This is a genomic window from Paraburkholderia lebeckiae (assembly GCF_050436225.1).
GTDB classification, from domain to species: Bacteria; Pseudomonadota; Gammaproteobacteria; order Burkholderiales; family Burkholderiaceae; genus Paraburkholderia; species Paraburkholderia tuberum.
Map to the genome: position 1 here is coordinate 175,515 of NZ_JBNDLU010000001.1, position 57,671 is coordinate 233,185.

General features: G+C 63.2%; 51 protein-coding genes (1 of these 51 only partly in view). 38 read left to right on the top strand and 13 right to left on the bottom strand.

The genetic code is table 11. From position 1 onward, the window contains the following. Positions 1 to 30: 30 nt before the first annotated feature. Positions 31 to 291, top strand: a complete 261-nt coding sequence (locus tag OKW45_RS00785; RefSeq protein WP_239499248.1) for a TetR/AcrR family transcriptional regulator C-terminal domain-containing protein — start codon at positions 31 to 33, stop codon at positions 289 to 291. 12 nt (positions 292 to 303) lie between these two features. On the opposite strand, the gene OKW45_RS00790 is transcribed toward OKW45_RS00785, so the two are convergent. The 4 genes from OKW45_RS00790 to OKW45_RS00805 form a co-directional block, all read right to left on the bottom strand. Then, positions 304 to 693 (bottom strand): nuclear transport factor 2 family protein, encoded by a 390-nt coding sequence (locus OKW45_RS00790; protein ID WP_429465252.1) that lies wholly within the window; start codon positions 691 to 693, stop codon positions 304 to 306. Positions 694 to 801: 108 nt separating this feature from the next. Further along, positions 802 to 2,148 carry an MFS transporter gene (locus OKW45_RS00795; RefSeq protein ID WP_018424404.1) on the bottom strand — a complete coding sequence of 449 codons (1,347 nt, stop codon included), beginning with the start codon at positions 2,146 to 2,148 and terminating at the stop codon, positions 802 to 804. Between the two features lie 96 nt (positions 2,149 to 2,244). Next, entirely contained in the window at positions 2,245 to 3,768 is a 1,524-nt protein-coding gene (mhpA, locus tag OKW45_RS00800) for a bifunctional 3-(3-hydroxy-phenyl)propionate/3-hydroxycinnamic acid hydroxylase MhpA (protein ID WP_429469177.1), read from the bottom strand. A 58-nt stretch (positions 3,769 to 3,826) separates the two neighbouring features. Next, positions 3,827 to 4,675 carry a fumarylacetoacetate hydrolase family protein gene (locus tag OKW45_RS00805; protein WP_429465253.1) on the bottom strand — a complete coding sequence of 283 codons (849 nt, stop codon included), beginning with the start codon at positions 4,673 to 4,675 and terminating at the stop codon, positions 3,827 to 3,829. A gap of 146 nt (positions 4,676 to 4,821) precedes the next feature. Between OKW45_RS00805 and OKW45_RS00810 the strand changes: the two genes are divergently transcribed. Together OKW45_RS00810 and OKW45_RS00815 are read left to right on the top strand one after the other, a co-directional pair. Beyond that, positions 4,822 to 5,388 carry a VOC family protein gene (locus OKW45_RS00810; protein ID WP_018424407.1) on the top strand — a complete coding sequence of 189 codons (567 nt, stop codon included), beginning with the start codon at positions 4,822 to 4,824 and terminating at the stop codon, positions 5,386 to 5,388. A 43-nt stretch (positions 5,389 to 5,431) separates the two neighbouring features. Beyond that, positions 5,432 to 6,244: an IclR family transcriptional regulator gene (locus OKW45_RS00815; RefSeq protein WP_018424408.1), complete on the top strand. Its 813-nt coding sequence runs from the start codon at positions 5,432 to 5,434 to the stop codon at positions 6,242 to 6,244. 21 nt (positions 6,245 to 6,265) lie between these two features. Here OKW45_RS00815 and OKW45_RS00820 read toward each other — a convergent pair whose 3' ends face one another. After that, positions 6,266 to 7,198, bottom strand: a complete 933-nt coding sequence (locus OKW45_RS00820) for a helix-turn-helix domain-containing protein (protein ID WP_429465255.1) — start codon at positions 7,196 to 7,198, stop codon at positions 6,266 to 6,268. 95 nt (positions 7,199 to 7,293) lie between these two features. Here OKW45_RS00820 and OKW45_RS00825 point away from each other — a divergent pair, with 95 nt between their 5' ends. Further along, the gene (locus OKW45_RS00825; protein WP_429465257.1) at positions 7,294 to 8,541 is read left to right on the top strand and encodes a DUF1479 domain-containing protein; all 1,248 of its coding nucleotides are present in this window, start codon (positions 7,294 to 7,296) and stop codon (positions 8,539 to 8,541) included. Between the two features lie 136 nt (positions 8,542 to 8,677). Here the strand turns inward: OKW45_RS00825 and OKW45_RS00830 are convergent, their stop codons facing one another. After that, a complete protein-coding gene (locus tag OKW45_RS00830; protein ID WP_429465259.1) occupies positions 8,678 to 9,763 on the bottom strand; it encodes a LacI family DNA-binding transcriptional regulator in 1,086 nt (361 codons plus the stop codon). A 117-nt stretch (positions 9,764 to 9,880) separates the two neighbouring features. Between OKW45_RS00830 and OKW45_RS00835 the strand changes: the two genes are divergently transcribed. The 13 genes from OKW45_RS00835 (at position 9,881) to OKW45_RS00895 (ending at position 24,891) form a co-directional block, all read left to right on the top strand. Continuing rightward, positions 9,881 to 10,900 (top strand): Gfo/Idh/MocA family protein, encoded by a 1,020-nt coding sequence (locus OKW45_RS00835; RefSeq protein ID WP_429465261.1) that lies wholly within the window; start codon positions 9,881 to 9,883, stop codon positions 10,898 to 10,900. Positions 10,901 to 10,945: 45 nt separating this feature from the next. Next, positions 10,946 to 12,517, top strand: a complete 1,572-nt coding sequence (locus OKW45_RS00840; RefSeq protein ID WP_429465263.1) for an acyl CoA:acetate/3-ketoacid CoA transferase — start codon at positions 10,946 to 10,948, stop codon at positions 12,515 to 12,517. Next, positions 12,510 to 13,292 (top strand): enoyl-CoA hydratase/isomerase family protein, encoded by a 783-nt coding sequence (locus OKW45_RS00845; RefSeq protein ID WP_429465265.1) that lies wholly within the window; start codon positions 12,510 to 12,512, stop codon positions 13,290 to 13,292. Before OKW45_RS00840 ends, OKW45_RS00845 begins: the two co-directional genes overlap by 8 nt. A gap of 16 nt (positions 13,293 to 13,308) precedes the next feature. Beyond that, entirely contained in the window at positions 13,309 to 14,835 is a 1,527-nt protein-coding gene (locus tag OKW45_RS00850) for an aldehyde dehydrogenase family protein (protein WP_429465267.1), read from the top strand. 92 nt (positions 14,836 to 14,927) lie between these two features. Then, positions 14,928 to 16,184, top strand: a complete 1,257-nt coding sequence (locus OKW45_RS00855; protein ID WP_429465269.1) for an ABC transporter substrate-binding protein — start codon at positions 14,928 to 14,930, stop codon at positions 16,182 to 16,184. An 83-nt stretch (positions 16,185 to 16,267) separates the two neighbouring features. After that, positions 16,268 to 17,236: a carbohydrate ABC transporter permease gene (locus OKW45_RS00860; protein ID WP_429469179.1), complete on the top strand. Its 969-nt coding sequence runs from the start codon at positions 16,268 to 16,270 to the stop codon at positions 17,234 to 17,236. A 54-nt stretch (positions 17,237 to 17,290) separates the two neighbouring features. Further along, positions 17,291 to 18,148: a carbohydrate ABC transporter permease gene (locus OKW45_RS00865; RefSeq protein WP_409259172.1), complete on the top strand. Its 858-nt coding sequence runs from the start codon at positions 17,291 to 17,293 to the stop codon at positions 18,146 to 18,148. Between the two features lie 4 nt (positions 18,149 to 18,152). After that, positions 18,153 to 19,259, top strand: coding sequence for an ABC transporter ATP-binding protein (locus tag OKW45_RS00870; RefSeq protein WP_429465271.1), 1,107 nt, complete (start codon positions 18,153 to 18,155; stop codon positions 19,257 to 19,259). Then, positions 19,259 to 20,812, top strand: a complete 1,554-nt coding sequence (locus OKW45_RS00875; protein WP_429465273.1) for a GMC oxidoreductase — start codon at positions 19,259 to 19,261, stop codon at positions 20,810 to 20,812. The genes OKW45_RS00870 and OKW45_RS00875 overlap by 1 nt, the downstream gene beginning before the upstream one ends. After that, complete coding sequence (locus tag OKW45_RS00880; protein ID WP_429465275.1) at positions 20,805 to 21,584, top strand: 3-ketoacyl-ACP reductase; 780 nt, start codon at positions 20,805 to 20,807, stop codon at positions 21,582 to 21,584. The genes OKW45_RS00875 and OKW45_RS00880 overlap by 8 nt, the downstream gene beginning before the upstream one ends. An 11-nt stretch (positions 21,585 to 21,595) precedes the next feature. After that, positions 21,596 to 23,278 carry a GMC family oxidoreductase gene (locus OKW45_RS00885; RefSeq protein WP_429465277.1) on the top strand — a complete coding sequence of 561 codons (1,683 nt, stop codon included), beginning with the start codon at positions 21,596 to 21,598 and terminating at the stop codon, positions 23,276 to 23,278. Between the two features lie 9 nt (positions 23,279 to 23,287). Beyond that, the gene (locus OKW45_RS00890; protein ID WP_018424423.1) at positions 23,288 to 24,460 is read left to right on the top strand and encodes a dihydrodipicolinate synthase family protein; all 1,173 of its coding nucleotides are present in this window, start codon (positions 23,288 to 23,290) and stop codon (positions 24,458 to 24,460) included. 62 nt (positions 24,461 to 24,522) lie between these two features. Beyond that, positions 24,523 to 24,891, top strand: coding sequence for a heme-binding protein (locus OKW45_RS00895; RefSeq protein ID WP_429465279.1), 369 nt, complete (start codon positions 24,523 to 24,525; stop codon positions 24,889 to 24,891). Here the strand turns inward: OKW45_RS00895 and OKW45_RS00900 are convergent. Next, positions 24,857 to 25,930, bottom strand: a complete 1,074-nt coding sequence (locus OKW45_RS00900) for a TauD/TfdA family dioxygenase (RefSeq protein WP_018424424.1) — start codon at positions 25,928 to 25,930, stop codon at positions 24,857 to 24,859. The genes OKW45_RS00895 and OKW45_RS00900 overlap by 35 nt on opposite strands. A gap of 257 nt (positions 25,931 to 26,187) precedes the next feature. Continuing rightward, positions 26,188 to 26,913: an SDR family oxidoreductase gene (locus OKW45_RS00905; RefSeq protein WP_429465281.1), complete on the bottom strand. Its 726-nt coding sequence runs from the start codon at positions 26,911 to 26,913 to the stop codon at positions 26,188 to 26,190. A gap of 304 nt (positions 26,914 to 27,217) precedes the next feature. Between OKW45_RS00905 and OKW45_RS00910 the strand changes: the two genes are divergently transcribed. The 11 genes from OKW45_RS00910 (at position 27,218) to OKW45_RS00960 (ending at position 40,121) form a co-directional block, all read left to right on the top strand. Further along, entirely contained in the window at positions 27,218 to 28,333 is a 1,116-nt protein-coding gene (locus OKW45_RS00910; RefSeq protein WP_429465283.1) for a porin, read from the top strand. 147 nt (positions 28,334 to 28,480) lie between these two features. After that, complete coding sequence (locus OKW45_RS00915) at positions 28,481 to 30,037, top strand: ABC transporter substrate-binding protein (protein WP_429465285.1); 1,557 nt, start codon at positions 28,481 to 28,483, stop codon at positions 30,035 to 30,037. Positions 30,038 to 30,079: 42 nt separating this feature from the next. Then, complete coding sequence (locus OKW45_RS00920) at positions 30,080 to 31,327, top strand: aromatic ring-hydroxylating oxygenase subunit alpha (protein ID WP_429465287.1); 1,248 nt, start codon at positions 30,080 to 30,082, stop codon at positions 31,325 to 31,327. A 13-nt stretch (positions 31,328 to 31,340) separates the two neighbouring features. Then, positions 31,341 to 32,402, top strand: coding sequence for an ABC transporter permease (locus OKW45_RS00925; protein WP_429465289.1), 1,062 nt, complete (start codon positions 31,341 to 31,343; stop codon positions 32,400 to 32,402). Beyond that, positions 32,399 to 33,313 carry an ABC transporter permease gene (locus OKW45_RS00930; protein WP_429465292.1) on the top strand — a complete coding sequence of 305 codons (915 nt, stop codon included), beginning with the start codon at positions 32,399 to 32,401 and terminating at the stop codon, positions 33,311 to 33,313. The genes OKW45_RS00925 and OKW45_RS00930 overlap by 4 nt, the downstream gene beginning before the upstream one ends. Then, the gene (locus OKW45_RS00935; protein WP_429465294.1) at positions 33,310 to 35,181 is read left to right on the top strand and encodes a dipeptide ABC transporter ATP-binding protein; all 1,872 of its coding nucleotides are present in this window, start codon (positions 33,310 to 33,312) and stop codon (positions 35,179 to 35,181) included. The genes OKW45_RS00930 and OKW45_RS00935 overlap by 4 nt, the downstream gene beginning before the upstream one ends. A 13-nt stretch (positions 35,182 to 35,194) precedes the next feature. Further along, positions 35,195 to 36,013 carry a 4,5-DOPA-extradiol-dioxygenase gene (ygiD, locus tag OKW45_RS00940; RefSeq protein WP_429465296.1) on the top strand — a complete coding sequence of 273 codons (819 nt, stop codon included), beginning with the start codon at positions 35,195 to 35,197 and terminating at the stop codon, positions 36,011 to 36,013. Continuing rightward, positions 36,010 to 36,999: a PDR/VanB family oxidoreductase gene (locus OKW45_RS00945; protein WP_429465298.1), complete on the top strand. Its 990-nt coding sequence runs from the start codon at positions 36,010 to 36,012 to the stop codon at positions 36,997 to 36,999. Before ygiD ends, OKW45_RS00945 begins: the two co-directional genes overlap by 4 nt. An 18-nt stretch (positions 37,000 to 37,017) precedes the next feature. After that, complete coding sequence (locus OKW45_RS00950; RefSeq protein WP_429465300.1) at positions 37,018 to 38,097, top strand: acetamidase/formamidase family protein; 1,080 nt, start codon at positions 37,018 to 37,020, stop codon at positions 38,095 to 38,097. Continuing rightward, positions 38,094 to 39,014: a substrate binding domain-containing protein gene (locus OKW45_RS00955; RefSeq protein ID WP_429465302.1), complete on the top strand. Its 921-nt coding sequence runs from the start codon at positions 38,094 to 38,096 to the stop codon at positions 39,012 to 39,014. Before OKW45_RS00950 ends, OKW45_RS00955 begins: the two co-directional genes overlap by 4 nt. 147 nt (positions 39,015 to 39,161) lie before the next feature. Continuing rightward, positions 39,162 to 40,121 (top strand): helix-turn-helix domain-containing protein, encoded by a 960-nt coding sequence (locus tag OKW45_RS00960; protein ID WP_184006939.1) that lies wholly within the window; start codon positions 39,162 to 39,164, stop codon positions 40,119 to 40,121. 110 nt (positions 40,122 to 40,231) lie between these two features. On the opposite strand, the gene OKW45_RS00965 is transcribed toward OKW45_RS00960, so the two are convergent. Continuing rightward, positions 40,232 to 40,888 (bottom strand): NADPH-dependent F420 reductase, encoded by a 657-nt coding sequence (locus OKW45_RS00965; RefSeq protein WP_429469183.1) that lies wholly within the window; start codon positions 40,886 to 40,888, stop codon positions 40,232 to 40,234. Between the two features lie 355 nt (positions 40,889 to 41,243). Between OKW45_RS00965 and atzF the strand changes: the two genes are divergently transcribed. The 10 genes from atzF to OKW45_RS01015 all read left to right on the top strand — a co-directional run bounded on the left by atzF (position 41,244) and on the right by OKW45_RS01015 (position 51,629). Beyond that, positions 41,244 to 43,085 (top strand): allophanate hydrolase, encoded by a 1,842-nt coding sequence (gene atzF / locus OKW45_RS00970; protein WP_429465304.1) that lies wholly within the window; start codon positions 41,244 to 41,246, stop codon positions 43,083 to 43,085. A 63-nt stretch (positions 43,086 to 43,148) separates the two neighbouring features. Further along, complete coding sequence (locus OKW45_RS00975) at positions 43,149 to 44,246, top strand: BMP family ABC transporter substrate-binding protein (RefSeq protein ID WP_429465306.1); 1,098 nt, start codon at positions 43,149 to 43,151, stop codon at positions 44,244 to 44,246. A gap of 44 nt (positions 44,247 to 44,290) precedes the next feature. After that, entirely contained in the window at positions 44,291 to 45,424 is a 1,134-nt protein-coding gene (locus OKW45_RS00980) for an ABC transporter permease (protein WP_429465308.1), read from the top strand. Beyond that, positions 45,417 to 46,343: an ABC transporter permease gene (locus OKW45_RS00985; protein ID WP_429465310.1), complete on the top strand. Its 927-nt coding sequence runs from the start codon at positions 45,417 to 45,419 to the stop codon at positions 46,341 to 46,343. The genes OKW45_RS00980 and OKW45_RS00985 overlap by 8 nt, the downstream gene beginning before the upstream one ends. A gap of 47 nt (positions 46,344 to 46,390) precedes the next feature. Further along, complete coding sequence (biuH, locus tag OKW45_RS00990) at positions 46,391 to 47,083, top strand: biuret amidohydrolase (protein ID WP_018424443.1); 693 nt, start codon at positions 46,391 to 46,393, stop codon at positions 47,081 to 47,083. A gap of 2 nt (positions 47,084 to 47,085) precedes the next feature. Further along, positions 47,086 to 48,720 carry an ABC transporter ATP-binding protein gene (locus OKW45_RS00995; protein ID WP_429465312.1) on the top strand — a complete coding sequence of 545 codons (1,635 nt, stop codon included), beginning with the start codon at positions 47,086 to 47,088 and terminating at the stop codon, positions 48,718 to 48,720. Between the two features lie 3 nt (positions 48,721 to 48,723). Then, positions 48,724 to 49,722 carry a formamidase gene (locus OKW45_RS01000; protein WP_429465314.1) on the top strand — a complete coding sequence of 333 codons (999 nt, stop codon included), beginning with the start codon at positions 48,724 to 48,726 and terminating at the stop codon, positions 49,720 to 49,722. A gap of 5 nt (positions 49,723 to 49,727) precedes the next feature. Next, a complete protein-coding gene (locus OKW45_RS01005) occupies positions 49,728 to 50,393 on the top strand; it encodes a cysteine hydrolase family protein (protein ID WP_429465316.1) in 666 nt (221 codons plus the stop codon). Next, a complete protein-coding gene (hpxZ, locus tag OKW45_RS01010) occupies positions 50,390 to 50,839 on the top strand; it encodes an oxalurate catabolism protein HpxZ (protein ID WP_429465318.1) in 450 nt (149 codons plus the stop codon). Before OKW45_RS01005 ends, hpxZ begins: the two co-directional genes overlap by 4 nt. Further along, entirely contained in the window at positions 50,799 to 51,629 is an 831-nt protein-coding gene (locus OKW45_RS01015) for a GntR family transcriptional regulator (protein WP_018424448.1), read from the top strand. Before hpxZ ends, OKW45_RS01015 begins: the two co-directional genes overlap by 41 nt. 258 nt (positions 51,630 to 51,887) lie before the next feature. Here OKW45_RS01015 and OKW45_RS01020 read toward each other — a convergent pair whose 3' ends face one another. The 4 genes from OKW45_RS01020 to hflK all read right to left on the bottom strand — a co-directional run. After that, positions 51,888 to 53,750: a heavy metal translocating P-type ATPase gene (locus tag OKW45_RS01020; protein ID WP_429465320.1), complete on the bottom strand. Its 1,863-nt coding sequence runs from the start codon at positions 53,748 to 53,750 to the stop codon at positions 51,888 to 51,890. A gap of 113 nt (positions 53,751 to 53,863) precedes the next feature. Beyond that, positions 53,864 to 54,982 (bottom strand): SPFH domain-containing protein, encoded by a 1,119-nt coding sequence (locus OKW45_RS01025; protein ID WP_429465322.1) that lies wholly within the window; start codon positions 54,980 to 54,982, stop codon positions 53,864 to 53,866. Next, positions 54,979 to 56,034: a protease modulator HflC gene (gene hflC / locus OKW45_RS01030; RefSeq protein ID WP_429465324.1), complete on the bottom strand. Its 1,056-nt coding sequence runs from the start codon at positions 56,032 to 56,034 to the stop codon at positions 54,979 to 54,981. Before hflC ends, OKW45_RS01025 begins: the two co-directional genes overlap by 4 nt. Positions 56,035 to 56,077: 43 nt before the next feature. Further along, positions 56,078 to 57,671, bottom strand: partial view of a protease modulator HflK gene (gene hflK / locus OKW45_RS01035; protein ID WP_429465326.1) — the 3' portion only. It continues 320 nt past the right edge of the window; 1,594 of the gene's 1,914 nt are visible here — the last part of the coding sequence; its start codon lies off the right edge, out of view; the stop codon is at positions 56,078 to 56,080.

Here is a 57,671-nt window from a genome sequence, read left to right on the forward strand (position 1 = left end):
TGACCGCGCCGATGGCATGCAGTGGAAGCGTTGTTTTACGAACGTGGACTGAAGGTCGGCTGGCAAATGGTGACTGAGTTCCTGCAGCAGTCAAGCGAGACCGGCCAGTTGCGCAAGCGTGACCCGGCCGTCGCGGCAGCGCATCTTCGGGCGCTGTGCGAAGCGGAGTTGGTGGAGCTTTGCCTGTTGGGCGTGCCGGCGGACACGACGCCGCGCAACGTCACGAAAGTCGTTCACAGAGCGGTTGACGTGTTCCTGGCCGCGTATGGATGCGCTCAGTCGCCGGGCTGATAGCGCTTCACGTCAGTCCGGCAAACGCCCGGAATGGACGTGCCATAGCTTCCAGACAGCTTCGCGTTGGATCCAGATCTGCGTGACGAGCGCGCGAATCTCGACCTCAGATCCATCCGTCCTGCGCACCAGCGATTGCTCAAGCCGACCCGTCGTAATCACCATGTCTGGCAGAAACCGGTACGCGAGCGGCTGCGGCCGCTTAATCTGCCGCGTGTCGATCTTCTCGGCGAGGAAAGTCAGATACTCCGACTTGCCATGAACGCAGCCGGATGAGTGAACGAACATCAACTCGTCGTCGAGAAGCGAGGCCAGTATCAGCATGTCCCCTGACACCGTAGCGTCGCAGCGTTGTTTTTCCATTGCGTCGACGGCGGTTTGAGCGAACGCATTCTTCATCATGATTCCCCTGCGGATGCGGCATGCGCGCGGCCCGTCAGGAACGGCACCGGCTGCCAGTTCAGTTGTATGTTCGTGGGCATTTTCCGCACCGCGAGTCGTTCGCCGCGGTCAACGCAATAATTCGCCGCTCAGTCGATTTCCCTGCGAAATGGGTTCGGCCGCGAACCTTCCCATCGGCAATGCACAGCTTGCAATCAGCGCGACCGCGGATGCGCCCATAACGTAGTAGGCTGGCGCTGCGAGGGAACCGGTCTGGCGAATCAGTAGAGTGGCCAGCAACGGCGCAAAACCGCTGAATACGACGACAGACAGGTTGTATGCAAGCGCGATTCCACTGAATCTGACCTGGACAGGAAATTGATCGGCGAGTACCGACGCCCACGTACCGCTTGCCAGTGAGAAAACGACGCCGGCGAGGACAAATAGCACGACCGGATCGACGGTATGGTTGACGAGCGCTTGATAGAACGGGTAGCTCAACAGGATCAATAGCGCCGCGGACGTGCGCAGGAGATACCGGCGCGGGATCTTGTCCCCGAACCAGCCCGCAGCGAGCAGGCCGAAAGAGCTGACAATCAGATAGGCGTTCTGGGCAATCGCCGCGGTCCGGGGCGCGTAGTGCAACTGCTGCACGAGATAAGCGGGCATGTGACCGTACAGTATGCCGTTGACGCCGGCCATCACCGCGATCGTGAGCGCTCCCGTCGCAACGGCCTTGCCATGACGTCGCAGCGTCTCGCGAAACGGTTGTTTGACTACGGCTCCGTGCATCTCCTTGAACTCGGGAGACTCGTCCAGATTGCGGCGCATCCAGTAGGAGACAATCCCGCAAACGCCGCCGAACAGGAACGCGATCCGCCAGCCATATGCCGCCGCATCCGCACTCGACAGGTAGGTCTGGATGCCGAGGTTGACGAACGTAGCCAGCAACACGCCCACGTTGACCGCGCAAATGATGATGCCCGCGGCAAGGCCCGCGCGATGCGGTGCCGCTTCCACCGCATAGGTGATGGCGCCGGGCATTTCTCCGCCGACGCAAAAACCCTGCAGCATGCGAAGCATGATCAACAGGATCGACGCGGTCATGCCCCAGCTCTGGTAGTTGGGCAGCAGCCCCAGACAGATGGTCGCGGTCGTGACCACAATGATCGAGCCAAGGAATACCGGACGCCGGCCATAACGGTCGCCCCAGCTACTGAGCACAATCCCGCCGAGCGGCCGGATCACGTATCCGATCGCAAGCACGGAGAAAGTCGCGAGCATGCTGATCAGCGACGACGCATTCGGGAAAAACTGGGCCGCGATGTTATGCGCAAAAAAGCCGTAGACGATGAAATCGTAAAACTCCAGCGAGCCGCCAAGGCTCGCGATGAGAATCATCTTCCACTGCGACCATGTCAGGCCGGGGGGCTGCGGTTGGTCGGCGCCGCCGACCGGATTACGGGTTGTCTCCATGACTCCTCCAGTGATTGTTGGCTTCTGTGTCCAATGATGTGCGTGCGTTGGTAACGATGTCTCTCGCGCTTCAACGCGTTTTGCGGGCTTACCAGGTCACGCGCTCTCTGTCTGCAGGCCAGGTAATGCGTGTTCAAGCAGACAGCACAAGGATTCCGCCTCCTGAGCGACGCCATACACATACCGGTCGGGACGTATAAGCACAGCCGAAGCGCCGGTTGAAGCTAACCACTCACGGACGGCAACCCCTTCGCTGGCGACGATCTCGACGCCAGCCTGCGCGGCGCGACTGGAAATGTCGCTACATTCAGCGAGCAACTCCGGTAGCACGACGAGTGCAAAGCGATAACCGACCACGTCGTCCAGCAGGCGTCCGTCCGCCAGACGGGGTTGGGGTGCGATTTGTCCAACAACGCCTGACGGTTCATCGAGACAGGCTCCCGGGCCGAGCTTCGGTTGCGGGGTGACGAAATTGCGAATCGCTGCGCTCATTTCGCTGTCGCGGCTGCTGGAAAGCTCCGGACGGGTCGTCTGAATCACGGACCCGAGTTGTACCGCTGTTTCGATAAATTCGCGCACGTGCGGCGAGCGCTCGGATTCGTAGGTATCGAGCAGGGTATCAGGCGCCTCTGCGCGGATGACGGCACCCAGCTTCCATGCGAGATTCGACGCGTCGCGAATGCCGGCCGCCATCCCCTGGCCCATGAAGGGCGGCGTCTGATGCGCTGCATCTCCGGCAAGCAGAAGTCGTCCACGGCGCCAGCCGTTGGCCACCACCGAGTGAAAGGTGTAGATGGCGGAACGTTCGAGGCGTGCGTCGGCCGGCGAAATCCAGCGAGCGAGCTTGCCCCACAGCCACTCATGAGAACCGAGTTGTGCCGCATCATCGCCGGGCATCACCATGATCTCCCAGCGGCGGCGATTGCCGGGCCCGCGCGTGTAGGTGGTCGGGCGCGCCGGGTCGCAGTATTGAATCGAGTAATCGCCGAGGTCGGGCCGAGGGGTGTCAAGCAATACGTCGACGACCACCCAACGTTCATGCGATTTCAGATCGGTGAGTTCAGTGCCCATGAAGCGCCGCGCAATCGAGCGTGCGCCGTCGCAGCCGACGACGTAACGGGCAGTGGCATGGCCGAGCTTGCCGCAACTCGTGTCTTCGAAGCGGAGCCGGACGCCATTGCTCGTCTCGTCTAGCGCGAACACTTCGTGACGCAGGCGCACATCGACATTCGGCTGGCCGGCCAGGCGTTCACGTAACGCGTTCTCGAGATCGGGCTGATGAAACTTGTAACTCGCGCACCAGCCATGCGGCCCGATGCAAGTAGGGCGCTGCCAGTTGATCAGCAACGTGCCCTCGGCGTTCACGAATGTCATGCCGGGACCGACAAACAGCTTGGGAAGCAGTGAGTCCGCGATGCCGACGGTCTGGAACACGCGCATGCATTCGCCATCGAAGTGCACTGCGCGAGGCAGCGCGAAAATGTCCTTGTCTCGCTCCAGCACCAGCACCCGCAAGCCTTCGATTGCCAGCAGGTTGGCCAGTGTCGCGCCGGTGGGCCCGAGGCCGATGACTGCCACGTCGTAATCACACGCGTGCGTCGAAATGGTTTTATCTGACATGTCTGAGTCCGTCTGGAAGACGCCGGGCGCACGCACAGCGTGAGTCCGGCGCCGGGTGTTACTCGTCGGCAACCGGATTGGACAGCACACCGATCCGGTCAACCTCCACTTCCGTCACGTCGCCCGGCTTCATGAAGAGCGGCGGGTTGCGTTTCGCGCCGACGCCGCCGGGCGTGCCGGTCACGATCACATCTCCTGGAGAGAGCGGGGTGAATGTCGACAGGTAGGCGATCTGTTTGGCGATGCCGTGGATCAGCATCTGCGTCGTCGCGCGTTGTACTTCCTGGCCGTTCAGGCGGGTGACGAGCGTCATTACCGCGTTGGGTTCGATCTCGTCGCTCGTCACCATCCACGGCCCGAACGCGCCGGTGCGATAAAAGTTTTTACCCGGCCCCCACTGGCTCGTATGGCGCTGCCAGTCCCGCACGGAGCCGTCGTTGTAACAGGCGTAGCCAGCGATGTGATTCCACGCGTCGGCTTCGGCAATGCGCCGTCCGCCGCGACCGATGACGACGGCAATTTCGCCCTCGTAGTCGAACTGCTGCGACTCCGGCGGACGCAGCATCGGCTCGCCATGGCCAACCTGCGAAGCCGGCACGCGCATGAAGATGACCGGCTGCTCGGTGGTCTCGCGATTGGTTTCCTTGACGTGCTCGGCATAGTTCAGCCCGATACAGAAGATCTGCCCGGGGTTCGTAATGACCGGCAACAGCGTGACTTCCGACAGCGGGTAGTCGCCCTGCGTACCTTCGGCCGCCTGGGCGGCCTCACCGAATGCATCGGCGGCAATCAGCGCTTTCAGATCCGCATAGCGGCCGCCAAGACGCTTGCCGAGGTCGAATACGGTTGCGTCGCGAACGATGCCGAACGAGGGGCCTTGATGGGTAGAAAAGCTGGCGAGTTTCATTGATGCTCCAGTGGATAAAAAGTCGATGCGATCAGCGCTTCGATCCTTCAAAAAGTTGTGCATTTATCTTATTTTGAGAATAAACTAAATTTAACAAAGGACACAACGTCTTTTTTGTTAGGGTTTATCACTATGTGGAGACAAGCATGAACGGTATGAAGCAAGCGCGAGCGGGCCTGTCGCTGAGTCACATGGGTTTTTATGTGAGCGACATGGCACGGCTGGAGGACTTTTATTCCCGGGTGCTGGAGTTCACCGTAACGGATCGGGGAACGCTGCAGACGCCGCACGGCACTGTGCGACTCGTGTTCTTGAGCCGCGATCCCGCGGTGCATCACCAGATCGTGCTCGCGAGCGGCCGCCCCGAACACTTGACGTTCAATCCGATCAACCAGATTTCGTTCGAAGCGGACAGCCTTGCCACGCTGAGGCAGTTTTACCAGCGGTTCGTCGCGGAAGGCCTGGAGGAAATCAACCCCGTCACTCACGGCAATGCGATCTCGATCTATGCGCGCGATCCCGAAGGCAACCGCCTCGAACTCTTCATCGACACGCCGTGGTATGTCGATCAGCCAATGCGGGTGCCTGTCGACTTCAACTTGCCCGACGCTGAACTGATCGCGGCCGTCGAACACCATGCGCGCGCGCTATCGGGGTTCAGGCCGCGCAGCGTCTGGCAGGCAGAAATGGCCGAGCGGATGGGGCTTGCATAAGCGCGGATATAATCCGTTCACACACGAGGAGCCCTGCACAGAGATGTCGAGCATCACGAGACTGTTATCCATACTCGAGCTGTTTTCGGAGGCGAAGCCGTTCCTGTCCGTCGAAGACGTTGCCACCGAACTCGACTGCTCGATTCCAACGGCTTACCGCTATGTGCGCGAGCTCGTGGACGCCGGCTTGCTCATCCGCTTTGCAGGCGGGGACTATGGTCTCGGCCCTCGCATCATCAAGCTTGATTACCATCTGCGCGTGTCGGATCCGCTGCTTGCGATCGGCCAGCCGATCATGCGCGAGTTGAGCGAACACTCGGGCTTCGATGTGGTGATGTCGCGCTGGTACGGCAGCGAGCTCGTTGACACGCATCGCGAAACGCACGAGGCGGCGCTTGACCTCCGATACGGCCGGGGCCGTCCGCGGCCCCTGTTTCTCGGCGCCGCTCCAAAAGCGATCCTGTCCACGTTTCCGAAGGCCAAGCTGGCGGTTCTGTTCGATCAGTATGCCGAAGAGATCGCGCAAAGCGGCTTGGGGACGACACTCGACGAGTTTCGCGCGTCGCTGCTCAAAATCCGACGCGCGGGCTTTTACCTGTCGAGGGACGAACTGGAAAACGGCGTTTCTGCACTGGCGTCGCCGCTGTTCACGGACGATTCGGGCGAAGCAGTCGGATCGCTTGCGGTGATCGTACCGACGCAGCGCCTCGAATTTGCGAATCTGGACCGGCTCGTAGAATCGATCCGGGAGGCAGCGGCGCGAACCTCCCAGCGCACGCGTGCGGTCATCGAAAGCAGGGGAATCGGAGCCGTCGCTTCGTCGCACACGATATCGCGAGCCAAGCGCTCCGCTTAGTCACAAGCTGAAGGCCATTCATCAGCGGTCCAGGGATGGCGACCTCGCCTCCAGTGTCAACGCGGCATTCAGTTGATGTCGTGGCCGACCCGCAAACTCTTTCCGATAGGCTGCGGGAGTCGTCTTTTTTAGTGCGCGAAATTGACGGTTGAAATTGGCAACGTTGGGAAATCCCGAATGCGCGGCGATAACCGACACGGGCCATGAGGTGTCTGCGAGCATTCGACATGCGTGACCGATTCGCACACGGCTCACATACTTCCCGACACTTTCGCCGATATGCTGAACAAAATATCGATTGAGTGTGCGCTCTGAAAGGGTTGCGGCGGCGGCTAATTCCGCCAGTGTCAGCCGTTCGGCAAACCGTGCCTCGATAACTGCTAACGCCCGATTTATCCGCTCCGGCTCGTGGCCGGAAGGCCGCCCCACGTTACCCTGATCAAATGCGCTGGGGGACGCGAGTGGCCGTGCTTCCTCATCGGCCAATGTGCACAGGATGTCCAGCGCAACGCTGAGTCTCTCTCTGGGAGACACTGACAAAAGACCCTCGAGTCGACTACGCACCGTTGCCCCGGCTTCCGCTCTGAACGCAAGGCCGCAGGCAGCGCGTCGCAGAAGCCGATGAAGTGCTTCGTACTCGGGGCAGCAATCTGCCAGTCGTCGCGCCCAGTCGCCTTCGAACCAGATGACGATGGCGACCTGCGGGGCGCTGTCGTCGATCGAACGGTTCGACGACCAGGTATGAGGCAAGTCCGGCGGGACGAGCACCAGGTCATCGCCCTCGTACCCGGCGATCGAGTCACCGATGTAGCGCTTGCCACGGCTATTCATCGTCAAGGTGAGTTCATATTCCGGGTGATGGTGCCATTCGAACGGAATACGCGGAAGCTTCCGGTGATAAACCCGCACGGAGCATCCGGCGCTCATCTCGACATGTTCGTATAGAGGCTTCATGGCTGGAATCGCAAAGAAGTTGACCTTATTGTATCACCCGTCCATCGTGGCCCAGGCTAAGCTTCAGTCATCAAAGAACACCAGGAGACGCCACCATGGAATCCCTTCACATCGACGATTTGCCGACCGCTATTCGGGCGGCTAAAAAGCTGTTGCGCGCCGGCCTTCCGAACTATAAGGAAGTATTCCAGCAGGTCGAAGCTGAAATTCAGCGCAAGGTCGCTACCATCGTGGCGCAGCGTGCCCGCGGTGAGTCCGTCATTCCTGAAATCCAGTATGCGGATATCGCGGCTGACCGGGTGAGCGCCGCGCAGATCGCATCGATCAAGGATCGAGGGGCCTGCGTCGTCCGGGGCGTGTTCAGCCGCGAGCGCGCTGAAGGCTGGGACGCGCAGGTCGCTGAGTATGTCGAGTCCAATGACCTCGACGAAAAACTCGCGCATCGCGCAGAAGACAAGTACTTCGGCAACCTCGCTTCGAGCAAGCCCCAGATCTATGGCATTTACTGGTCGAAGCCTCAGGTCGAAGCGCGCCAGGCGCCCGAACTCACTCAGACGCGCGTCTTTCTGAACCGTCTCTGGAAACACGACAGCGAAGGGCGCGTTCATTTCGATCCGGACCGCGTTCCGGTGTACGCGGACCGGCTGCGACGTCGCCCCCCCGGCTCGGAGTCGCTCGGGCTGTCTGCTCATTGCGACGGTGGGTCAGTCGAACGTTGGCTTGACGACAATTTCCGGCGTGTTTATCGACACGTGTTTAGTGGCGACTGGCGCCGCTACGACGCGTTCGATGCCGCGTATCGCCCCGAGGCGAGAGAGATTCCGTCACCGACTGTCTGTTCGATGTTCCGTACTTTCCAGGGCTGGACAGCGCTCACTCCGCAAGGTCCGGGAGACGGCACGCTTCAGCTTGTGCCAATTGCCAACGCCATGGTGTATGTGTTGTTGCGCGCTCTCCAGGATGACGTGCCAGAAGACGATCTGTGCGGCGCATTACCTGGCCGCGCACTTTCGATCAAGCGGGAGTGGCATGGTCCGCTTCAAGAAGCGTTGTCCTCCATTCCACTGATGCAGGCAGGGGACACCGTCTTCTGGCATAGCGACGTGATTCACGCGGTCGAAGATGCTCATCGTGGCAAGGGCTACAGCAACGTCATGTACATATCGGCTGCGCCAGCGTGTGCAAAGAACGACGCCTACCTTAAACGCCAGCTGCCGACCTTTCTCAACGGAGATAGCCCGCCGGACTTTCCTGCGGACAATTTCGAAGTCGACTTTGTCGGACGTGCGGCGGAGGCAGACCTGACTGAACTCGGCAAGGACCAGATGGGCTTTACGCTGTGAAACGCCCTCGCTGGGGGTTCAAGGCAATCGCCGATTCGTAGGCGGGTAGCCTGGGTCGGTTCGGGGTTAGCCAGGCGGCCCGAAAGATCCGGCCAGGCTCTCTGGCTGACGCGCGATGTATCAAGGGGGCAGAAGTCTATTGCCGCTGCCCTGCAACGCGACGTTCTGTGCGGGTGGGATCGATCGACAGAGACGGGTGGCGCCCCGCGGAGCCCACGCTTGATTCTCTGACGACTAGCTGCGGAACGGCGAAGTACTGCACGGGTGGTTCTTTTCCGTCCGCCGCTGGATCGAGCCTGGCCAGCAGCGTCTCACTAGCGATCGTGCCGAGTTTGTCCGCGCCGGCGGAAAGAGTAGTGAGCGGCGGATTGGTATGTTCTGCCGCCACCACATTGTCACAGCCAACGACCGCGAGCGCCTTGCCCGCACGTTTGCCCATTCGGTCCAGCTCATGCAACACGCCAAACGCAACCTGGTCGTTATAGCAAACCACCGCCGTCGGACGAGGCCGCATCTCGAAGATGGCGCGGACTGCCTTGCGACCGCCCTCCGGAGTCAGTTCAACATCGATGATCCACTCGTCGGCGACAGTGAGGGCATGACTGGCCATCGCCGCGAGGTAGCCCTGCCTGCGCTGGTTCGCAACCGCATACCCGGTTCGATTGCCGGCGAATGCGATACGTGTGTGGCCCTGAGCAATCAGATGTTCCGTCGCGAGAGCGAATCCAAAGCTGTTGTCGACTCCGACCGTGTCGACATCCGTGCCCATCGGTCGCATGACAAGGACAAGTGGAATTCCCCAGGACTTGATCTCGTCCGGCAGTTGCTCAGGTGTTCCCAGCGCAGGAGACATGATCAGGCCGGCCACATTCTGCTCACGCATCGATTGCAGAACACGGGTTTGGGTCGCGACGTTTTCGGCAGTATGCGCCATCAGCGTCGTGTATCCGGACTGCGCGAGTACCCGCTCGATGGCGACGAGCAACTCGACAAAGAAGGGATTAGTCAGATCATTAATGACCATCCCGACGATGGTACTTCGGGTCCCGCGCAGATTTGCTGCGCCGCGGTTGTAGACGTAGCCGAGGAGCTGTGCCGCCGCCCGAACCTTGTCGGCCGTCTCCGCCTTGATTTTTGGGCTCTGCTGAAGGACCAGCGAGACCGTCGACTTGGATACGCCCGCAGCCGCTGCAATGTCCTGAATCGTCGGAACGGTTTTCATGTTGCTTTGCACAATTGGAACGTTCCAAAAAGTGTTTGACACGGTGAAATGAGTCTACTACAGTTGGTTGGAACGATCCAATAAACGCTAGTTGGAACGTTCCAATGGAGAGAGACAATGGCTACTAATATTCGCTGGGCGCTGATCGGCGCCAGCACCATAGCGGACGAGTGGATGGTCGACGCGATCCGGTCGCAGCCGGACGGCGCGATCGAAGCCGTCGTCAGTGGCAGCGCCGGGCGCGCCCGCGAGTTCGCCGACAAGCATCGGATTTCAAAGTCCGGCACGAACCTCGATGAGATCCTCGCCGATCGCGACATCGACGCGGTCTACATCAGCAGCACCAACGAAAAACACCTGTCTCAGGTACTGGCGGCTGCCGCTGCCGGCAAACACGTGCTCTGCGAAAAGCCGCTTGCGCTCTCAGAGGCTGACGCCGCTCAGATGATCGAGGCGTGCGCCGCGCATGAGGTCATCCTCGGCACGAACCATCACCTGCGGTGTGCAGCGACACACCGCCGTCTGCGCGAACTCATCCGTTCAGGCGCGGTGGGCACGCCACTTTACGTGCGAGTCTTCCACGCGGTCTCCCTGCCTCCGCACCTGCGCGGCTGGCGAATCGAGCGCCCCGATGCGGGCGGCGGTGTCGTGCTCGACATCTCCGTGCACGACGCCGACACCCTTCGCTTCATTCTGGATGCAGAACCCGTCGAAGTGAGCGCGATGACCTCGTCCGGAAGCATGGGTACACGCGGCCTCGCCGACGGCGTGATGGGAATCATCCGGTTCAGTAACGGCGTGCTTGCCCAGATACACGACGCGTTCACCGTGCCGTACGCACCGACCGGCCTCGAGGTCCACGGGACCGAAGGCTCGCTCATCGCACGTGACGTGATGACCCAGCGCGCCGTTGGAGAAATCGAGCTGCGTTCAGCAGCAGGTTTCGAAATCATCGAGGTCGTCCACCAGGACCTTTATGTCACCGCGGTCGCCCAGTTCCATCGCGCTGTTCTCCTCGGAGAGGATCCCGCAGCGACCGGCGGGGACGGATACCGGTCACTGGTTAGCGCGCTTGCGCTTCAGGAGTCGGCTTCGACCGGTGCACACGTCGCCGTCCCGCAGCAGTTCGCGCGCTGAGTCAGTTTGAGGAGATCTATTGTGGGTTCCAGCAAAGTTATTTCGATGGCGACTGCCGCAGGCCTGATCAACGATGGTGACGTTGTGACCGTCAGTTCGTCGAGTGGCCTTGGCTGCCCCGACGCCATGCTGGCGGCGATCGGGACGCGCTTTGAAACCGAGGGCCATCCTCGAGCACTTTCGCTGCTGCATCCGATCGCAGCCGGCGACATGTATGGCGTCAAAGGTATTGACCATCTGGCAAAGCACGGGCTTATCAAGTCGATCATCGCCGGTTCGTTTCCCAGTGGCCCGTCGAGTCTTCCGATGCCCGACATCTGGCGGATGGTCGTCGACAACGAAATCCGCGCATACAACCTCCCGAGCGGGGTGATGTTTGACATGCATCGGGACGCGGCCGCGAAGCGCCCTGGTGTCCTCACCAAGGTGGGGCTCGACACTTTCGTCGATCCGGACCGGCAGGGCGGCGCAATGAACAGTCTCTCGGAATCCGAGCCGATCGTGGCCAAGGTCACGTTCGCGGGCGAGGAGTGGCTCTTCTTTCCGAATATCGTGCCGCGCGTCGCTATCGTGCGTGCCACCACAGCGGATGAGCGGGGCAACCTGTCTTACGAACACGAAGGCGCGCTGCTTGGCGGCCGCGACCAGGCGCTTGCGGTGCGCAATAACGGCGGCATTGTCATCGCCCAGGTCAAGCGAGTCGTGAAGGCTGGGTCGCTCGGTACGCAGCAGGTGCATATTCCGTGCAACCTCGTTGACTACGTGGTCGTGGACCCCGAGCAGAAACAGACGACGCAGATCGAATACGACCCGGAGATCAGCGGCGAAATCAAGGTTCCGGACAGCGAATTTGCATTGGCCGACTGGAACGCAGAAAAGGTGATTGCCCGTCGCGCGGCGATGGAGATCGCAGACGGAGACGCGGTGAATCTTGGCTTCGGCATTTCGGCCAACGTTCCGCGCATTCTCCTTGAAGAAGGACTCAACGGCCGGGTGACGTGGGCCATCGAGCAGGGTGCGGTGGGCGGTATGCCGCTGCTCGGCTTCGCCTTCGGTTGCTCGGCAAACGCCGACGCGATCATGCCGTCGCCTTCGCAGTTCATCTACTTCCAGGGAGGCGGCTTCGACGTTTCGCTGCTGTCGTTCCTGCAGATCGACCGCAACGGCCACGTGAACGTGTCGAAGCTGCCCAGCAAGCCGTACCTGACTGCCGGATGTGGCGGCTTCATCGACATTACGACGCACGCGAAGAAGCTCGTCTTCTCGGGCTTTTTCACAGCCGGCGCGAAGCTGGAGGTCGGTCACGGACGGCTGACGATCCTTCAGGAGGGCAAATCGAAGAAGTTCGTCGGCGAGGTCGACCACGTCACATTCAGCGGCCGCATGGCGCAGCAGCGTGGTCAGCAGGTGCTGTATGTGACTGAACGCTGTGTGCTGCGGCTCACGAAGGAAGGTCTTGAAGTGATCGAAGTGGCGCCGGGCATCGACCTGAACAAGGACGTGCTTGAGCAGGCGGACTTTCCTCTGATTGTTTCACCGGATTTGAAGACCATGAATGCGGCGATTTTCAGCGAATCGCCGTACGGCCTGCAACTCGGGGAGGCACGTCGTGGCTGATATCGATGCAATCCAGTTCGAGCGCAGCGGCGCAGTCGCTGTTGTCACGTTGAACCGCCCCGAGAAGCTCAATGCCTTGACCCCACCAATGCTGATGCGTCTGGAGGCGGTCGTCGCTGAGCTTGATACGTGGACCGATGTGCGCGCCGTGGTCCTGACGGGTTCGGGAACGAAGGCTTTCTGCGTGGGTGCGGACATCAATGAATGGTCCGCGCTGACGCCACTTGATATGTGGCGTCAGTGGGTACCGCGCGGACACAGGATCTTTGATCGTTGGGCTGCGCTTCGTGTACCGGTCATTGCCGCTATCAATGGACACGCGCTCGGAGGCGGGCTGGAGCTTGCCGCAGTGGCGGACATCCGGATCGCAGACCCTGCCGCGACCTTCGCGCTTCCGGAAGCCGGTATAGCGACATGTCCGGGCTGGTCTGGCACGCAACGGCTTGTCTCGATCATTGGGGCGAGCAAGGTCAAGATGCTCGCGCTCACCGGCAGACGTATCGACTCCACGCGCGCTCACGAGATTGGTCTGATCGACGAGCTTGCGTCAGCGGGCGGTGTATTGAACGCCGCGCTGGAGATGGCCGAACAGATCGCACGTCTCGCGCCCGTGTCGGTGCAACTGACCAAGCAACTGGTGAACGCGGCAAATGGCGAGGGTGCTGCGGCCACCCTTGAGGCAATGGCGGGTGCATTGGCGGCAACCACCGCGGATGCGCGTGAGGGAATGCTGAGCTTTCGCGAAAAGCGGCCGGCGAACTTTGAGGGTAACTGACATGACGACTGCAAACATGAACCCGGAACTGGCGCCTTTGCTTGTGGCGTCTCATAAGACTGACTTCGAGGTGTATCACGGTCGCCTCTACATCGACGGGCAGTGGCGCGAGGCTGGTGGCGGCGAACGTGTCGAGCGGCTCAGTCCGGCTCACGGCGAGCTGGTCAGCACCTATGCCGTGGCGACGCCCGAGGACGTCGACGAGGCGATCGACGCAGCCCATCGTGCATTTCACAACGGCCCCTGGCCAAAGATGAAGGGAGCGGAGCGTGCCCGCGTGCTGCTGGCGATCGCGGATGGCATCCAGGCCCAGATTGAGCGTCTTGCGCTAATCGAATCGCTGGAGAACGGCAAGCCGCTCACCCAGGCGCGCGCGGAGGTCGCCGGTTGCGTCGATCTGTGGCAGTACGCTGCGAGCCTTGCTCGCACCACCAGCGGTGACGCCTACAACACCTTGGGCGAGGACATGCTAGGACTGGTGTTGCGTCAGCCGATCGGGGTGGTCGGCATCATCACGCCATGGAATTTTCCGCTGTGGATCCTGTGCCAGAAACTGCCATTCGCGATGGCAGCGGGCTGCACATGCGTGATCAAGCCCAGCGAGCTGACGTCCGGCACGACCGTCATGTTGATGGGGATCCTTGAAGAGGCCGGCGTGCCAGCCGGGGTCGCGAATGTCGTGACGGGCAAGGGCTCACGCGTCGGTCAGCCTCTCGCCGAGAGTCCGCGGGTCGACATGCTCTCGTTCACGGGTTCGACCCATGTGGGGTCGATGCTCGCCGGGGTAGCCTCGAAGAAACTCAAGAAAGTCGCCCTGGAACTGGGCGGCAAGAATCCTCAGATCGTTTTTCCGGACTGCGACTGGGATGCCATGGTCGACGCGGTCGTGTTCGGCGTGTACTTCAACGCCGGCGAATGCTGCAACAGCGGTAGCCGGGTTCTGGTGCATGAGTCCATCGTGGAGCGGTTTGCCGCTGCTGTTATCGAGCGCGCCCGCGAAATGCCTGTCGGCGATCCGCTTCATCCTGATGCGAAGGTCGGCGCGATCGTCAGCGAACAGCAAATGAACGACATCCTTGGTCATATCGAGACCGGTGTCTCGGCAGGTGCGAAGGTGCGACTTGGCGGCGGGCGTTACGCAAGTGCTAACGGCCTTTATCTGCAGCCGACCGTCCTGACCGATGTCACCGCAGACATGAGTGTCGCAAGAGAGGAAATTTTCGGCCCTGTCTTGAGTGTCATCGCGTTCCGCGATCTGGATCATGCCATCGAAATCGCAAACGACACGGCGTACGGCTTGTCGGCCGCGGTGTGGAGCAGCGATATCGATACTTGCCTGAAGGTCGCACGCGGTGTCGACGCAGGGACGATCTGGGTGAACACCTTCCTCGACGGATATCCGGAACTCCCGTTTGGAGGATTCAAGGCGAGCGGCGTCGGCCGCGAACTCGGCAAGCAGGCGGTCGAGGACTATACGGAGACGAAGACGATTCAACTGCATATCGGAGAACGCAAGAACCTCTGGTTGCCGGCGAAGAAATAGCAGGCAGGAAATAAGCCTCGGGCGGAAGGGGCCGCCGGGAAAAAGACTGAAAACCCTCTCCATCAGAGAGAGCAACCCATCTGGAGTGAGACATGTTGAGGAAGACACTTTTTGCACTCGTGGCAGCCATCGCCGTCAGTGGCAGCAGCGCGGTATCGGCGGCCGACACCAAATCCGTCGAAGTGATGCACTGGTGGACCTCGGGCGGCGAAGCCCGTGCGCTGGAGGTATTAAAGGACGGTTTGAAGCAGCGCGGATACGCCTGGAAGGACGCGCCGATTGCAGGGGGCGGCGGCGAAGCAGCGCGCACGGTGCTGAAAGCTCGCGTTGCATCCGGCAATCCGCCTGACGCCATCCAGATGCTCGGCTTTACCATTCCTGAATACGCGTCGCAGGATTTTCTGACCAACCTCGATCCGATCGCGGCAAAGGAAGGATGGGACAAGCTCGTGCCCGGTCCGATTCAACGTTTCTCGAAGGTCGATGGCCATTGGGTAGCGGTGCCGGTCGACGTTCACCGGACCAACTGGATCTGGGCGAACAAGAAGATTTTCGATCAGTTGCATCTGACTCCGCCGCAGACGTTCGACCAGCTGGTTGCCGATGCCGCCGTGATTCGCAAGGCTGGCTACACGCCGCTCGCCCACGGCGGGCAGCCGTGGCAGGAAGCGACGATTTTCGATAGTGCCGTCATGTCTGCCGGCGGCCCGAAATTTTATACCCAAGCCCTTGTCAATCTCGATCCTGCCGCGCTCGGCTCAAAGACGATGGAAAAGGCATTCGACCAGATGCGCGCGCTGCGCGGTATGGTCGATCCGAATTTCCCGGGGCGTGACTGGAACCTCGCAACGTCGATGGTCATCAACGACAAGGCCGCGATGCAGATCATGGGCGACTGGGCGAAGGGTGAGTTCGTGAACGCCGGCAAGAAGGCCAATGTCGACTACCTGTGCTTCCAGTATCCCGGCACCCAGGGCGACTTCATCTTCAATACCGACCAGTTTGCGACGTTCAAAAAGAGCGATGCCAGCGTGCCTGGTGAAAATGCGTTCGCGTCGACCGTGATGGACAAGGGCGTCCAGGCGAAATTCAATCAGATCAAGGGAGCGATTCCGGCGCGTCTCGATGTGCCTTCCGATGGGTTCGACGAGTGCGGCCAGAAATCGATGGCTGATCTTCGCTCCGCGTTGAAAAGCGGCACGATGGTGGGCAGCTTCGCGCACGGACACGCAATGCCCGATGGGCCGAAGAACGCGGTCTATGACGTCGTCACGCATTTCTTCAACACCAACGAGTCATCTGCCGATGCGGTGAAACAGCTGGTCGACGCTGTCAACAACGCCAAGTAGGCCGTTCACCGTCTTAAAACTCACGGGGGCGCACCAGCGTGCCCCTGCGAAGACCCGATGCTCCCGAAGTAGAGGTGGTTGCCATGCACACTACACACCGGACCGTCCATACCTCGGCACGAGGTACTACGGACGAATCCCAGCTTCACGACAAACGCCGGTCAAGCCTGAGAAACCGGTTCGAGCAGGTATTGCCAAAGCTCGTGTTGTCGCCCACGTTGATTACGACGCTGATCTTCGTCTACGGTTTTATTGTCTGGACGACGGTCCTGTCGTTCACGCGCTCACGCGCGTTTGCCAATCTGCACTGGGGCGGCCTGATGCAGTACGGACGCGTCTGGACACATCCGCGCTGGCACGTTGCGGTCACCAATCTGGGAATCTATGCATCGCTGTATGTCGTCCTGTGCATGGGGATCGGGCTGGGCCTCGCCATTCTTCTCGACCAGCGCATCAGGGCGGAAGGCGGTCTGCGCGCGATCTTTCTTTATCCGATGGCGATCTCCTTCATCGTAACGGGCACAGCCTGGAAATGGATACTGAATCCCGGTCTCGGGCTGACGAAGCTTTTCCACGACTGGGGTTGGACCAGTTTCAGGTTCGACTGGATCATCGATGATCGAATGGCTATTTACACCGTGGTCATCGCCGCGGTGTGGCAGGCGTCCGGCTTCGTTATGGCGATGTTCCTCGCAGGCTTGCGGGGTATCGATCAGGATATGGTCAAGGCCGCGTCGATCGATGGGGCAAGAATGCCGGCTATTTATCGACGCATCATCATTCCGCAACTGCGCCCGGCTTTCGTTTCCGCGTTCGTCATCCTCGTTCACCTCGCGGTCAAGAGCTATGAACTGGTGGTGGCCTTGACAGGCGCAGGTCCCGGCTATTCGACGGAGTTGCCCTCGACGTTCATGTACTCATTCACCTTCACGCGAAACGAGTTGGGAATGGGAGCGGCGAGTGCGGTCATGATGCTGTGCACGGTCGCCGCGATCATGGTTCCGTATCTCTATTCAGAGCTTCGTCCGCGCAGCGGCAGCGGCTCGCATTAGTCCAGTCAGGAGATCGTCATGTTGAAAAAAGGCTGGGACTCGCCGCAAATGGTGATGGGCAAGCATAACTACGTATCGAGGATCGTGATCTATGGACTACTGGCGGTTTTCGCCGTGGTCTATCTGATCCCGCTCGCGGTAATGATGCTGACGTCGTTCAAACCTCTTTCGGAGGTGTACAGCGGGAACATTCTCGCGTTGCCTCGTGCATGGACACTGGAGCCGTGGCTTAAAGCCTGGGGGGAAGCCTGCGTTGGCCTCGATTGTTCTGGCGTGAAGGGGTTTTTCTGGAACTCGACAAGGATGGTCATTTCCGCCGTTGCGATTTCTACCTTCCTTGGCGCGCTCAACGGGTACGTGCTGACCAAATGGAGATTCAAGGGCGACAACATCCTGTTTGGACTCGTGCTGTTCGGATGCTTCATCCCGTTCCAGATCGTGCTCATTCCGATGGCTACCTTCCTCGGGAAGATCGGACTGGCACAGTCCATTACGGGTCTCGTGTTCGTGCACATTGTCTACGGTCTGTGCTTTACGACTTTGTACTTCCGTAACTTCTATGTCGCGTTTCCCGATGAACTCGTGAAGGCCGCGATGATCGATGGAGCGCGCTTTTTCAGGATCTTCCTGCGCATCCTGTTGCCGTGTTCCGGCGCCATCATCACTGTAACGGTGATCTGGCAGTTCACCAATATCTGGAACGACTTCCTCTTCGGTGCTTCATTTACGACGGGCGGCACGGCGCCTATTACGGTCGCACTGAACAACATCGTGAATACGTCGACGGGCGTGCGTGAGTACAACGTTCAAATGGCAGCCGCCGTGATTACCGCGCTGCCCACTCTTCTGGTCTATGTGATCGGCGGCCGCTATTTCGTGCGCGGCATGATGGCCGGTTCGGTAAAGGGGTAAGGAAATGGCTTCTCTGCATATTTCAAATGTCCGCAAGGCCTACGGCCCGACGGAAATCCTGAAGAACATCAACATCGATGTGACCGATGGCGATTTCCTTGTACTTGTCGGGCCGTCCGGTTGCGGAAAATCGACCCTGCTGTCGCTGATCGCGGGACTCGACACTATCTCCGGCGGGGAGATCCGGATCGACAACGACCGTGTGAACGACCTGCATCCCAGCGAGCGGGATATCGCGATGGTCTTTCAGAGCTACGCGCTGTATCCGAACATGACGGTCGGCCAGAACATCAGCTTCGGTCTCGAGATGCGCAAAGTGTCGAAAGTGGAGAGGGATAAGGCCGTCGCGGACGCTGCAAGACTGCTTCAGATCGAGCACCTGATCAAGCGCCGCCCGGGCCAACTCTCGGGCGGTCAACGGCAGCGTGTCGCCATGGGACGGGCGCTGGTGCGGGACCCGAAAATCTTCCTGTTCGACGAGCCGCTGTCCAATCTTGACGCAAAACTGCGCGTTGACATGCGCACCGAAATCAAGAAGCTGCATCAACGGCTCGGCGCGACCATCGTGTACGTGACTCACGATCAGATCGAAGCGATGACACTCGCGACCCGGATTGCGGTGATGAAGGGGGGCGTGATCCAGCAGTTCGGCACGCCAGCCGAGATCTACAGTACGCCGGCCAATACCTTTGTCGCGACGTTCATGGGCTCCCCGTCGATGAACCTCATTCCGGCAGTGCTCTCAGCCCCAAACGACACACTCGTTCTGACGATGGGCGAAGGCAGTGCAGCGGTTAGCCTTGATCTGCCGGACCAGTCCGCCGCAGTCGCGCGATACGCGGGCAAGAAGGTGATTGCCGGCCTTCGGCCAGAAGCGATCGGTGTGGAATCCTCGCGGGTCCCGGATGCGGTGCGCGAGGTAGCGGTGAAGGTGCTGGTCATGGAGCCCACGGGACCGGACACGCTGGCGGCGCTTGAAATGGGCGGGGTCGAAGTCGCGGCCCGACTGGGCGCCGACATTCCGCATAGCCCGGGCGAGCACTGCAACCTGCGGGTCGATCTGTCGAAGCTGGTCCTCTTCGATGCGCAAACGGAAGAAAGGATAGCGTGATGCATGCCGATGTCGTCATCGTTGGTTCGGGCGTCGGCGGCAGCGCGATTGCCCTGCAACTCGCCGGTACGGGTGCCAGTGTCGTTGTGATCGAGCGGGGCGACAATCTTCCCCGCGAACTGCAGAACTGGGATGCGGAAGCCGTATTCGGCGAGCTCCGGTATCGCACGCGCGACACTTGGCTCAACGGCGCCGGCGAGCGCTATCGCCCTGGCCAGTACTACTTTGTCGGCGGGCATACGAAGTTCTTCGGCACCGCCATGTTCCGGCTGCGTGAAGCCGACTTCGAAGAACTCGCGCATGAGGAAGGCGTGTCGCCCGCGTGGCCCATCAAGTACCAGGACCTCGAAAAATACTACGACCAGGCCGAGGAACTGTTCGGTGTGAGAGGGTCCGCTGGTCAGGATCCGACCGAGCCGCCGAGATCCGTCAATTATCGTCATGGACCGATACCTGACGAACCTGTGATTGGCAGGCTCCGGGAGAAGCTTAGGCAGCAGGGCCTGCATCCGTTCTTTATGCCGGCTTCGGTCGATTTCGGCGACGGCGGCGCGTGCGTGCGCTGCGGCACATGTGACGCTTTTCCTTGCCGCATTGACGCGAAAGGAGACGCCGAGATGTGCCTGTTGCGCCCCGCGCTGAAACGAGGAGGCGTGTCCCTGCTGACGGGCGCGCGCGCGACACGACTTGTGACCGACCCGACAGGGCGAAGAATTTCGAGCCTCGAAGTTCAGACGCGGGACGGTCCGCTTACGGTCACTGGCGACACGTTTGTGCTGTCGGCAGGGGCGATCAATAGCGCCGTTCTGTTACTCGCCTCGGCTAACGACAAATTTCCGAACGGGCTTGCGAACACGTCTGGAGCGGTCGGGCGGTACTACATGAACCATAACTGCACCGCGATTCTGGCAATCGATCCGAAGACGGTCAACGACACCCGTTTTCCGAAGACGCTTTCGGTCAACGACTTCTACTTTGGCGGCGTGCATGACCGGTGGCCGCTGGGCAATCTGCAAATGCTGGGAAAAATCCGCGAACCCATGCTTCGTGGCGCGCTTCCGTATGTGCCGAGGAAGCTTCTGGAATACATAAGCCGTCACAGTGTTGATCTTTACGCGATGTCGGAAGACTTGCCGAGCGCCGATAGTCGCGTAGAGCTAACGTCGTCCGGTGATATCCAGCTTACGTGGAATCGTACCAACCTCAAACCGCATGAACGCTTCGTTCAGAAAGCGAAGCGTCTGCTCAAGGACGCGGGCTATCCGCTGGTAGTCAGCAGACGCTTTGGCGAGGACACGCCGTCCCATCAATGTGGGACGGTCCGGTTCGGCAATGACGCTGGGTCCGCGCCGCTCGATCCGTTCTGCAAGGCGTATGACCACCAGAACCTGTACGTCGTTGACGCGAGCTTTTTCCCCTCGTCTGCTGCGGTCAATCCGGCACTGACGGTAGCAGCCCAGGCTCTACGGGTCGGCGAACACCTTCGTTCGGAGCTGACGCGCAGCCGCACGGCTAGCGGAGATCACGCTTTTGACGGAGGCCTACATGGCTGATGACGCAATGCAACCTCTCGCAGCGCTCGTCACGGGCGGCCGCCGCGGAATCGGGCGCGCGATCGCTGTGGAGCTCGCGTCGCGCGGCTACGACGTGGCCATTACCGACGTCGTCGATGACGAAGATACCGCTCTGACGCTAAGGGCGATTGAGGACCAGGGACGGCGGTCTCTCTTTGTCCAGGCGAATTTGCAGGACGTAGCGTCACACACGCGAGTGCTCGAACGGGTGCTGGCGTGGTGCGGCGATCTGGATTGCCTGGTGAACAACGCGGGAATCGGCTCGCCCGCGCGTGGTGATCTGCTGGATGTGACTTCTGAGGCGTTCGATACCGTGCTTGGAGTGAATCTGCGCGGAACCTTCTTCATGACTCAGGCGGTTGCTCGCCATATGTTGAGCGGAGAGCCAGATCGCCCGCGCGCGATTATCACGGTCTCGTCGGTATCAGCCACGATGGCGTCACCTGAGAGGGCCGAGTATTGCCTCTCGAAGTCCGCTTTGCCGATGATGACAAAACTGTTCGCACTACGGCTTGCTCATGCAGGCATCCCGGTTTTCGAGGTGCGGCCTGGGATTATCCGGACGCCGATGACCGAAGCGGTTGCGCAGAAGTATGAAGCGCGTTTCAAGGAGGGGCTCGTTCCCATGAACCGTTGGGGCGAGGCTGACGATGTCGCGAAGGCGGTCGGCCAGCTTGCGGGCGGTGCGTTGCGGTTTGCCACAGGCAGCGTGCTCCAGGTTGATGGTGGCCTCTCCATTTCTGCCTTTTGAAGGTGAGCAGCATGAAGACCGATAGCTACGACTACATCATTACGGGCGGAGGGTCGGCCGGTTGCGTACTGGCGAATCGCCTGAGCGCCGATCCTTCTGTGACGGTTTTGCTGCTCGAGGCTGGCGGCGGCGACCGGAACCCGCTTTTTCACATGCCCGCTGGTTTTGCGAAGATGACCAAAGGCATCGGGTCATGGGGCTGGCATACCGTGCCTCAAAAGCATCTGAAGGACCGGGTCTTGCGCTTCACACAAGCGAAGGTCATCGGTGGCGGCTCGTCGATCAACGCGCAGATCTATACGCGCGGCGTGCCAGCGGACTACGACGAGTGGGAGAACATGGGTGGCGCAACGGGCTGGAGTTACCGGGATGTACTGCCTTATTTCAAACGATCGGAGAACAATCAGCGCTTCGCGAATGAATATCATGCCTATGGTGGTCCGCTAGGCGTGTCAAATCCGATCAGTCCTCTGCCGATCTGCGAAGCGTTCTTCCAGGCAGGTCAGGAGATGGGCATGCCTTTTAACGCCGACTTCAACGGCGCTCAACAGGAAGGTCTCGGCTACTATCAGCTGACGCAGTTCAACGCGCGGCGCGCATCGGCATCCGTCGGGTTCCTTGACCCGATCCTCGGGCGGCCGAACCTCACGGTCAGGTTACAGTCACAGGCGCTGCGCGTGATCGTCGAAGGAGGGCGCGCAGTCGGCGTAGAACTGGCCAGTGGAACCGACCGCACGCCAGTTGTTGTGCGAGCGAGGCGCGAAGTGATCGTGTCTTCCGGGGCCATTGGATCCCCCAAGCTGCTGATGCAATCAGGCATCGGCCCGGCTGATCATTTGAGGTCATCGGGTGTACCCGTCGTGCATGACATGCCGGGCGTCGGCTCAAATCTGCAGGACCATCTCGACCTGTTTGTCATCGCTGAATGTACTGGCGATCATACGTACGACAAGTACAACAAACTCCAGCATGCAGCGTGGGCAGGCCTGCAGTACCTGCTTCTGAAGAAGGGCCCGGTTGCTTCGAGCCTGTTCGAGACGGGCGGCTTCTGGTATGCGGACGGAATCGCCGCGACACACGCCCGGTCGCCCGACATCCAGTTCCATCTCGGCCTGGGTTCAGGAATCGAAGCGGGCATGGCGAAACTTCGCCATGGCGGCGTCACCTTGAATACCGCATATCTTCGGCCCAAATCGCGCGGCAGCGTACGTCTGGCAAGTGCCGATCCTGCGACAGCGCCGCTGATCGACCCGAACTACTGGTCGGAGCCGGAAGACCGCCATGCAGCGCTCAAGGGCCTGCGCCTTGCGCGCGAGTTAATGAATCAGCCCGCGTTGAAGCGTTTTGTGCAGACGGAAGTCCTGCCCGGTCCGCGTGTCAACACGGACGACGAGCTGTTTGATTATGCGTGTGCCAATGCCAAGACCGATCACCATCCGGTCGGTACGTGCAGGATGGGGCGCCCTGAGGACGAACATAGCGTAGTCACACCTGACCTGCGAGTGATTGGCATTGACGGACTTCGCGTGGTCGATGCCTCCGTGATGCCGCTCATTCCGTCGTGTAACACCAATGCACCGACCATCATGGTCGCGGAGAAGGCGGCCGATCATATCCTCGGTCGCATCCCGGCGCCAAACGCTGTGCGTGCCAAACGAGGTGCGAACGAGATCCCGACATCGACCGCCTTCTGAGAGATAGCCATGAAAATCCTTCTGCCAACCCGTAATGGCGAATTGAATCCGTATACGTTGAAGACCTTGGAGGAGAACATCACGCTGGAGTCGAAATGTGAGTTCAATCGCGTGGCATACGCTGCAGCGCATGTCGTGGTTGATCCCGCGCTCGGCTATGAGCCGTGGTCGGACGCGCCGGCGATCGATTGGGACAGGACGCTCGCGTTTCGGACCTATCTGTACGGCCTCGGTTTCAAGGTTGCCGAAGCCATGGACACCGCGCAAAGAGGCATGGGTCTGGGCTGGAAGACGGCATCCGAACTCATTCGCCGAAGCATCGCGCACGCGAGAACTATCCCAGAAGCGGATCTAGCCTGCGGTGCTGGCACCGATCATCTGGACGACCGGCGGCGGCATAGCCTGTCGGATGTGATCCAGGCGTACAAGGAGCAATTCGAAGTCGTGGAAGCGTCCGGTGGCCGGGCCATCATGATGGCAAGTCGTGCATTGTGCGCCGCAGCCCGATCGCCTGATGACTACAAGAAGGTGTATGACGCTGTACTTGCCGAGAGCCGCAACAAGGTCGTGCTTCACTGGCTGGGCGAAGCATTCGACGCTTCGCTCGCAGGATACTGGGGCAGTGGTGACGTTCGCGCCGCAATGGCAACTGTACTCGACATCATCCGCCTGCATTCAGGCAAGATCGAAGGCATCAAGATTTCGTTGCTGAACGCCGAATACGAGTGCGAGCTTCGCGCCCAGTTGCCGGACGGCGTGCGGATGTATACCGGTGACGATTTCAACTACGGCGATCTGATCGCAGGTGACAGCACGGGCATATCGCACGCGTTACTGGGCATATTTGATCCGATTGCACCAGTCGCGGCGAAAGCGCTGGGCCAGTTGGCCAGAAACGATATCGCGGCCTACCACAACACGATGCGACCCACGGTGGCGCTGTCGCGTGAGCTCTTCAGTTCGCCGACACAGTACTACAAGGCGGGGGTTGTCTTCCTCGCGTGGCTGAACGGACATCAGGACCATTTCTCGATGGCCGGCGGCATGGAGTCGGCGCGGTCGGTGCTGCATTTCGCCGAAGTGTTCCGGAAAGCGGACGCCTGTGGCGTGTTGATCAGGCCCGAACTCGCCACGCAGCGAATGAAAGCCTTCTTGCAGGTGCGGGCAGGAATCGTCCAATGAACTGGATCGCAATGGCTGCGGACCGGATTGCGCGGTGAGAGGGTGAGATGCCGAGTAGAGCCTTGAGTTTGAAAGATGAGACATTCGATCAACAGGCGATGCGAACGATGTTGCCTGCTCTCAACGCGGAAGTCGCGCGCAAGCTTGGAGAGATCGTTGTCAATATCGCGTCCCGTCGCAGCCTTCCTGTCGCCGTGAGTGTGGTTCATCCGCGCAGTGCGCTCTTTTATTGCGCGCTGGAAGGAAGCTGTGCAGACAACGGCCAATGGATTCGCCGCAAGGAGAAGAGCCCCTACGAAGCCTTTTTGAAACCGTTTCTTAGTCTCTTGATCTTTCGACCTCTCAATCTCTCGAAGGCGCAGCGCATGCACTCACACGCTGCGCCCAAGCGCATCGTCACAAACGCGGCACCGCCGCAATGCCGATCCTGAAGTTGCCACGCGTATCGTCGGCGGCCTGACCGCGCGCTTCGTAACGTTGCTGCACGACGCCGTTCTTGCCGAAGCCGGGGATCATCGAACGCGGCGAGCCGCGGCGCAGCCACAGACGCAGCAGATGACGACGCCGTTGCGGCTCCGGAAAATCCGTGAAGCGCGTGCGCGAATGCAGCGCCGCGTAGTTCGAGAGCCACTGGATATCGCCGGGCCGGAAATCCATCGCGAGCGACATACCCGGCTCGTACGTGATTGCCTCGAACAGTTCGAGCACCTCCTTCTGCTCAGGCGTGAGCCGCGGCACTTCTGGATAGTCCTGCGCGGTCAGGATATACAGCGATCCCGCGTACATGCTGAACACGCCGTCGACGAAGCTCACGATCGGCGAAACATACGTATTGGCAGGCGAATTGTGGTCCTGGCGGCGCCAGTCCCAATGAAACGGCTCGAGCAGCAAAGGCGCGAGGTCGGGCCGGCGCTTGAGGATTTCGTTGTAGATCTCCGCGCCGGACACGATGCACGAGGCGCCGCCTTCGAGCGCGGGGCGCAGGCACATCAAGGCGACCACATCCGAGCTGTCCGAGTGAAACGGCAGCAGGTCGCGGATCTTGGCGGACAGCGCGTCCGGATCATCGAGCATCTTGTCGGAGGTCGCGTAGACATGATCGAGCAGATCGCCGAGTTCGTTCTGGCGGATCGGGTCGCCCATATGCAGACCGAGTATGTAGTAGATCGACGCCGACATCGCATCGGAATAGAGATGCGTGCGCAGCCCGCGCACGAGCACGAAGCCGCGGCCTTCGTCGATGTCGCTGCACCATTCGTCGATGGCGGCGGCGCATGCGTTTAGCGGATAGTCGGACGCCTTGACGAAACGCAGGTCCGGGTCGTCTTCGACGAAGCGCCGGCCGAGCGCCTCCAGTTCCTCGATCTGGTCCTCGTTCAGATAGTAGATCCAGTCCTGCTTGTCGAGGAGCCTGTCGCCGCGCCAGGCGGCGGCGCCGGAGACAGGGGACAGCGCTACGGAAGTCGTCATGATGGTCTTGGGGGAGTGGTGACTAAAAACGTGATCGTCGATCACGAACGTATCATGGCCAAATTGATGCGTGCATTCTTGTCTGCAGGCGTACGGCCTCTTGCCGCTTCAGTTTTTATACGACGATGCGGCGCTCAGGCGCTCAGGCGCTTGAGCGCGGGCAGGTAGCTGTCGGTGGCAAACGGGCCGAGCATCGAGAGAGCCGCGAGCAGCAACGTGAGCGAGCGGATTTGCATATGGACGACATCGCTCAGCCGTCAGACGGGCTGGTTCGTCGCCGCGAGCATGATCTCGCGGATGCAGACGTTTTGCGGCATTTCATAGGCGAAACGGATCGCCTCGGCCACTTCCTCCGGCTGCAGGATGACGCCGCCGATCGACTCCTTCCACATCTTGAAGCCGGCCTTGATCGCGTCGTTGGTGGTGATCGTCTGCAACTCGGTATTGCACGCGCCCGGTGCGATCAGCACCACGCGCACGTTATGCGGCGACACTTCCTCGCGCAGGTTTTCCGACAGCGCATGTACCGCGTGCTTGGTGCCCACGTAGGCGACGTGTTGCGGATAGGTCTTGCGTCCCGACGTGGAACTGACGTTGATGATGGTGCCGCGCCGCCGCTTGACCATGCCCGTGAGCACTGCGTGCACGCCGTTCAGCACGCCCTTGACGTTGACGTCGAGCATACGGTCCCATTCCTCAGGCGGCTGCCCGGTCATATCGCCCAGCAGCATCACGCCGGCGTTGTTGATGATGGCATCGGCGGGGCCGAACTTCGCCTCGGCGGCCTCGACGGCGGCGGCGAGCGCTGCGCGATCGGTGACGTCGACCTGGCGGCATAGCGTATTAGGCAATTCCAGCGAATCGAGGCGCTCGAGCCGGCGCGCGAGCAGCAGCAACGGATAGCCGAGCTGCGAGAGCAGATGGGCGGTCGCCTCGCCGATCCCGGAACTCGCGCCTGTGATGATGACGAGACTCTTCGACATGTTCTTTCCTTTGAGCGGTGAGCTTTCAGCAATGGCAACGCCAACTGCGGCCTTGCGAGCTTAGGACGAAGCGCCGGCCGATGCTTGTCTGCGCGCGCGTGAACTCTTGCCGAAAACCCGGCTTTTTGACGGGTGAGACGCGAAGTTTTTTGACGGGGTATTAGTCAATTCGCCGCGCGCATTTGGTCAAGATTTGCCGAAATTGCCTGGATAGCGTTGAACGTATCGAATTTCGCTGACTGTAAGGCACGCGGCAGCGGTTCGTTTTGAACAACTCCGTTCCCCTCTATCCAGGATCACGCTAATGAAAAAGTATTTGACGGGCACTGTCATGCTGGTTGCGATGAGCGGCGCGCATGCGCAGAGTTCGGTCACGCTATACGGTCTCATCGATGCCGGCTTCACCTACATCAGCAATCAAGGAGGCGGCCGTCTTTATAAGTTCCAGGACGGCGCCAACTTCGGCAACCGCTTCGGCTTCAAGGGCAGCGAAGATCTCGGCGGCGGTCTGAAGGCCATCTTCACGCTGGAAAACGGCTTCTCGCTCGGCACCGGCCAGTTGGGCAACAACGGCGCGCTGTTCGGCCGGCAGGCCTTCGTCGGCATTGCGAGCCCTTACGGCACGGTGACGATGGGCAACCAGTACGACTTCATCGCCGACTACATCACCCCGTTCAACCTGAACGGCTATGCGAGCGTCTACGCGGGGCACATGGGCGACATCGACCGTATTTCCGGGGTGCAATTGCCGAACTCGGTGAAGTACCAAAGCCCGACCTACCGCGGCTTTAGCTTCGGCGGCATGTGGAGCTTCGGCAACGTGGCGGGCAACTTCAAGCAGAACAGCGCGTGGAGCGTAGGCGCGGGCTACAAGGACGGCGGCTTTAGTGCGGCGGCGATCTACGAGCGCCTTTACGACGTCGACATCTATCCGTATGCGCAGTTCGGCGTGTTCAATTTCCTCGGCCAGACGGTCGCGACGCGCAACTCCGACGGCAGCGTGACCGATCTCTTCTACTCGTCGCCGTTTACCGTCGACAGGCAGTCGGAGTTCGGCGTCGGCGCGAGCTACACGCTCAACAGGCTCACGCTGTCGGCCAACTTCACGTCGACCCACCTGCAAAGCACCACCGGCAGCGCGACGATGAACGTCTACGAAGCCGGCGCGATGTATTTCGTGCGGCCCGATATTGCGCTGATCGGCGGCTATCAATACACGACCTGGGATCACACGCACTGGCATCAACCCACGCTGGGCGCGCAGTATTACCTGAGCAAGCGCACGAACTTCTACGTGAACGTGTCGTACCTGCACGCACAGCCGGGCGTCGACGCGAACCAGGGGGCGGGCTTCTATTCGCTGCCGTCGAATTCAAACACGCAATTGACTTCCCGCATCGCCCTGATTCATCAGTTCTGACGCCGTCCGGCCCGCGCGCGAAAGGCAGGAATGCGTGCGCGCGCCGACAAGACAGCGTGGTTTTGTCCTCTTAACCTGATGCCATGCCGTGACAGTTTCACGGCCTTAGCGGCAACGAGGCGCTTCGCGCAAGGAACGGATTTCTCCATGACTACACGCAGAAACTTCATCCAGATGCTGGGCGGTACGTTGGCGGGACTCGCCACGCAGGCCGCCGGCACCCTCGGCGGCCTCGGCGCACTGACGGCGAGCAGCGCCGCTCTCGCCGCGAACGCGCCACTCACCATCGCCTTTCCGACCGACGTGCCGTCATGGGACCCGCTCGTGCGCGTCGCGCCGAATCCCATCTCGATCTACCGCAGTGTCTACGACGCGGCGCTTGACATCGACGCGAAGGGCAAGCTTGGCCCGGGCGTCGTCACCGCGTGGCGCTGGAAGGACACGGCGGGCAAGGTGCTGGAGCTCGACTTTCGCCGCGACGTGCTGTTCCACAACGGCGACAAACTGACCTCCGACGACTTCAAGTTCACGCTGTTCGATCGCCTGCAGGCCGACAAGTCGCTGCAGCTCGGCGGCATCTGGTGGGCGCTCGAAGCCATCGAAACGCCGACGCCCACGCGCGCGGTGATGCACTTCAAGGTGCCGATGGTCACCGCGCCCGCGTTCCTCGGCTACATGGGCAGCTACATCCTGCCGCGCAAGTACTTCGAGCGAGTCGGCGCGACCGGCTTCATCGCGAAGCCGGTGGGCTCGGGGCCGTACCGGCTCGTCGCGTATGAGCGCGATTCGCGCGTGACGCTCGCCGCATTCGACAAGCACTGGCGCGGCGCGCCGAAGATCCGAGATGTCGTGTTCCAGGTGGTGAAGGACCCGACCGCGCGCGTTGCGGCCGTGCAGGCGGCGCAAGCGGATGTCTCCGGGATGCTGCCGTTGCGTGAGGCGGTGCGTCTGTCGCAAGGTGGCACGGACGATAGCAAGATTACGCCTACCATCGATTCGTATCTGATCCATATGATCAACGGCGGCCCGACGCAGGACCGCAATGTCCGCCTCGCGATGCATCACGCGATCGACAAAGAGGCGTTGGTGCACGCGTTCTTCAACAACGTGCCCGCGCCGATGTCGACCCCCGCCGCGCCCGGCACGCCTGCGTTCGATCCGGACTACAAGTTCGCTTTCGACCCCGCGCTGGCGAAAGCGCTGCTGGCGAAGAGCGGCTATTCGACGGACAAGCCCGTGCGCGTGAAATTTCTCGCGACCAACGGCGTGTATCCGAGCGATTACGACATGGCCCGCGCGATCCAGCAGATGTGGAAGAAGGTGGGCATCGAAGCGGAGTTGAGTCCGATCGAAACCGCGCAGTTCTTCTCCCAGGCCGTCGCGGGCACGCTGCCCGGCCCGACCTTGTGGATGTGGCAGAACGGCAGCGGCGACCCGGAACTGTCGGCGGGCTCGTATCTGAATCCGAAGACGGGCTTCTCGGTGTGGCGCAGCGCCGACGTGTCGCCGCATCTCGATCCGCTGCTCGTCGAACTGGATGAAGCGAAGCGCATCGCGGGCTACAAGGAATTCCACCGCTGGGCGGTCGGCGAAGGTTACGCGCTGCCGCTGATGCAGGGTATCGCCACGGCGTCGTATCGCAAGGGCGTGCGGTACACGCCGTTCCTGAGCGGCTGGATGCTGCCCGCTTACTGGAGCGCGTGAGCGCGCGCCGTGGATCCGTCAGAGAGATCAAGAGAATTGGCAATGGTCAACAAACCCTTCAATCCGAAGTTCGACGCCGCTTTCTTTGCCGCGCTGGAGCGCTCCGCCATGCATGTCAGCCAGGCGGAAACGCTGCCGCCTTCGTGCTATACGGACCCCGACTTCTTCGAGTTCGAGAAGGAAGCGCTCTTCAATCACGAATGGCTGTGCGTCGGACGCGAAGACTGGATCAGCAATCCGGGCGACTACTTCACGACCTCGATCGTCGGCGAGCCGCTCGTCATCACGCGTAATGCGAAGCGGGAGATCAAGGCGATGTCGTCGGTGTGCCAGCATCGCGCCATGGTCGTCGCCGAGGGTTTCGGTAATGCGCGCGCGCTGCTGTGCCCGTATCACCACTGGGCCTACTCGCTCGACGGCGAACTGATCGCCGCGCCCGCGATGGACGAGACCGAAGGCTTCGACAAAAAGGACTTCTGCCTGCCGACGATGCAGGTGGAGTGCTGGCAAGGCTTCATCTTCATCAACTTCGATCACGCCGCGCCGCCGCTCGCGCCGCGCCTCACCGCGCTCGACGCCGTGCTCGGCAACTTCGATCTGAAAAGCGCCGAAGGCCCGCGCCCCGAGCGGCCGTTTCACTTTAAGTGGAACTGGAAGGTGATGTTCGAAAACAATAACGACGGCTATCACGCGAACCGTCTGCATCACGGGCCGTTGCACGACTTCGTGCCGAGCGCGCTCGCGACGTTCCCGCCAGAACTGCCGCAGGACACGGCGGGCTATTACCGCTTCAACGGCACACTGCACGTCGACGCCGCGTTCAACCCGACGCAAAAGGCGTTGTTTCCGCGCTTTCCCAAGCTCACGGACGAAGAGCGCAAGCGCATGCTGTTCGCTAATCTCCCGCCGACGCTTTCGCTCGTCGTGACCGTCGATAGTGTGATCTACATGATCCTGCGCGCCGATTCCGCGGGCACGCACTATCTCGATCAGGGCGTGCTGTACGCGCCCGACACGATGAAGGATCCGCTCTTTGCCAAGCGTGTCGAGATGAGCACGAGCGCAGTGTCGGACATCATTGCGCAAGATCTGCATGTCGACGAGATGGTGCAGGTGGGCCTGCAATCGCGCTATGCCGTGCGCGGGCGCTACTCATGGCAGGAGCGAGCGCAGCAGGAACTCAACGCGTGGCTCGTGCCGCGTTATCGGGCCACGTTCCAGCGCATGAGCGAGACTGCCGCCAGCGCGCAGGGCCGGCTCGCCGCGATCGGCGTGGTCGTCGCGGACTGACGACGAGACGCCTATGAGCACGTCCATCGAAGTGAGCACGCCGCGTGAGCGTGGCTCGTTCGCGCAGCATCGAGCGGTGAAGTTCGCGCGGCGAGTCGCACGCCGCGTGGTCATATTGCTGGCGGTGTCCGTCGTGATTTTCGGCGCGCTGCGGCTGTTGCGCTCGGACCCGGCGGCGATGCTGCTGCCGCCGAACGCGAGCGTCGCGCAGATCGCCGAAGTCAGACACACGCTCGGGCTCGATCAGCCGCTTGCCGTACAGTACCTGCACTGGCTCGCGGGCATGCTGAGCGGCGACTTCGGCCGCTCGGTGCAGAACGGGCAGCCGGTCGGCGCGCTGATCGCGAGTGCATTGCCGACGACGCTGCAACTACTCTTTGGCGGTCTGCTGCTCGGCGTCCTCGCAGGCATCGTGAGCGCGGTGTATGCGTTCAGCCGGCGCGATACGCTTGCCGAGCGTCTCTGCGAAATGCTCAACGGCCTGGCGATGGGGGTGCCCGATTTCCTGTGGGGCATCCTGCTCGTCCTACTGTTCGGCATCGCGCTGCGATGGCTACCGTTCCTCGGGCCGATCGACAACGCGTATGCCGTCGCGCGCCACACCGGCTTCCTGCTCGTCGATACGCTGCTCGACGGTCAGTGGGCCGCGTTCGGCAATGCGCTCCAGCATCTTGTGCTGCCGTGCATGGCGCTCGGCATGGGCATCGCGCCGTCGCTCATGCGCATCCTGCGCTCGAGCCTGCTCGATACCTACGCCGAGGAATACATCCACGCGGCGCGTTTGCGCGGCCTCACCGAAGCACAGATTCTGCGTCAGCACGCGTGGCGCAACGCGGCCCTACCGACGCTGAACATTCTCGCGATGCAAGTGAGTCTCTTGATCGGGGGCACGCTGCTCGTCGAAAAAGTATTCGGTATGCCAGGCATCGGCACCCTGATGATCAACGCGATCGGCGCGCGCGATTTGCCGGTGATCGAAGCGCTGGCGCTCATCTACGCGGTCGTCGTCCAGTGCTCGAACGCCGCCGCCGATGCGCTCGAAGTCCTGCTCAATCCGCGTCTGAGGGTCGCATGAATACACCTTCTGTTTCTCAGCCGGCCGTGCGGCCATCGTCGCTTTCGCGCGCCGCACTGTGGCGCATCGCCCGCGAGCCTCGGGTGCTGTTCGGCGCGACCGTGCTGGCGCTCCTCGTGCTCGCCGCGCTGTTCGCGCCCGCCGTTGCGCCGTTTCGTCCGGACGATCAGGATCTGCTCAGCACCTTGCTGCCGCCCGCTTGGGCGCCGGGGGGTTCGCGCGAGCACCTGTTCGGCACCGATTCGCTCGGCCGCGATGTGCTTAGCCTCGCGCTGTACGGCGCCCGCATCGCGGTGCTGGTGGGCTTTATCGCGCCGCTCGGCACCGCGCTGATCGGCTGCGCGCTCGCGCTTCTTGCGGGCTGGTGCGGCGGCAGGATCGACTGGGCCGTGCTGCGTGTGGTCGAAGTGTGGATGTCGTTCCCGGCGGTGGTGCTTGCGCTCGTGCTGGTGGTCGCGCTGTCGCCGAGCATTGCCAACGTGATCATCGCGCTGATCTTCGTCGACTGGACGCGCTTTTGCCGCGTGCTGCGCGCGGAGGTCGTCGTGATCCGGCGGCGCGACTACGTGGCGGCGGCGCGCATCGCGGGCGCCGGACCGCTCGCGACGATTCTGCGCGACGTGCTGCCCGCGTTGCTGCCGACGCTCATCACACTGATGAGTCTCGAGGTCGGCATCGCGATCGTCGCGGAGTGCAGTCTGTCGTTCGTCGGGCTGTCGGCGGACGCGAGCCAGCCGAGCTGGGGCAGCATGATTTCCGATGGCCTCGCCAACGTGTTCAGCTCACCGTGGGGCCTGATTTTGCCGATCGCCTGCATGGTGCTCTCGGTGCTCGCGACGACCTTCCTCGGCGAAGGCTTGCGGCGCGCGACCGACGCGCGTCTTCTCGAACGCTCGGAGCAACGCCCATGAACGGGCTCTTCAAGACTTCAGCGCGAGCGGCGGCCGTCGCGACCAGCGCGGGCTTCATGGACGATGCGCTGCTCACGCTCGTCGCGCTCAATGTCGAGTGCGACGGCGTCGCGTTGCTGCGCGATATCGCGCTGTCGGTGCGGCGTGCCCGCACGCTGGGGCTCGTCGGCGAATCCGGCGCGGGCAAGAGCATGCTCGGCCGCGTGCTCGCGCGCAGCCTGCCGCGCGGCTTCGAATTAAACGCGCAGACGCTGCGTTTCGCGGGCATCGATCTGCTCGGCGCGAGCGCGTCGCAACAGCGTGCGCTGCTCGGCAAGCGCATCGCCTACATTCCGCAGGAGCCGATGAGCGCGCTCGATCCGACGCTGGCCATCGGCAAGCAGTTCGCGCTGCATCTCGCACGGCTCGGCGTCGCAGGGCGCGAGCGCCGTCAGCGCAGCATCGACGCGCTCGCGGAAGTGCTGCTGCCCGCCCCGGCGAGTTTGCTCGCGCGCTATCCGTTCGAGCTGTCGGGCGGCATGTGCCAGCGCGTGTGCATCGCGATGGCATTCGCGAGCAATCCGGACCTCGTCATCTCCGACGAAGCCACCACCGCGCTCGACTCGACCACGCAACGCCACGTCGTCGAATTGATGCGCGAGATGCAGGCGCGGCGCGGCACCAGCGTGATTTTCGTCACGCACGACATCGGCCTCGCGCTGCACGCGTGCGACGACATTGCCGTTCTGTATGCGGGCGATCTGGTCGAATCGGGTCCGGCGCGGGAGGTGGTTGCGTCTCCCCGCCATCCGTATACGCGAGCGCTGTTGCGCGCCAATCCGTTGCTCAAGGGCGAACGCGTGCGCGTGGAGCCGCTGAACGGCCACATGCCGGGTTTCGAGGAGCTGCCGGCGTTGCGCGGCTGCCGCTTCGCCGCGCGCTGTGCCGCTGTCACGCCCGCCTGTGAGAGCGCGCCGATCCCTTTGCGTGACGACACCCGCGCCGGCGAAGCGCACGCCGTGCGCTGTCTACGCGCCGGTGCATTGCCTGATGATCCCCCACGCGCGCCGCTCGCCGCGCGCACGGTGATGGCGAGCGCGCCGTTCCTCGAATTGCGCGGCGTCGGCAAGCGCTACGAGAAGTCGTCGGTGGCCGCATTGCGGCCGCTCGATCTGAGCGTCGCGCCGGGCGAATTCATCGGCGTGGTCGGCGAAAGCGGCAGCGGCAAGAGCACGCTCGGGCGCCTCGTGATGGGGCTCGACACGCCGAGCGAAGGACGGATTCTGCTCGACGGCATGCCGCTCGACGCGAGCCGCGCGATGTGGCGCAAGCGCATCGAGGCGATCCAGATGATCTTTCAGGACGCGCGCGCCGCGCTCAATCCGCGCCGGCGGCTCGCGAGCATCGTCACGCAGCCGATGGAGAGCCGTCCGCATCTATACGTGGACCGCGCGCGCCGCGCGCTCGATCTGCTCGACGAAGTCGGGCTCGCGCAGAGCTATGCCGCTCGGTTTCCGTCGCAACTATCGGGCGGGCAGCGACAGCGCGTGAACATCGCGCGCGCGTTGTGCGAAGTGCCGCGTCTCCTGGTTGCCGATGAAATCGTGTCGGGGCTCGACGTTTCGGTGCAGGCCCAGTTCATGGAGCTGCTACTCGCGCTGCGCGAGTCGCACAAGATCGCGCTGATGCTGATCTCGCACGACCTCGCCGTCGTCCGCTACCTGTGCTCGCGCGTGATCGTGATGCAGCGCGGCGTCGTGGTCGAGGCCGGGCCGACCGAATCCGTGCTCGCGAATCCGCAGCATCCATATACCCGCAGCCTGATCGACGCGGCGCCGCACGTCGCGCAGGCTGCTTCACATTTCCGGCTCGAACGCCTAAACGTATAAGCGCATAACGACCATGTCCCTGAACCCCACCCGCATGCCCGTGATGTTCTTCGGCCACGGCAGCCCGATGAACGCGCTCGACGACAATCGCGCCACCCGCGCGTGGGCGTCGATGGGCACCGCCGCCGGTACGCCGCGCGCGATCCTGATGATTTCCGCGCACTGGCTCACCCACGGCACGGCCGTCACCGCGATGCCGCAACCGCGCACGATCCACGATTTCGGCGCGTTTCCGCCTGCGCTGTTCGCGCAGCGCTATCCCGCGCCCGGCGATCCCGAACTGGCGCAGCGCATCGTGAGGTTGCTCGCGCCGCTGCCGGTGGCGCTCGACGAGCGCTGGGGTCTGGACCACGGCGCGTGGTCCGTGCTGCTCAAGGCGTTTCCCGCTGCGCAAATTCCGGTCGTGCAACTGAGCATGGACCGCAATCGCGATGCGCGTTACCACTACGAACTGGGCCGCGCGCTGCGGCCGCTGCGCGACGAGGGCGTGCTGATCGCGGCGAGCGGCAACATCGTGCACAACCTGTCGGCGATGGACTGGGGCACGCCCAACTCGGGCTACGGCTGGGCGCAGACGTTTCACGATCACATCGCGAGCGCGATTGCCGAAGATCGGCCGGCCGACGTGATCGACTACGAGCGCATGGGCGCGCCCGCGTTGCGCTCGGTGCCGACGCCCGATCACTACTGGCCGGTGCTGTACGCGCTCGGCGCACGTCACGCGGGGGACGCCGTGAGCTTCGCCAGCAACTTCCTCGAATACGGCTCGCTCGGCATGCTGAGCTTCACGCTCGGAGAGTCGGCCGACGCACGTATGCGGGGGGTCGCATGAACCTGCGCGAGGCACCGCATCTGCAGGTCGAGGCGCGCCTGAAGCTGCGCGTCGTGAGCCGCGCGAAGGTCGCGCGCAACATCGTCGCGTTCGAGTTCGAAGCGGCCGACTATCTGCCGCTGCCGGCCTTCGAGGCGGGCGCGCACCTCGAGATCGACTGCGACGGCCTCGCGCGGCAATACTCGCTGTGCAGCGATCCCGCCGACGCGATGCGCTATCGCGTCGCCGTCCAGCACGACGAGGAGGGCCAGGGCGGCTCGCGTTTCATGTGCGAACGGGTGCAGGTCGGCGACGCGCTCGACGCGCTCGGCCCTCGCAATCACTTCCCGATGACAATGGCGCCGCTGCCGCCTTTGCTGATTTCGGGGGGCATCGGCATCACGCCGATGCTGTCCATGGCGTGGTCGCTGCACGCTGCGGGCGCGCGCTTCGCGCTGCACGATTTCGCGGCCACGCCCGAGCGCCAGGCCTTCGTCGACGAGATCGCGCGGGCGCCGTGGAGCGGCAATGTCACGCGTCACCTCGGGCGTTGCGACGACTTCGCGACGCTGATCGGCCGCTTCGAAGCGGGACGGCATCTGTACGTCTGCGGACCGTTCGCGATGATCGATGCCGTGCTCGACACGGCGCGCGCGCTCGGCTGGTCCGACGATCATTTGCACTGCGAACGCTTCGCCGCTCCGTCCTCAACGGGGCGCGAAGCGCCTGCACGAGCCGGCCTTCCGTTCGACGTGGAACTCGCGTCGACCGGACGACGCGTGAGCGTTGCGGTAGGGCAGAGCGTGTGCGCCGCGCTCGCCGATGCCGGCGTGTATGTGCCAATGTCTTGCGAGCAGGGCGTGTGCGGCTCGTGCATTACGCGCGTGCTCGACGGCGTGCCCGATCATCGTGACTGGATATTGAGCACAGAAGAGCAGGCCTCCGGCAAGGTGTTCACGCCGTGCTGCTCGCGCTCGAAGACTCCGCTTCTCGTACTCGACCTCTAACTTTCGACGAGCAATTCCATGGCATTGATTCCGACCGAAGGCGCAGCCCGTGTCCATATTGAACCCAGCGCGCTGCACACCTTGCGTGCGACGCGCGAGAACGTCCACTGGGGTTATTTCGACGCATCGCTCGCGCCCGCGTTGACAGTGCGAAGCGGCGATCTCGTGTATGCCGAAGCGCTCACGCATCACGCGGGCGACGCGCCCGATCTGATGATGGACGACGCGATGCGCGCACTCTGGCGGGCTATTCCCGAACACGACCGCAATCCGGGCGTGCACATCATGACCGGCCCGATTCATGTCGAAGGCGCGCAGCCGGGCGACATGCTCGAAGTGCGCTTTCTGCATATGACGCCGCGCTGCCGCTACGGCTCGAACCTCGCGGCGAATTGGGGCTATCTCTACAAGGAGATGGGCGAGAAAGAGCGCGTGACCATCTATGAACTCGACGAAGGCGCGAACCATGCGTCCGCCTTGTACGCCTACGATTTCAAGGGCAAGTATCTGACTCCCGGCACCATCACCGATTGCCCGGTTTGCGACCGTCAGCCAGCGCTCGACGGCGTGCGCATTCCCGCGCGCCCGCATCTGGGCACGGCCGGCGTCGCACCCGCCGTCGACGGCCGGGTGAGCACGATTCCGCCCGGACGCCACGGCGGCAATATCGACAACTGGCGCATCGGCGCCGGCGCGACGATGTATTACCCGGTGCAGGTGGCGGGCGCGTTGTTCTCGATCGGCGATCCGCACGTCTCGCAGGGCGATGGCGAAATCAGCGGCACGGCCATCGAGTCGTCGCTGAACGTGACGATGCAGATCGTCGTGCGCAAGGATTTTTCGTTTCCGACGCCGCTGCTTGAAACCGCCGACAGCTGGATCGTGCACGGCTTCGATCCGCAGCTCGAGCGCGCGTTGCGCAATGCGTCGCTCGATACGATGCTGCTGCTCGAAGAACATGTTGGACTGTCGCGCAACGACGCGTATTCGCTGATGAGCGTGGCGGGCGATGTCGGCATCACACAGGTCGTCGATTCGACGCTCGGCGCGCACGTGCGGCTACCGCGCGGTATCTTCCCGAAGCTTGGCAAGAAGTGAACCGACTGCGCGAGATCGAATCGTTCGTGAGCGTCGTCGATGCGGGCGGTTTCGCCGCGGCGGCGGACGCGAGCGGCGTGTCGCGCGCGCTGATGTCACGGACCATTCAGGGCCTCGAAGCCCGCCTCGGCGCGCGGCTCCTGCATCGGACCACGCGCAAGGTCGCGTTGACCGCGGCGGGCGAGGCCTACTATCGCTCGTGCCGCGACATCCTTGAGCAGCTCGATATTGCCGAGCGGGCCGCGCAGGACGAGCGCAGCCGCGCGTCGGGCGAGCTGCGCATCAGCGCGCCGGTCAGTTTCGGCATCGCGCATCTCGCACCGTTGTGGGCCGGGCTGTTGCTGCGCGCGCCCGAGGTACGGCCTGTCATTGCGCTGTCCGACGCGCTGGTCGATATAGTCGCCGAAGGATTCGATCTGGCCATTCGCATCGCCCGGCCGGTGGCATCGTCGCTCGTGCATCGCCGGCTGGCGAGCACGCCGCTCGTGATGTGCGCGTCGCCTTCGTATCTGGAACGGCATGGCGTCCCCGGCACGCCGGCTGATCTGTCGGCGCATCAGTCGGTCGCATATGGCTACTTCAGCGAGCGGCACGAATGGCGCATGCGCGAGCGCGCGACGGGGCGCGAGCATACCGGCCGGCCGCGTCCGGTGATGAGCGCCAACAACGGCGAGACCTGCGTCGCCGCCGCCGAAGCGGGCGTCGGGCTGGTGCTGCAACCTGCGTTTCTCGTTATGGACAGCGTTGCGCGCGGGCGCCTCGTGCCGGTTCTCGACGAATTCACGCCGCCGCCCATCGGCATCTATGCCGTCTATCCCAGCCGGGTGCAATTGCCCGCGAAGACGCGTGTGACGGTGGATTACCTCGCCGAGCAATGGCGCGATGCGCCGTGGACCGCTGCGCCTGCGCGCGATTGATCACGACGGTGCAGCGTGCACAAACAAGAGTCAGACGGATCGTTCGCGGGGCAGGAATCGCGGCAAACAGGCCTGCTTATCATTCATCTGACATGGTGCGGCAATTGCATACGTTGACGAAGATTAATGAATGTCGGAGAGCAGCGTATGTCGCTAAAGTCCTGGCACTTTTCCACGCAGGCGATCTCGACCGAAGAGCGTCCTCAGGTCTGGCGTGACGCGATGAACGCGGCGTGTCTGCCACACGACGCCGCGCCGATCAATGAGGGCTTCGAGGGCGACGTGGTTGGCATCGTCTCGCCGACGGGCATCGAGTTCTCTCGCGTGCGGGCCACGCCGCTGACCATCTCTGGCAGCTTTCGCAATCAGCAGGCGGCGCTGTGGCTCGCGTTGCTGCTCGAAGGGCGCTCGATGTTTCTCGGTTCCAACGAGCGGGTGCCCGTCGCACGCGGAGACATGCTCTACGGACCGTGCGGCAGGGATTCGACGCTGGAGTTGCGCGCGGATTTTCGCCTGCTTTACGTGCGCGTGCCGACCACTTTACTGCACCCTGGGCTCGTCGATCCGCGCCGACTTACCTGCGGCGTGCTGCCGGGCGACTCGAGTCTGACGCGCGTGCTGGCGGCGATGCTGCGGGCCGTCGGCGACGAGCTGGAGGGCCTGGACGCCGAGGACATTCACCCGATCGAGGTGGCGCTGTCGGAGTTTCTGGTCGCGAGTCTCGCGAACCATCACGCGGTGCACACGCTCGGTGACCGCAAGCGCTCGGAGCATTTTCTGCGCATCTGTCAGTCGATCGATCAGCAGCTCGGCGATGTGGAACTGTCGCTGAACACGATCACGGAGCAGCAGCGCGTTTCCTCGCGCTACGTTCAGAAACTCTTCGAGGATGCGGGCATGAGCTTTACGGGCTATGTGCGCGACCGGCGGCTCGAGCGTTGCCGGCAGGAGTTGATGAGCCCGGCGCATCGGGGCCTGTCGGTGTCGGAGATCTGCTTTCGCTGGGGTTTCAACGATGCCGCGCATTTCAGCCGCAGCTTTCGCGCGAAGTTCGATATGACGCCGCGTAGTTGCCGCAAGGAGAGCGGGGTGAGCGGTGACGTGTGAGGCGTGAAGCGTGAGCCCTCGGGCGTGAGACCGACGGCCTGACAAAAACGCAAAAACCGCCTCTGCCGGTCAGGCAGAGGCGGTCTGCATCATCAGACCAAGTGGCTGGATCAGCGTTTGATCCACGTCGGCGAGATCTGCACACCGAGACCTGCCCCATAGCCAAGATAGATGTTCAGTCCGGCGACGGCTTCGAGATAACGCGCGTTCTTGAGGCCACCTGCATCGACGCTCGAAAAGCCCATGGACTCGGCCACGGCGGCGACTTTCTGCTTTGCGTCCGGTATGTCGCTCGCGACGAACACCGAAGCCGGCTGCGACGGGAACGCCGCGCCGCCGTCGAGCACTTGCGCGAACAGCGTGTTGAACGCCTTGACGACCGACGCGCCGGTCAGCTTCGCGATTTCCTCGGCGGCCGACGTGATGTGACCGATGGTGAGGCCCATGTAGTCGTCGGTCAGAGGGTTCGTCACATCGACCAGCACCTTGCCTTCGAGCGATCCCAGTTCGGCGAGCGCGGCGGCGGCATTGCCGTACGGCACGGCGAGCACGACGAGTTCAGCCTCTTTCGCGGCACCAGCCAGCGACGCGCTTTTGGCGCCATATTGCGCGGCCACTTTTTCTGCGCCTTCGCGCTTGCGGCCGGTGACTTCAACCTGGTGACCGGCAGCGCTCAACTGCTTGACCATCGCCGCGCCGACATTCCCATATCCGACTACCGTGATTTGCATTTCGCTTCTCCTTGTTGAGTTTCGTTGGAGAAGAATTTACGTGAGGTGTCCAATACGATAAATGCCGAGGATGTTGACAATGTGTTGACCGGTGAGTCGTTTGGCCGGATGGCGGCGGCGCTTGTCTGAGCGCGGCGATGTGTGGTTGTGGATCACGCTGGTTGAAGCAAGCGGCTGCGCCGTGCACAGCCTCCGTGAATCAGTGCACCGAAACACACTGCGAAACGGTCCACGATGAAGCGCGCCTGGCTCTGCGCCGCACGACTTGTGCCGTCAGGAAATAGTCGTCGATAGTCGCAAAGCCTTTCCGGATAAGCATTTGCGGTCTGTGCCAGCAAATCTGGCACAAAGCCTGCATTCCATCGCTCAACTTGTATTCAAGATTGAACTCATGGAACGCATTGCTCCGTTCAAGGTTCGCGCGCTGCTAGACGCCTATCGTCAAGGCGAAACATCGCCATGCGACACAGTCGCCACAGTGCTGCAACGTCTTGCCACCACCCATCGTCCGGAAGCGTGGATCCTTCGCGTGTCCGAAGCCTCGCTCGTCGCGCGCGCCACCGAACTCGAACGTCTGCTCGCCGACGAGGGCCCGGCGCTCTTCGCCCGCATGCCGCTCTTCGGCGTGCCGTTCGCGGTGAAGGACAACATTGACGTCGCCGGCCTGCCGACAACCGCCGCATGCGATGCCTTCGCCTACACGCCGGACGAAACGGCGTTCGCGGTGGCGCGTCTGCTGGACGCGGGCGCGATTCTCGTCGGCAAGACCAATCTCGATCAGTTCGCGACGGGTCTCGTCGGCACGCGTTCGCCGTACGGCGCGGTGCGTCAGATCACGCACGATGAATACGTGTCGGGCGGATCGAGCTCCGGTTCGGCGATTGCGGTCGCGACCGGCATCGTCGCGTTCTCGCTCGGCACCGATACCGCGGGTTCGGGACGCGTGCCTGCGGGCTTCAACGGGCTGGTGGGGCTCAAGCCGTCGCTCGGGCTCGTCAGCAAGCGCGGCGTCGTGCCGGCGTGCCGCACGCTCGATACGCTGTCGGTGTTCGCGCACGACGTCGCCGATGCTTGGCAAGTGCTCGACCGGCTCGCGTTCTACGACCCGCACGACGGTTACTCCAGGCCGCTGCCCTCGCGCGGTTTGCAACACGCGCCATTGCGCATCGCTATTCCCGACACGCTCACGTTCTTCGACGACCACCACGCATCGGCCGCCTTCGCCGCGACCATGGATGGCATCGCCAGGCATCTCGCGTTGACGCCGTCGACATTCGCCTTCGCGCCGTTGCAGCAGATCGCCGCGCTTCTTTACGACGGCCCGTGGGTGGCCGAGCGCCGCGCCGCGCTCGGGACGTTTTTTATGACGCATCACCACGATATCGACACAACCGTCGCGAAGGTGATCGGCCAGGCGGAGCGTTTCGATGCGGCCGCCGCATTCGACGGGCAATACACGCTTGCGAGGCTGGGGCGCCAAGCCACAGCGCTTTTCGAGCACGCCGACGTGCTGATCGTGCCGACCACGCCGACGCACCCGACCATCGCCGAGGTGCAGGCCAACCCGGTGGAGGTGAACAGCCGTCTGGGCGTCTATACGAACTTCGTCAATCTGCTCGATCTGTGTGCGCTCGCCGTGCCCGGCGTGCCGCGCGCCGACGGTCTGCCTGCGGGCGTGACGCTGATCGGACCATCGGGCGCGGACCAGCAGCTCGCGTTGCTCGGCGCGCGTATTCAGGCGCTGTTCAGCGAAGCCGTCGAGCAACGCGATGCCGACGCGATCGCGAGCCAGCCGCTGCCGATCCAGGAACCGGTCGTCATGCTCGCCGTGGTCGGTGCGCATCTGCGGGGCGAGCCGTTGAACTGGCAACTGCTGCAAGCCGGCGCGCGCTTCGTCGAAGCCACCACGACCGCGCCTCGCTACCGGCTCTATGCGCTCGCCGGCACGTTGCCGCCGAAACCCGGTCTCGTGCGCCGGACTGGCGACGTGGCAGGAGGCGAAGCCATCGCTATCGAACTGTGGGAAGTGCCGCTACGCACCTTCGGCGCGTTCGTCGCCGCCGTGCCCGCGCCGCTCGCCATCGGCACGCTCGAGACCATCGACGGACGCAGCGTGAAGGGCTTCGTCTGTGAGCCCTCGGCGATCGAGCACGACGCGGGCGCCCTCGACATTACCGCTTACCGCGGCTGGCGCGCGTATCTCGCGCACCGCGCGCCGCAGCCGAACGCCTGATGCCCGTCATCGGAAATCCAGCATTCAGAACGCAGTGCACGACCAACTCAAGGAAACCACACCATGACTCAACGTCGCGACTTCATCAAGCAGGCGGGCGCGCTTGCGCTCGGCAGCCTGCTGCCGCTCGAAAGCGTGTTCGCTGCCGAAAAGCTCACCGTCGGCGTGATCTACGTCGGCTCGAAGGGCGACTATGGCTACAACCAGGCGCAGGCCCAGGCCGCCGCGGTCATCAAAAAGATGCCGAACGTGAAGGTGGTCGAAGAAGAAAATGTGCCGGAAACGGTGGCCGCGCAGAAGTCGATGGAAGCCATGATCGAGCAGGACGGCGCGACGCTCGTTTTCGCCACCTCGTTCGGCTACTTCGATCCGCACGTGCTGAAGATGGCGGCCAGGTATCCGAAGGTGCGTTTCGCGCATTGCGGCGGCCTCTGGAAGCAGGGCAACCCGCCGAACATCGCGAGCTACTTCGGCTACATCGACGAATGCCAGTACCTGAACGGCGTCGTCGCGGGCCACATGAGCAAGAGCAAAAAGCTCGGTTTTGTCGCGGCCAAACCGATTCCGCAAGTGCTGCGCAATATCAACGCGTTCACGCTCGGCGCGCAGTCGGTCGATCCGTCCATCACGACACACGTCATTTTCACGGGCGACTGGTCGATGCCGGTCAAGGAAGCCGAAGCGACCAACAGTCTCGTCGATCAGGGTTGCGACGTGCTGACCTGCCACGTCGACGGTCCGAAGGTCGTGATCGAAACGGCGGAGAAGCGCGGCGCGATGAGCTGTGGTTACCACGCGAGCCAGGCGGCGCTCGCGCCGAAGGGCTATCTGACGGGCGCCGAGTGGGACTGGGCGACGCCGTACAAAACGCTCGTCACTCACGCGCAGACCGGCACGCCGCAGCCGAACATTCTGCGCGGCGGCCTCAAGGAAGGTTTCGTGAAGATGTCGCCCTATGGCGCCGTGGTGACGGCCGCCGCGAAGACCAAAGCCGACGCCGTCAAGGCGCAGATGATGGCCGGCCAGTTCGTCATCTTCAAGGGCCCGCTGAGGGACAACAAGGGCGGCACCGCGATCGCGTCCGGCACGGCCTACGCTCAGACCGACATCACGCTCGAAAGCATGAATTATCTCGTCACGGGTGTGGTGGGCCAGATCTGATCCAGCGTGCTGACAGCGCAATTCGCGCAATTGAAGGAGAGACCATGCGTGCTCATGCTTCCACGGTGACGTCGTCCGGCATTGCCCGCGCGCTGCTCGGCGTGCTGCCCGCACTGCCGACGCTCGCGGCGGTCGCCGGCACGCTGCTGCTGTTCGCGATCTTTCTGCTCGTGCAGGGCCAGCCCGCGGGCGACGCGATCGTGCTGATCGCGCAAGGCGCATTCGGCTCGGCGTTCGCGTGGCAGAGCACGCTGCTGCGCGCCGCGCCGTTGATGCTCACCGCGCTGTGCGTGGCGCTGCCTGCGCAGGTCGGCCTGATCGTGATCGGCGGCGAGGGCGCGCTCGCGCTCGGCGGACTCGCTGCGGCCGTCACGCCGCAACTGCTGCCGCACGGCACGCCGTGGTTCGTCGCGACGCCCGCGATGGCGCTGGCGGGCATGATCGTCGGCGGTGCGTGGATCGGCACGGTCGGCGCGTTGCGGCAGTGGCGCGGCGTGAACGAGACCATCAGCTCGCTGCTGATGTCGTATATCGCGATTGCGTTGTTCAAGCATCTGGTCGAGGGGCCGTTGCGCGATCCGGCGAGCCTGAACAAGCCGTCGACGCTGCCGCTGCCCGATGCGTTCACGGTCGGCTCGCTGCCGGGACTCGATGTGCATTGGGGACTCTTCTGGGGCGCGCTCGCGTGCGTCGGCGCGTGGATCTTCGTGCGTCACAGCACCAAGGGTTTCGCGATGCGCGTGACGGGCGGCAACGCGCGCGCCGCGCGCCTCGTCGGCCTGCCGGTCAACTCGCTCGCGTTGACCGCATGCGTGCTCGGCGGCGCCGCCGCGGGACTCGCCGGCGTGTTCGAAGTCTCGGCGGTGCAGGGCAGCGCGAACGCGTCGCTGCTCGCGGGTTACGGCTACGCGGGCATCCTCGTCGCATTCGCTGCACGGCAGAATCCGCTCGCGATCATCGCCTGCGCGCTGATGATCGGCGGCATCGAGGCGAGCGGCAGTCTGCTGCAACGCCGCCTCGATCTGCCCGACGCAACGACGCTCGTCTTGCAAGGGCTGCTGTTCGCAAACCTGCTCGCGTGGGAAGCGCTCGGCGGCCGGCTCGCCGCGTGGCGCGTGAAGTTGCAGGCGGTCGCGCAATCCGGACTGCCGCATCCGCTGGAGCAAACTCATGCCTGATCTGCACTCGCCCGTTGCCGTGCTGCTGCTCTCGCTCTTTGCGGGCGCGATTCGCGTCAGCACGCCGTATCTTTTCGTGAGCCTCGGTGAATGCCTGACCGAGAAGGGCGGTCGCGTGAATCTCGGGCTCGAAGGCATTCTCGTGTCGGGCGCGATGAGCGGTTACGCAGGCTCGTACCTGACCGGTTCGCCTTGGCTGGGCGTGCTTATTGCCGGGTGCGCGGGCCTGCTGCTCGGTTGCCTGCACGGACTCGTCTGCTCGCTGCCGCGCGTGTCCGACATCGCGTTCGGTATCGCGTTGATGCTGTTCGGCACCGGCCTCGCGTTCTATCTCGGCAAGCCGTTCATCGAGCCGCAGGCGGCGATGCTGCGCTCGTTCGACTTCGGCGCGTGGAGCGCATCGCCGCAATTGCATAACGCGCTGCATGTGAATCCACTCTTCCTGATCGGCGTCGTGCTTGCGTTCGTTCTGCAATGGGGTTTGCGCTCCACACGCTGGGGCATGACGCTGCGGCTCGTCGGCGAAAACGCAGAGAGCGCACGGGCGATGGGCTATCCGATCACGCGCGTACGCATCGCAGCGACGGCGGTCGGCGGATTTTTCGCGGGCGTCGGCGGCGCGTATCTGTCGCTCGTTTATCCGGGCAGCTGGAACGAAGGCCTGTCGAGCGGTCAGGGGTTGATGGCCGTCGCGCTAGTGATCTTCGCGCGCTGGCAGCCGCTGCGCTGTTTGTGGGCGGCGCTGCTGTTCGGCGCGGCCGGCGCACTCGGCCCCGCGCTGCAGGCGATCGGCGTGACGAGCGGCTACTACCTGTTCAACGCCGCGCCGTACGTGCTCACGCTCGCAATCATGATCGTCAATTGCCGGCCGGATCGCACGCTCGCGGGTGCGCCCGGCGAACTGAGTCTCACGCGCTGAAACCGCCGAAGCGATCCACCTACTTTTTGTCTCACCAGGAGTCCGACATGGCCCGTTTCATCGAAGCCCGACCGTATCCGTGGCCCTACGACGGCGCGTTGCGCGCCGACAATACGGCGCTCATCATCATCGACATGCAGACGGACTTCTGCGGCATCGGCGGCTATGTCGACAAGATGGGCTACGACCTGTCGCTGACGCGCGCGCCGATCGAACCGATCAGCCGCGTGCTGGCAACGATGCGCGAGCAGGGTTTCACCATCATCCATACTCGCGAAGGACACCGGCCCGATCTGTCGGATCTTCCTGCCAACAAGCGCTGGCGCAGCCGCCGCGCGGGCACGGACGGCATCGGCATCGGCGACGACGGTCCGTGCGGCAAGATCCTCGTGCGCGGCGAACCGGGCTGGGACATCATCGACGAGCTCGCGCCGCTGCCGGGCGAGATCGTCATCGACAAGCCGGGCAAGGGCTCGTTCTGCGCCACCGATCTCGAACTCATTCTGCGCACGCGCGGCATCGTCAATCTGGTGCTGACCGGCATCACGACCGACGTGTGCGTGCATACGACGATGCGCGAAGCGAACGACCGCGGCTTCGAATGCACGGTTCTCGCCGACTGCTGCGGCGCGACCGACAAGGGCAATCACGACGCGGCGCTGAACATGGTGCTGATGCAGGGCGGCGTGTTCGGCACGGTGTCGGATTCCAGCGCGCTGATCGCGGCGCTCGGACGCTGATCATGTCGACGCTCGCCAGCATGAAACCGCTGCCGTCGCACACCGGTGCGCTCGGCATCGAGGTGCTCGGCGCGAGCAAGCGCTTCGGTGCTTTCCGCGCGCTCGACGACGTGACGCTCAAGGTGCGCGCAGGCACGCTGCACGCGCTGCTCGGCGAGAACGGCGCGGGCAAGAGCACGCTCGTGAAAGGTCTCGTCGGTTATGGCGTGCTCGACAGCGGCCAGATCGCCGCGGACGGCCGCGAAGTGCGCATTGCTTCGCCCCGCGATGCGCAGGCGCTCGGCATCGGCATGGTGTACCAGCATTTCACGCTGGCGGCGGGTTTGTCGGTGGAAGAGAACCTGCTTCTCGCGCGTGGCCGGATGCCGTGGAAAATCGACTGGCAAGCCGAACGCAAGGCGCTCGGCGCGTTCATGCGCGGCATGCCGTTCCGGCTCGCACTCGACACGCCGGTGTCGAGTCTCGCGGCCGGCGAAAAGCAGAAGCTCGAAATATTGAAGCAACTGTATCTGCGTCAGCGCTTCCTGATTCTCGACGAACCGACCTCGGTGCTGACGCCGCAGGAAGCGGACGAAGTGCTTGGCCTCATGCGCGATCTCGCGACGCGCAGCGAACTCACCGTGCTGATGATCACGCACAAATTCCGCGAAGTGATGGCCTACGCGGACGACGTCACGGTCCTGCGCAAGGGCCGCTTAGTCGGCAGTTGCGCGGTGCGCGATACCGACCGCGACCGCCTCGCATCGTGGATGATGGGCAGCGACGCCGGTTTCGACGCGCGCGCGACGGCCGGCATCGACGACGTGCGGCCCGCGCGCCGGCCGCTTGTCGTCGATGCGCCGGTGGCGCTCGAACTGTCGGCGCTGACGGTGGTGGACGATCGTGGACACGTGGCGGTGCGTGATGCGTCGCTCGCGGTGCGCGCGGGCGAGATTATCGGCCTGGCAGGCGTGTCGGGCAATGGCCAGAAGGAGCTGATCGAGGCGCTGGTCGGCCAGCGGAGCGTGCGATCGGGCGACATGCGCGTGAAGGGAGAAGCGTACCGCGCGACGCGCGAAGCGATGACGCGCCTGAAAGTCTTCGCGTTGCCCGAGGAGCCGCTGCGTAATGCGTGTGTCGCGAATCTGAGCGTCGCGGAAAATCTCGCGTTGCGCGACTTCGATCGCGCGCCGTTGCGCGCGGGCGGCTGGCGGCTCAACCGTCGCGCGTTACGCGAACGCGCCGAACAGCGCGTTGCCGAGTTCAACGTGAGGCCGCCGGTGCCGGAGCGCGCGATCGGCACGCTGTCGGGCGGTAACGTGCAGCGCGCGGTACTGGCTCGCGAACTCGGCCAGCAGGTCGATGTGCTGATCGTCGCCAATCCGGTGTTCGGCCTCGACTTCGCGTCGGTGGCCGATATACACGCCCGCATTCTCGCGGCCCGCGACGCGGGCGCGGCGGTGCTGCTGGTGAGCGAAGACCTCGACGAATTGCTGGAACTGGCCGACCGCATCGCAGTAATCGCGGAAGGGCGGCTCGTTTTCGAAACCGCCGTGGAAAACGCGGATCGCGTGGTGCTCGGGCGCCACATGGCGGGCCACAGCGACGATCGGCAACCCGAAGCGGCGGACACCGCCGCTGCCTTTCATGGAGCATGACAGATGAGTTCGAGTGGACTGGGCGGATTGAACCGCTCGCCCGCGGGCGTCGTAATCGGCCTCGTGCAATTGCAGAATCCCAATGTAGAGACGCCCGCGCAGCTCGCGGCGCAGACGCAGCGCGTGGTCGAACTGGTCGGCAAGGCGCGGCGCAACAACGCGGCGACGGATCTCGTCGTATTTCCGGAATACGCGTTGCATGGCCTTTCCATGCGCACCGACGACGCGATCATGTGCAGCCTCGACGGCCCCGAAGTGGCCGCGTTCAAGGCGGCGTGCGTCGAGCACCGCATCTGGGGCTGCTTTTCGATCATGGAGCGCAATCCAGGCGGCAATCCATACAACAGCGGACTGATCATCGACGACAAAGGCGTGATCCAGCTCTACTACCGCAAGCTGCATCCGTGGGTGCCGGTCGAGCCGTGGGAGCCGGGCAATCTCGGCGTGCCGGTCTGCACCGGGCCGCGCGGCGTGAAGCTCGGCCTGATCATCTGCCACGACGGCATGTTTCCGGAGATGGCGCGCGAAGCCGCCTACAAGGGCGCAGAAGTGATTCTGCGCACGGCGGGATACACCGCGCCGATCCGCCACGCGTGGCGCATCACCAATCAGTCGAACGCGTTCCAGAATCTCGCGCAGACGGCGAGCGTCTGTCTGTGCGGCAGCGACGGCACGTTCGATTCGATGGGCGAGGGCATGTTCTGCGATTTCGACGGAACGGTGATTGTGGAGGGCAGTCATCGCCCGGACGAGGTCATCGTCTGCGAGATGCGGCCCGATCTCGTGCGCGAGGCGCGGATCCATTGGGGCGTCGAAAACAACATCTATCAGTTCGGACACCGCGGCTACGTTGCGGTGAAGGGCGGCGCGCAGGATTGCCCCTATACGTTCATGCATGACATGGTGCGCGGCGAATATCGTTTGCCTTGGGAGGCCGAGGTGCGCGTGACCGATGGCACTCCTTGCGGCTTCGCACCGCCGGAACGCACTTACAAGGGGTGACTGCCATGCCGATCGTCAACCAGGCGTTACCGTCGCCGTTCGCGTTCGAGCCGTCGAAGACGGCGCTCGTCGTGATCGACATGCAACGCGATTTCATCGAGGCGGGCGGATTCGGCGCGGCGCTCGGCAACGACGTGTCGCTGCTCGCGGACATCGTGCCGGATGTCGCGCGGCTGATCGCGCATGCGCGCACGCGCGGCTGGCACGTCGTGCACACGCGCGAATCGCACGTGCCTGATCTGTCCGATTGTCCGCCGGCGAAACGTCTGCGTGGGCAGCCGCGCGCGCGCATCGGCGACAAAGGGCCGATGGGACGCATACTCGTGCGAGGCGAACCGGGTAATGCAATCATCGACGCGCTCGCGCCGATTGAAGGTGAACTCGTGATCGACAAGCCGGGCAAGGGTGCGTTCTACGCGACGCGGCTCGGCGAAGAGCTTGCGATGCGCGGCGTCACGCATCTCGTGTTTGCCGGCGTAACGACTGAAGTGTGCGTGCAGACCTCGATGCGCGAAGCGAATGATCGCGGTTACGACTGTCTCGTGATCGAAGACGCGACCGCGAGCTACATTCCCGCGTTCAAGGAAGCAACGCTGGCGATGATCCGTTCGCAAGGCGGCATCGTCGGCTGGACTGCGACGCTCGAACAATTGCTGGAGGCCGACGCTTGACCACATCGCCTGTCATCAACGACCCGGCGATCGTCGCCGAAGTGACCGCCGTGTTCGAAGCCTACGAACGCGCGCTGGTCGATAACGACATCGACACGATGAACGTGTTGTTCTGGGACGCACCGGAAACGGTACGCTATGGAATTGCCGAAATCCAGCACGGCGGCGAGGAGATTCGCGCGTGGCGGGAATCGTGCGTGCCGGTGCCGGCTTCGCGCAGACGGCATCGCACGATCGTGACGACGTTCGGCCGCGACTATGCGACGGTCAGCACCACGTTCACCAGCGACGCCACGCCGCTGGTCGGCCGTCAGATGCAGTCGTGGGCGCGGCTTGGCGCGCACGATGCGCCGTTCGGCGGCTGGATCGTCGTTGCTGCGCACGTGAGCCTGATCGAAGCGCCCGATGTGCCCGACGTGCAAGCCGCCCACGGGAAACGCGGATAATGCCGGGACGATTTGCAGGAGACTGGTCATCGAACCCAAACGGCTGACCGAAGCTAAAGACCCGATCGACGAACCCGACGACGTGGCGCCTGATGCGTCGAAAGTCGTCTATGGCGCGAACCCGCTTGCCGAGCAGGTGTATCTGCAACTCAAGCAGGACATTTTCGACTTCCGGCTGTTTCCGGGCGATCGCTTCTCGGAGACTGACATCGCGCAGCATTACGGCGTGTCGCGCACACCGATGCGCGACGCGCTGTTCCGTCTGCTACGCGAAGGCTATCTGGAAGTCGGTTTCCGGCGCGGCTGGAAAGTGTGCAACATCGACTTCGAGCGGCTCGATCAGCTGTACGACCTGCGCATCGTGCTCGAACTGGCTGCTATAGAGCGTGTGACGAGCGGCTCGAACAATCGCGCGATCGACGCGCTCAAGGCCATCTGGTGCGTGCCGCGCGACGCACGCGAGACCGATCCGGCGCGCATGTTCCGGCTCGACGAAGGCTTTCATCGCGGGCTGGTGGAAGCGACGGGCAACGCCGAAATGCTACGCGTGCATAACGAAGTGACCGAGCGCATTCGCATCGTGCGACGACTCGATTTCCTGAAGCCGCATCGCACCGACGCAACCTACGACGAGCACGCCACGATGCTCACGCTGATCGAACGCGGAAAGCTCGCCGAAGCGGGCATTATGCTGCGCGCGCATGTGACGCAGAGCAAGCTCGAAGTCCGCAAGATCACTGTTTCGATGCTCGCGCAGGCGCGGGACAGCAAGTTGCCGTTTGTGAGTTGAGGTAGGAGGGGTCGTGACTGATCTTCACGTCGCGAGCGGCCAATTTGAATGGAATGAACGCCCCCACCCAGTCGGTCCGTGTGTGCGATCCACTGCTATGCGGCACTTCTGTCAGTTGGAGAAGTGGTTGATCATACTCATCTGGTCAACCGAACCAAGGGATCTGTCATGGCACATATGATCGTGGGTGTGGACATCGCAAAGAACGTAATGCAGGTTCACTGGGGTGGATCCGGATAGCGGCGAAATCGTGATACATCAGCACCCAGGGCCGGTCTGATCGCTATGATCCTCCATTCGCAGCAGGCGCCCCGCATTGGCAATTACAATGAACGTGCCAAGGTTATGCAACAGCGCGATCCAGACGGCGCTTAACGTGCCCGTCGCCGCCAGCACAATCACCGCGACCGTCCACGCCAGGCCGATCGCTACATTGGTGGTCGCCGTGTGCAGGCAGCGCCGCCCAAGCTGCACGCAGGTCACAATACGTCGCAAATCGTCGCCGAGCAGGACGACATCGGCCGAGGCCACCGCAATGTCGATGCCGCGCTCGCCCATTGCAATGCTGGTAGGCCCCGCCTTGATGGCCAGGACGTCGTTCAGGCCATCGCCGACCATCAGGGGATGATAGCCGGCCGCCATCTCCTGCACGACATAGTCAAGCTTGTCATGCGGCAATGCCTCAGCTACGACGATCCCAATACCTGTTTCCGCCGCGAGCTTGCGAGCAATGGGTTCGCGATCGCCGGTCAGAAGAGTCTGCCGCGTCAACCCGAGTTCCCGTAACTCGGCGAGGGCGTCCTTCGCCTCCGCGCGCAGCGCGTCGGCGAAACCGAACCACGCCAGCAAGCGGCCGTTCAAGGCGAGTCCCACGCAGGGACCCTCGATCTCGCGCGGCGGTTGCGGCAAGGCCTGCACGTAGTCCGCGAGCAAACCGTGGCGGCCAAGCACGGCGACGCCTTCAGCAGTATCGGCCACGATGCCGAGGCCTCTCAGTTCGCGAGCCTGTTCGAGCGGCGCCTCTTCGACGCCCGGATTGGCATCCGCCGCATAGCGCACCAGCGCACGACTCACCGGATGCGCACTGCCTCCGCCAAGGCGCCCCGCCAGTTCCAGCACCTGCGAAGCATCGACGCCCGGTTCCAGCAACACCTTCTCGACGCGCAATTCGCCGTAAGTCAGCGTGCCGGTCTTGTCGATCACCAGCGAATCGATCTGCGCAAACTTGTCGAGAAACGCTGCGTTCCTGAACAGGATGCCGTGCCGCGCGCCCGCGGCGATTCCGGCAATAGCCGTGGACGGCGCGGCGAGCACCAGCGCGCACGGGCACGCCGCAACGATGACCGCCAGCATCGCCGAGGCATTTGCCGAGGCGAACCATACGATTGCCGCGATCAGCAGGACGAGACACAGATAACCGCCCATGTAGCGCTCGAGTATCTGCGTAATCGGTGGCTTTGCCTGCTCGGCTCGCTGCATCAATTCGATGATCCTGCCGAGTGTCGAGTGTTTGCCCGCGTGCGTGACGTCGATGCGTAGCGGACCGTCGAGATTCATTGCACCGCCGAAAACGGCTGTCCCCTGCGCGACGTCGAGCGGCACGGACTCGCCGGTAATCGGCCCATTGTCGACGCTCGACTGGCCATGCTGGACGACGCCGTCGGCGGGAATCCGTGCGCCGGCCACCACTTCGATCTGGTCGCCGGCCTGCAGCGCGTCGTATGGCACTTTTTCGATCGAACCGTCTGCCCGAATGCGTCGCACCTTGCCCGACGCCAGCCGGCCGAGCGCCCGGATCGCCTCCTGCGAGCCGAGTACGCTGCGCTCTTCAAGCGCGTGGCCGAACGTCATGACGATCGGCAACAGAGCCGCCGTGGCCATATCTCCCACGGCCCACGCAGCCAACATCGCCAGCGCGATCAGGCGGTCGGTCACGCCGTGCAGACTGGGCGACTTAAGGCTATGCCACGCGCTTGCGAACACCGGCCCGGCCACGACCAGCGACGCAAGTCCGGCGAGTACCTGCGCCAGCGTTTCATCCGCCGGGGCGAAAGCATGCCACGCTGTCGACAACACCAGCAGGCCGCCGGCCAGCAGCGCAAGCGCGATGTGCCGCGTCATCGCCCGCTGTTCGGTTGCCGACAAGGCGATCGGCCTGCCCTGAGTGAGGCCGTCGGTGTGATTCGCGTGCGACGCTTGGTCGTCAGTGTGTCCTGGGTGCCCGATCCTCGCGCTCATCTCGCATTCCCCGGCAGGATCAGGTTCGATGTGTTGTGCGGGTCGACGGTCGTCACGCGGGCCGCTTTCGAGAGGATCAACTGCACCCGGTCCCGATAGACGCGCGCGAGAAGGCCCGGATCGCTGTTATTGCGCAATGGCGCTTCCAGTTGCTGAATGGTCAAGGTTTTCGCCCGTGCGGTGGCGACGCGTTCAACGGCACTCGCCTGTGCGTTCTGCACGATCCGGTCCGCGTCCTGTTGGGCATCCTGCCGGGTCTTCTCGGCGGCCGTGCGTGCTTCGGCCATGCTGCGCTCGGCCACCTGCAATGAGGTCAGGACCGAATTGAACGCACTGACGGCGGCAGCAGGGAATGCCGCCTCGACATCGACTCGCGCAACTTCGACGCCGAGTCCCGCATGCTGCGCATCGAGTTGCCGCAGGTGCCGCTCGATTTCCTGCGCGAGATCGCCGCGCAAGCGCTCACGCTTGACGGCCAGTTGCTGATCTGCCGACAGCCGTTCCGGCCGCGCGACCAGGATCGCATCGAGGTTGCGCTGCGCCACAACCGCGACCGCCGACGCCGACACGATCCGCTCGAGCGCGGCATCGAGCCGGTCTTTTTGCAGCACATAGGCGTAGGTATCGACCACCCGGTAATACAACGTGGCATGCAACTGCAAGACGCCGTTGTCGCCGGTCAGCAGGTAACCCGAGCCGGCGAGCGCATCGGGCAACAGCGCGCCGGCTGCCGGCGCAGTTGGCAAACCACTCGGCCCTGTCGCGCCGTCCGCGTCAGACAAGGGCGGCACTTCCGGCAAATGGGCGTCCGCGTCGCGCGCGCGCGGATCGCGTTCGAGCGACTGAATGCGTTGTTCGAGCACGCGCGCACTGCCAGGAACCATCAGGGTCGACTCGAACGGACGCGGCCAGGCAATCAGTAGGCCCGCGTCCTGGGTGCGCACGAATGCGCCGAAGCGCAGCACGACCGCGCGGCTGTCGGGCGGAATGCGCCGGATGTTTGAACCGGCCCATGCGCATGCGGCGAGAACAGTGACGGCTACCACGAACCAGAACGAGACCCGAACCGCCTGTGCGCCGGGCCCGAGCGGCGGCAAGCTGGTGTCCGTGGTCATCGCGCGGCCCTGGAATTTTTCGACGCCGAAGCGGACACCATGCCCGCGCCCGCCTGCCGCGACGGCTCGGCCCCCAGGTCGACGGGCCCCCGCACCAGTGCCTCGAACGGCGCCGCATCGGTGCGCAGGATCAGGTTCGTATTGGCGCTGACCACGGAGTCGAGCGTGTCGAGCGAGCGCAACATCGTATAAAGGCGCGGATTGCCGGCATAGGTGTTGCCATAGATCGCGGCGGCGTCCTGGCGGGACTGCGCTTCGATCTGCGCAGCATTGACGTTCGCGTCGGCAACCACCAGACGGGCGTCGCGGTCCGCGTCCGAGCGGATCTGCGCGGCCTCGCGATTGCCGTCCGCCGTACGCTGCGCAGCAACCGTCTCGCGCTCCGCGCTCATCCGGCTGACCGTCGCCGCGAGTGTCACCGCGGGCAACGTCAGGCGCTCCAGTCCCACTTGAACGACATGCACGCCGTAGGCCGAGTAAAGCTGCGCGTCGATCTGACTGCGCAGTGCGTCCTCGAACGCGGAGATGCGTACCCGTGAGGGATCCGTGTTGACGAGCGACGCCAGCTCGAAGCCGGCCGACGTGGTTTGTAATGACGAACCGAGCAGCGAGCGGATTTGCTGCGCGGCCTCGTCGGGCCGGTTGCCCACGGCCCGAACAAAGCGGCGCACGTCGTTCGGATCCGCAGCGACTTTCCACGCGACGTAGGCCTGCACGATGATGCGCAAGCCGTCACGCGTACCCACGTCCTGCAAGCCACTCGATGTCGTATGCAGGCGCAGATCGACCGGCACCGCCGCTTCGATCGGCGCGGGCAAACGCCACGCGAGACCGGGTTCGAGCAGCACGCGCACGGGTCGCCCGAAGCGCGTGATCACCGAGGCCTCACCCGCCCGCACCGAAATGAAGCTCGCCACGACAAACGCGATGACGACGCACAGCGCGGCAAGCAGGACGCGCACGTAGAATGGACCACCGCGAGCCGCCTGTCCGTTGCCGTGATCGTGGTGGTGATGCCCGTGGCCATTGGTATGCGAATGGAACAAACTCATGAAGTCACCTTGAGAACAGCCTGTCCGGCGTGTGGCGCGCGCATTAGTTGCTACGACGGAAGCCGGCGAGATCGCCGGCCGTGAAAGTGCGCAGATCGAGGGTCGCGCGCTGGTCGGCGACCAGCCGGTCGTCGATCACCGTGATGCGCGCGTTCTGCAATCCACGCTGCAACCGCGCCAGGTAGTACTCGAACGCAAAGGCCGGTCCGCCCAGACGGTATGCCACCGTGTCGGCGGCAAAATCGATCTGCTGCACATGCGCCGACGCAAGCGTGTCTGCCGCTCGCGCCGAAGCCTGAGCGACCCCGCTGAGCGCCTGTTGCCGTGCATTGCCCAGCAATTGCGCCGCGAAGCCATGCGCCCTGGCGACACTTGCCTGCGCGCGGATCTGCGCGGCCTGCACGTCGTGATAAGCCGAGGCAGCGCCCGCTGGCGGGTGCACGCTCTCGATGACGACCGCCACGACTTCGATGCCGCTCGCGAGCTGATCGAGTTGCCGCTGAACCGCGCCGCGCACCTTTTCAGCAATGGCGGTCTGGCTTGTCTCGAGCAAAGCCTGCAGCGTATGCGAGGCGAGGTAGTGCATCACCTCGCGATTGGCGATCGAGCGGACCGTGCTTTCCGGATCGACCGACCGGTACAGCGCGGCCCGCGCGGCAGCGTCGCTCAAGCCCACGCGGTAATCCAGCCGCACATCGGCGTTGACGATCTGAAAGCTCTGCTGATCGCCGGTGGCGCCGGCGATCACCTGGCTCGTCTCCCATGGATGCTGGACGTCCCAGAGACGGTTCAACTGCTCAGACGTCGGACCGTCGGCGTCGACGGAGGGTGCCGCGACGCTGCTGTCCTCTGCGCCACCCGAGACGATGAGTTGATGCACCGCGCCGTTGTCGACAAGTCGGGCCTTGCCGAACGGCCAGGGCATGCCGATATGCAGCCCGGGCGACCACACGGCCACCGGCGCGCCGAATCGCTCGTATACCGCGCGTTGCGAAGGGTCTAGCACCACGACGGAGGTCAGCAACCACGCACAGACGGCCATCGTCACTATCGTGGCGGGTAACAGCCGCATGACACTGCGCAGCACCCAGTTCTGGCGCAGATCGATGCCATAGCGGTCATGCAATTCGGCGCCGATCGACGCCAGCGGCGAGCGGCGATAATGCAATAGCCCGGCAAGCACGCTCGATGGCACATGCGTCGCATGTTCACCGGCGCGCGGCGGGAAGATCCGTAGAAGAAGCGTGCGCATCGCCATTTCGACGGCAATGGCCGCACAGAAGACTGCGGCAATATGCACGACCAGATCGAGCGTCATATGCGCGTAGACCAACCATCCGGCCGACAACGCCGCCCCGAGTGCGCACAGGAGTAGAACGCGCAGCAGGCCCGCCAGCGACGCGGACAGCGAGTCACGCGAGCGCTGCGCGTCGTGGGCGTAAAACCGTTCGGCAACGAGCGTGAAAAAAGCCAGAGTCAGCGCAGCCGCGCCGCTGACGATCGTGAGGGACGGCGCAACCATCGCGTGGATTAGCACGTCAGGGGCCAAGGGCTGGAACGCCATTGCGGCGATCGCCACGGACAGTCCGGCGCACATGGCAACGCACCAGGGCTGCCAGCGAAGGATGCGCACGAGG

Coding starts and splice junctions, on each gene's coding strand:
- OKW45_RS00790 (WP_429465252.1), bottom strand. CDS start 693: ATGATGAAGAATGCGTTCGCTCAAACCGCCGTCGACGCAATGGAAAAA.
- OKW45_RS00795 (WP_018424404.1), bottom strand. CDS start 2,148: ATGGAGACAACCCGTAATCCGGTCGGCGGCGCCGACCAACCGCAGCCC.
- mhpA (WP_429469177.1), bottom strand. CDS start 3,768: ATGTCAGATAAAACCATTTCGACGCACGCGTGTGATTACGACGTGGCA.
- OKW45_RS00805 (WP_429465253.1), bottom strand. CDS start 4,675: ATGAAACTCGCCAGCTTTTCTACCCATCAAGGCCCCTCGTTCGGCATC.
- OKW45_RS00810 (WP_018424407.1), top strand. CDS start 4,822: ATGAACGGTATGAAGCAAGCGCGAGCGGGCCTGTCGCTGAGTCACATG.
- OKW45_RS00815 (WP_018424408.1), top strand. CDS start 5,432: ATGTCGAGCATCACGAGACTGTTATCCATACTCGAGCTGTTTTCGGAG.
- OKW45_RS00820 (WP_429465255.1), bottom strand. CDS start 7,198: ATGAAGCCTCTATACGAACATGTCGAGATGAGCGCCGGATGCTCCGTG.
- OKW45_RS00825 (WP_429465257.1), top strand. CDS start 7,294: ATGGAATCCCTTCACATCGACGATTTGCCGACCGCTATTCGGGCGGCT.
- OKW45_RS00830 (WP_429465259.1), bottom strand. CDS start 9,763: ATGAAAACCGTTCCGACGATTCAGGACATTGCAGCGGCTGCGGGCGTA.
- OKW45_RS00835 (WP_429465261.1), top strand. CDS start 9,881: ATGGCTACTAATATTCGCTGGGCGCTGATCGGCGCCAGCACCATAGCG.
- OKW45_RS00840 (WP_429465263.1), top strand. CDS start 10,946: ATGGCGACTGCCGCAGGCCTGATCAACGATGGTGACGTTGTGACCGTC.
- OKW45_RS00850 (WP_429465267.1), top strand. CDS start 13,309: ATGAACCCGGAACTGGCGCCTTTGCTTGTGGCGTCTCATAAGACTGAC.
- OKW45_RS00855 (WP_429465269.1), top strand. CDS start 14,928: ATGTTGAGGAAGACACTTTTTGCACTCGTGGCAGCCATCGCCGTCAGT.
- OKW45_RS00860 (WP_429469179.1), top strand. CDS start 16,268: ATGCACACTACACACCGGACCGTCCATACCTCGGCACGAGGTACTACG.
- OKW45_RS00865 (WP_409259172.1), top strand. CDS start 17,291: ATGGGCAAGCATAACTACGTATCGAGGATCGTGATCTATGGACTACTG.
- OKW45_RS00870 (WP_429465271.1), top strand. CDS start 18,153: ATGGCTTCTCTGCATATTTCAAATGTCCGCAAGGCCTACGGCCCGACG.
- OKW45_RS00875 (WP_429465273.1), top strand. CDS start 19,259: ATGCATGCCGATGTCGTCATCGTTGGTTCGGGCGTCGGCGGCAGCGCG.
- OKW45_RS00880 (WP_429465275.1), top strand. CDS start 20,805: ATGGCTGATGACGCAATGCAACCTCTCGCAGCGCTCGTCACGGGCGGC.
- OKW45_RS00885 (WP_429465277.1), top strand. CDS start 21,596: ATGAAGACCGATAGCTACGACTACATCATTACGGGCGGAGGGTCGGCC.
- OKW45_RS00890 (WP_018424423.1), top strand. CDS start 23,288: ATGAAAATCCTTCTGCCAACCCGTAATGGCGAATTGAATCCGTATACG.
- OKW45_RS00900 (WP_018424424.1), bottom strand. CDS start 25,930: ATGACGACTTCCGTAGCGCTGTCCCCTGTCTCCGGCGCCGCCGCCTGG.
- OKW45_RS00905 (WP_429465281.1), bottom strand. CDS start 26,913: ATGTCGAAGAGTCTCGTCATCATCACAGGCGCGAGTTCCGGGATCGGC.
- OKW45_RS00910 (WP_429465283.1), top strand. CDS start 27,218: ATGAAAAAGTATTTGACGGGCACTGTCATGCTGGTTGCGATGAGCGGC.
- OKW45_RS00915 (WP_429465285.1), top strand. CDS start 28,481: ATGACTACACGCAGAAACTTCATCCAGATGCTGGGCGGTACGTTGGCG.
- OKW45_RS00920 (WP_429465287.1), top strand. CDS start 30,080: ATGGTCAACAAACCCTTCAATCCGAAGTTCGACGCCGCTTTCTTTGCC.
- OKW45_RS00925 (WP_429465289.1), top strand. CDS start 31,341: ATGAGCACGTCCATCGAAGTGAGCACGCCGCGTGAGCGTGGCTCGTTC.
- OKW45_RS00930 (WP_429465292.1), top strand. CDS start 32,399: ATGAATACACCTTCTGTTTCTCAGCCGGCCGTGCGGCCATCGTCGCTT.
- OKW45_RS00935 (WP_429465294.1), top strand. CDS start 33,310: ATGAACGGGCTCTTCAAGACTTCAGCGCGAGCGGCGGCCGTCGCGACC.
- ygiD (WP_429465296.1), top strand. CDS start 35,195: ATGTCCCTGAACCCCACCCGCATGCCCGTGATGTTCTTCGGCCACGGC.
- OKW45_RS00945 (WP_429465298.1), top strand. CDS start 36,010: ATGAACCTGCGCGAGGCACCGCATCTGCAGGTCGAGGCGCGCCTGAAG.
- OKW45_RS00950 (WP_429465300.1), top strand. CDS start 37,018: ATGGCATTGATTCCGACCGAAGGCGCAGCCCGTGTCCATATTGAACCC.
- OKW45_RS00960 (WP_184006939.1), top strand. CDS start 39,162: ATGTCGCTAAAGTCCTGGCACTTTTCCACGCAGGCGATCTCGACCGAA.
- atzF (WP_429465304.1), top strand. CDS start 41,244: ATGGAACGCATTGCTCCGTTCAAGGTTCGCGCGCTGCTAGACGCCTAT.
- OKW45_RS00975 (WP_429465306.1), top strand. CDS start 43,149: ATGACTCAACGTCGCGACTTCATCAAGCAGGCGGGCGCGCTTGCGCTC.
- OKW45_RS00980 (WP_429465308.1), top strand. CDS start 44,291: ATGCGTGCTCATGCTTCCACGGTGACGTCGTCCGGCATTGCCCGCGCG.
- OKW45_RS00985 (WP_429465310.1), top strand. CDS start 45,417: ATGCCTGATCTGCACTCGCCCGTTGCCGTGCTGCTGCTCTCGCTCTTT.
- biuH (WP_018424443.1), top strand. CDS start 46,391: ATGGCCCGTTTCATCGAAGCCCGACCGTATCCGTGGCCCTACGACGGC.
- OKW45_RS00995 (WP_429465312.1), top strand. CDS start 47,086: ATGTCGACGCTCGCCAGCATGAAACCGCTGCCGTCGCACACCGGTGCG.
- OKW45_RS01000 (WP_429465314.1), top strand. CDS start 48,724: ATGAGTTCGAGTGGACTGGGCGGATTGAACCGCTCGCCCGCGGGCGTC.
- OKW45_RS01005 (WP_429465316.1), top strand. CDS start 49,728: ATGCCGATCGTCAACCAGGCGTTACCGTCGCCGTTCGCGTTCGAGCCG.
- OKW45_RS01015 (WP_018424448.1), top strand. CDS start 50,799: ATGTGCCCGACGTGCAAGCCGCCCACGGGAAACGCGGATAATGCCGGG.
- OKW45_RS01020 (WP_429465320.1), bottom strand. CDS start 53,750: ATGACGCGGCACATCGCGCTTGCGCTGCTGGCCGGCGGCCTGCTGGTG.
- OKW45_RS01025 (WP_429465322.1), bottom strand. CDS start 54,982: ATGACCACGGACACCAGCTTGCCGCCGCTCGGGCCCGGCGCACAGGCG.
- hflC (WP_429465324.1), bottom strand. CDS start 56,034: ATGAGTTTGTTCCATTCGCATACCAATGGCCACGGGCATCACCACCAC.